Source organism: Acinetobacter baumannii (assembly GCF_009759685.1).
Classification (GTDB): domain Bacteria; phylum Pseudomonadota; class Gammaproteobacteria; order Pseudomonadales; family Moraxellaceae; genus Acinetobacter; species Acinetobacter baumannii.
The window spans coordinates 3804256-3861926 of record NZ_CP046654.1 but is presented as its reverse complement, the minus strand read 5'-3'; the positions used below and the strand labels follow the sequence as shown (position 1 = coordinate 3861926).

The 57671-nt window shown below is 38.2% G+C and carries 52 protein-coding genes and 1 pseudogene (1 of these 53 running past the window's edge); 33 read left to right on the top strand and 20 right to left on the bottom strand.

Annotated features, from left to right (window positions below; all coding sequences use genetic code 11):
- From GO593_RS18415 to GO593_RS18395, 5 genes are all read left to right on the top strand, one after another.
- Window positions 1–1317, top strand: the 3' portion of a protein-coding gene (locus GO593_RS18415) for a translocation/assembly module TamB domain-containing protein (RefSeq protein ID WP_000852513.1). The gene continues 3189 nt to the left of window position 1, outside the view; 1317 of the gene's 4506 nt are visible here — the last part of the coding sequence; the start codon falls outside the window, past its left edge; the stop codon is at window positions 1315–1317.
- Between the two features lie 141 nt (window positions 1318–1458).
- Complete coding sequence (locus tag GO593_RS18410) at window positions 1459–1821, top strand: hypothetical protein (RefSeq protein ID WP_031945363.1); 363 nt, start codon at window positions 1459–1461, stop codon at window positions 1819–1821.
- A gap of 258 nt (window positions 1822–2079) precedes the next feature.
- Window positions 2080–4719 carry a bifunctional aconitate hydratase 2/2-methylisocitrate dehydratase gene (locus GO593_RS18405; RefSeq protein ID WP_000888596.1) on the top strand — a complete coding sequence of 880 codons (2640 nt, stop codon included), beginning with the start codon at window positions 2080–2082 and terminating at the stop codon, window positions 4717–4719.
- Between the two features lie 228 nt (window positions 4720–4947).
- Window positions 4948–5382, top strand: a complete 435-nt coding sequence (locus GO593_RS18400) for a hypothetical protein (protein ID WP_000920881.1) — start codon at window positions 4948–4950, stop codon at window positions 5380–5382.
- Window positions 5383–5520: 138 nt separating this feature from the next.
- Window positions 5521–6504: an ion transporter gene (locus GO593_RS18395; protein ID WP_001221039.1), complete on the top strand. Its 984-nt coding sequence runs from the start codon at window positions 5521–5523 to the stop codon at window positions 6502–6504.
- 25 nt (window positions 6505–6529) lie between these two features.
- Here the strand turns inward: GO593_RS18395 and GO593_RS18390 are convergent, their stop codons facing one another.
- Entirely contained in the window at window positions 6530–7729 is a 1200-nt protein-coding gene (locus GO593_RS18390) for an MFS transporter (protein WP_001983659.1), read from the bottom strand.
- A gap of 228 nt (window positions 7730–7957) precedes the next feature.
- On the opposite strand from GO593_RS18390, the gene GO593_RS18385 reads away from it, so the two are divergent.
- From GO593_RS18385 to GO593_RS18375, 3 genes are all read left to right on the top strand, one after another.
- Window positions 7958–8386 (top strand): membrane protein, encoded by a 429-nt coding sequence (locus GO593_RS18385; protein WP_001228338.1) that lies wholly within the window; start codon window positions 7958–7960, stop codon window positions 8384–8386.
- Window positions 8387–8543: 157 nt separating this feature from the next.
- Window positions 8544–9338, top strand: a complete 795-nt coding sequence (locus GO593_RS18380; RefSeq protein ID WP_001080976.1) for a DUF4198 domain-containing protein — start codon at window positions 8544–8546, stop codon at window positions 9336–9338.
- Between the two features lie 225 nt (window positions 9339–9563).
- Window positions 9564–10484, top strand: a complete 921-nt coding sequence (locus GO593_RS18375) for a LysR family transcriptional regulator (RefSeq protein WP_000890088.1) — start codon at window positions 9564–9566, stop codon at window positions 10482–10484.
- A gap of 50 nt (window positions 10485–10534) precedes the next feature.
- Here GO593_RS18375 and GO593_RS18370 read toward each other — a convergent pair whose 3' ends face one another.
- Window positions 10535–10987, bottom strand: a complete 453-nt coding sequence (locus GO593_RS18370; RefSeq protein WP_000880860.1) for a DUF441 domain-containing protein — start codon at window positions 10985–10987, stop codon at window positions 10535–10537.
- A gap of 253 nt (window positions 10988–11240) precedes the next feature.
- Between GO593_RS18370 and GO593_RS18365 the strand changes: the two genes are divergently transcribed.
- Window positions 11241–11459, top strand: a complete 219-nt coding sequence (locus tag GO593_RS18365; RefSeq protein WP_000351255.1) for a hypothetical protein — start codon at window positions 11241–11243, stop codon at window positions 11457–11459.
- A 100-nt stretch (window positions 11460–11559) separates the two neighbouring features.
- On the top strand, window positions 11560–12264 hold the full coding sequence (locus tag GO593_RS18360; RefSeq protein WP_000923628.1) for a pseudouridine synthase: 705 nt from the start codon (window positions 11560–11562) through the stop codon (window positions 12262–12264).
- On the opposite strand, the gene GO593_RS18355 is transcribed toward GO593_RS18360, so the two are convergent.
- The 3 genes from GO593_RS18355 to GO593_RS18345 form a co-directional block, all read right to left on the bottom strand.
- The gene (locus GO593_RS18355) at window positions 12257–12700 is read right to left on the bottom strand and encodes a GNAT family N-acetyltransferase (RefSeq protein WP_000637089.1); all 444 of its coding nucleotides are present in this window, start codon (window positions 12698–12700) and stop codon (window positions 12257–12259) included. The genes GO593_RS18360 and GO593_RS18355 overlap by 8 nt on opposite strands.
- A gap of 97 nt (window positions 12701–12797) precedes the next feature.
- Window positions 12798–13106: a type II toxin-antitoxin system RelB/DinJ family antitoxin gene (locus tag GO593_RS18350; protein WP_001232531.1), complete on the bottom strand. Its 309-nt coding sequence runs from the start codon at window positions 13104–13106 to the stop codon at window positions 12798–12800.
- 111 nt (window positions 13107–13217) lie between these two features.
- Window positions 13218–14126 carry a pseudouridine synthase gene (locus tag GO593_RS18345; protein ID WP_000097955.1) on the bottom strand — a complete coding sequence of 303 codons (909 nt, stop codon included), beginning with the start codon at window positions 14124–14126 and terminating at the stop codon, window positions 13218–13220.
- 119 nt (window positions 14127–14245) lie between these two features.
- On the opposite strand from GO593_RS18345, the gene tsaE reads away from it, so the two are divergent.
- The 5 genes from tsaE to GO593_RS18320 all read left to right on the top strand — a co-directional run bounded on the left by tsaE (window position 14246) and on the right by GO593_RS18320 (window position 19205).
- A complete protein-coding gene (gene tsaE / locus GO593_RS18340; RefSeq protein WP_031944287.1) occupies window positions 14246–14719 on the top strand; it encodes a tRNA (adenosine(37)-N6)-threonylcarbamoyltransferase complex ATPase subunit type 1 TsaE in 474 nt (157 codons plus the stop codon).
- The gene (gene mutL, locus GO593_RS18335; protein ID WP_000129002.1) at window positions 14712–16664 is read left to right on the top strand and encodes a DNA mismatch repair endonuclease MutL; all 1953 of its coding nucleotides are present in this window, start codon (window positions 14712–14714) and stop codon (window positions 16662–16664) included. Before tsaE ends, mutL begins: the two co-directional genes overlap by 8 nt.
- Window positions 16665–16670: 6 nt before the next feature.
- Window positions 16671–17615, top strand: a complete 945-nt coding sequence (miaA, locus tag GO593_RS18330; protein WP_000070779.1) for a tRNA (adenosine(37)-N6)-dimethylallyltransferase MiaA — start codon at window positions 16671–16673, stop codon at window positions 17613–17615.
- Between the two features lie 94 nt (window positions 17616–17709).
- Entirely contained in the window at window positions 17710–18216 is a 507-nt protein-coding gene (gene hfq / locus GO593_RS18325) for an RNA chaperone Hfq (protein ID WP_000033651.1), read from the top strand.
- A gap of 131 nt (window positions 18217–18347) precedes the next feature.
- Entirely contained in the window at window positions 18348–19205 is an 858-nt protein-coding gene (locus GO593_RS18320; RefSeq protein WP_005143900.1) for a DMT family transporter, read from the top strand.
- A 38-nt stretch (window positions 19206–19243) separates the two neighbouring features.
- Here GO593_RS18320 and nfsB read toward each other — a convergent pair whose 3' ends face one another.
- On the bottom strand, window positions 19244–19897 hold the full coding sequence (nfsB, locus tag GO593_RS18315; RefSeq protein ID WP_000365034.1) for an oxygen-insensitive NAD(P)H nitroreductase: 654 nt from the start codon (window positions 19895–19897) through the stop codon (window positions 19244–19246).
- Window positions 19898–20036: 139 nt separating this feature from the next.
- On the opposite strand from nfsB, the gene GO593_RS18310 reads away from it, so the two are divergent.
- On the top strand, window positions 20037–20267 hold the full coding sequence (locus GO593_RS18310) for a hypothetical protein (RefSeq protein ID WP_000462403.1): 231 nt from the start codon (window positions 20037–20039) through the stop codon (window positions 20265–20267).
- A 7-nt stretch (window positions 20268–20274) separates the two neighbouring features.
- On the opposite strand, the gene GO593_RS18305 is transcribed toward GO593_RS18310, so the two are convergent.
- Window positions 20275–20994 carry a UDP-2,3-diacylglucosamine diphosphatase gene (locus tag GO593_RS18305; RefSeq protein ID WP_000221671.1) on the bottom strand — a complete coding sequence of 240 codons (720 nt, stop codon included), beginning with the start codon at window positions 20992–20994 and terminating at the stop codon, window positions 20275–20277.
- Between the two features lie 15 nt (window positions 20995–21009).
- The gene (locus tag GO593_RS18300; protein ID WP_000009658.1) at window positions 21010–21519 is read right to left on the bottom strand and encodes a peptidylprolyl isomerase; all 510 of its coding nucleotides are present in this window, start codon (window positions 21517–21519) and stop codon (window positions 21010–21012) included.
- A gap of 168 nt (window positions 21520–21687) precedes the next feature.
- Here GO593_RS18300 and GO593_RS18295 point away from each other — a divergent pair, with 168 nt between their 5' ends.
- Entirely contained in the window at window positions 21688–23415 is a 1728-nt protein-coding gene (locus tag GO593_RS18295; RefSeq protein WP_000803941.1) for a glutamine--tRNA ligase/YqeY domain fusion protein, read from the top strand.
- A gap of 542 nt (window positions 23416–23957) precedes the next feature.
- On the opposite strand, the gene GO593_RS18290 is transcribed toward GO593_RS18295, so the two are convergent.
- The 5 genes from GO593_RS18290 to exaC form a co-directional block, all read right to left on the bottom strand.
- Entirely contained in the window at window positions 23958–24680 is a 723-nt protein-coding gene (locus GO593_RS18290; RefSeq protein ID WP_001098471.1) for a glutamine amidotransferase, read from the bottom strand.
- A 163-nt stretch (window positions 24681–24843) separates the two neighbouring features.
- Window positions 24844–25659, bottom strand: a complete 816-nt coding sequence (gene eutC, locus GO593_RS18285) for an ethanolamine ammonia-lyase subunit EutC (RefSeq protein ID WP_000774025.1) — start codon at window positions 25657–25659, stop codon at window positions 24844–24846.
- A gap of 10 nt (window positions 25660–25669) precedes the next feature.
- Window positions 25670–27055: an ethanolamine ammonia-lyase subunit EutB gene (locus tag GO593_RS18280; RefSeq protein WP_000122153.1), complete on the bottom strand. Its 1386-nt coding sequence runs from the start codon at window positions 27053–27055 to the stop codon at window positions 25670–25672.
- Window positions 27056–27071: 16 nt separating this feature from the next.
- Complete coding sequence (eat, locus tag GO593_RS18275) at window positions 27072–28508, bottom strand: ethanolamine permease (RefSeq protein WP_001075436.1); 1437 nt, start codon at window positions 28506–28508, stop codon at window positions 27072–27074.
- A gap of 221 nt (window positions 28509–28729) precedes the next feature.
- Complete coding sequence (gene exaC, locus GO593_RS18270; RefSeq protein WP_001269059.1) at window positions 28730–30241, bottom strand: acetaldehyde dehydrogenase ExaC; 1512 nt, start codon at window positions 30239–30241, stop codon at window positions 28730–28732.
- 143 nt (window positions 30242–30384) lie between these two features.
- Between exaC and GO593_RS18265 the strand changes: the two genes are divergently transcribed.
- Complete coding sequence (locus tag GO593_RS18265) at window positions 30385–31575, top strand: helix-turn-helix domain-containing protein (RefSeq protein ID WP_000494374.1); 1191 nt, start codon at window positions 30385–30387, stop codon at window positions 31573–31575.
- On the opposite strand, the gene GO593_RS18260 is transcribed toward GO593_RS18265, so the two are convergent.
- Both GO593_RS18260 and mdh read right to left on the bottom strand, forming a co-directional pair.
- On the bottom strand, window positions 31572–32540 hold the full coding sequence (locus GO593_RS18260; RefSeq protein ID WP_001098143.1) for an alpha/beta hydrolase: 969 nt from the start codon (window positions 32538–32540) through the stop codon (window positions 31572–31574). The genes GO593_RS18265 and GO593_RS18260 overlap by 4 nt on opposite strands.
- A gap of 194 nt (window positions 32541–32734) precedes the next feature.
- Complete coding sequence (gene mdh, locus GO593_RS18255) at window positions 32735–33907, bottom strand: iron-dependent methanol dehydrogenase (RefSeq protein WP_000874704.1); 1173 nt, start codon at window positions 33905–33907, stop codon at window positions 32735–32737.
- A 230-nt stretch (window positions 33908–34137) separates the two neighbouring features.
- On the opposite strand from mdh, the gene GO593_RS18250 reads away from it, so the two are divergent.
- Window positions 34138–35850, top strand: coding sequence for an AAA family ATPase (locus GO593_RS18250; RefSeq protein ID WP_000808297.1), 1713 nt, complete (start codon window positions 34138–34140; stop codon window positions 35848–35850).
- 44 nt (window positions 35851–35894) lie between these two features.
- Window positions 35895–36254: a 5-carboxymethyl-2-hydroxymuconate Delta-isomerase gene (locus tag GO593_RS18245; RefSeq protein WP_001120984.1), complete on the top strand. Its 360-nt coding sequence runs from the start codon at window positions 35895–35897 to the stop codon at window positions 36252–36254.
- Window positions 36255–36375: 121 nt separating this feature from the next.
- Here GO593_RS18245 and thiM read toward each other — a convergent pair whose 3' ends face one another.
- The 3 genes from thiM to GO593_RS18230 form a co-directional block, all read right to left on the bottom strand.
- Complete coding sequence (gene thiM, locus GO593_RS18240; RefSeq protein ID WP_000204869.1) at window positions 36376–37203, bottom strand: hydroxyethylthiazole kinase; 828 nt, start codon at window positions 37201–37203, stop codon at window positions 36376–36378.
- A gap of 33 nt (window positions 37204–37236) precedes the next feature.
- Window positions 37237–38394 (bottom strand): hypothetical protein, encoded by a 1158-nt coding sequence (locus GO593_RS18235; RefSeq protein WP_001207851.1) that lies wholly within the window; start codon window positions 38392–38394, stop codon window positions 37237–37239.
- A gap of 155 nt (window positions 38395–38549) precedes the next feature.
- Window positions 38550–38807 carry a hypothetical protein gene (locus tag GO593_RS18230; RefSeq protein WP_000420545.1) on the bottom strand — a complete coding sequence of 86 codons (258 nt, stop codon included), beginning with the start codon at window positions 38805–38807 and terminating at the stop codon, window positions 38550–38552.
- 319 nt (window positions 38808–39126) lie between these two features.
- Between GO593_RS18230 and pepN the strand changes: the two genes are divergently transcribed.
- The 9 genes and pseudogenes from pepN to GO593_RS18185 all read left to right on the top strand — a co-directional run bounded on the left by pepN (window position 39127) and on the right by GO593_RS18185 (window position 50079).
- On the top strand, window positions 39127–41733 hold the full coding sequence (gene pepN / locus GO593_RS18225) for an aminopeptidase N (RefSeq protein ID WP_001017225.1): 2607 nt from the start codon (window positions 39127–39129) through the stop codon (window positions 41731–41733).
- A gap of 567 nt (window positions 41734–42300) precedes the next feature.
- Window positions 42301–42813 (top strand): annotated as a pseudogene (locus tag GO593_RS18220) (Csu type fimbrial protein); the annotation flags it as partial.
- Window positions 42814–42885: 72 nt separating this feature from the next.
- Entirely contained in the window at window positions 42886–43590 is a 705-nt protein-coding gene (locus tag GO593_RS18215; protein ID WP_000739316.1) for a fimbrial biogenesis chaperone, read from the top strand.
- 9 nt (window positions 43591–43599) lie between these two features.
- Window positions 43600–46059 (top strand): fimbria/pilus outer membrane usher protein, encoded by a 2460-nt coding sequence (locus GO593_RS18210; RefSeq protein WP_000873966.1) that lies wholly within the window; start codon window positions 43600–43602, stop codon window positions 46057–46059.
- Window positions 46050–47069, top strand: coding sequence for a Csu type fimbrial protein (locus tag GO593_RS18205; RefSeq protein WP_000055761.1), 1020 nt, complete (start codon window positions 46050–46052; stop codon window positions 47067–47069). The genes GO593_RS18210 and GO593_RS18205 overlap by 10 nt, the downstream gene beginning before the upstream one ends.
- 226 nt (window positions 47070–47295) lie before the next feature.
- Entirely contained in the window at window positions 47296–47982 is a 687-nt protein-coding gene (locus tag GO593_RS18200; RefSeq protein ID WP_001279997.1) for a glutathione S-transferase family protein, read from the top strand.
- Between the two features lie 7 nt (window positions 47983–47989).
- On the top strand, window positions 47990–48751 hold the full coding sequence (locus tag GO593_RS18195; protein ID WP_000135431.1) for an SDR family NAD(P)-dependent oxidoreductase: 762 nt from the start codon (window positions 47990–47992) through the stop codon (window positions 48749–48751).
- A 9-nt stretch (window positions 48752–48760) separates the two neighbouring features.
- Window positions 48761–49444: an SDR family NAD(P)-dependent oxidoreductase gene (locus tag GO593_RS18190; RefSeq protein ID WP_000920710.1), complete on the top strand. Its 684-nt coding sequence runs from the start codon at window positions 48761–48763 to the stop codon at window positions 49442–49444.
- Window positions 49445–49521: 77 nt separating this feature from the next.
- The gene (locus GO593_RS18185; protein WP_000932091.1) at window positions 49522–50079 is read left to right on the top strand and encodes a chorismate mutase; all 558 of its coding nucleotides are present in this window, start codon (window positions 49522–49524) and stop codon (window positions 50077–50079) included.
- 28 nt (window positions 50080–50107) lie between these two features.
- Here the strand turns inward: GO593_RS18185 and GO593_RS18180 are convergent, their stop codons facing one another.
- Window positions 50108–50593: an Lrp/AsnC family transcriptional regulator gene (locus GO593_RS18180; RefSeq protein WP_001089197.1), complete on the bottom strand. Its 486-nt coding sequence runs from the start codon at window positions 50591–50593 to the stop codon at window positions 50108–50110.
- Window positions 50594–51196: 603 nt separating this feature from the next.
- Between GO593_RS18180 and GO593_RS18175 the strand changes: the two genes are divergently transcribed.
- Window positions 51197–51535: a hypothetical protein gene (locus tag GO593_RS18175; RefSeq protein ID WP_001243511.1), complete on the top strand. Its 339-nt coding sequence runs from the start codon at window positions 51197–51199 to the stop codon at window positions 51533–51535.
- A gap of 937 nt (window positions 51536–52472) precedes the next feature.
- Window positions 52473–53027 (top strand): TetR/AcrR family transcriptional regulator, encoded by a 555-nt coding sequence (locus tag GO593_RS18170; RefSeq protein ID WP_001133086.1) that lies wholly within the window; start codon window positions 52473–52475, stop codon window positions 53025–53027.
- 61 nt (window positions 53028–53088) lie between these two features.
- On the opposite strand, the gene GO593_RS18165 is transcribed toward GO593_RS18170, so the two are convergent.
- Complete coding sequence (locus GO593_RS18165; protein WP_000527022.1) at window positions 53089–55326, bottom strand: TonB-dependent receptor; 2238 nt, start codon at window positions 55324–55326, stop codon at window positions 53089–53091.
- 450 nt (window positions 55327–55776) lie between these two features.
- On the opposite strand from GO593_RS18165, the gene GO593_RS18160 reads away from it, so the two are divergent.
- Both GO593_RS18160 and GO593_RS18155 read left to right on the top strand, forming a co-directional pair.
- Entirely contained in the window at window positions 55777–57012 is a 1236-nt protein-coding gene (locus tag GO593_RS18160; RefSeq protein WP_000345326.1) for a mechanosensitive ion channel family protein, read from the top strand.
- Window positions 57013–57310: 298 nt separating this feature from the next.
- Window positions 57311–57562 carry a hypothetical protein gene (locus GO593_RS18155; RefSeq protein ID WP_000179474.1) on the top strand — a complete coding sequence of 84 codons (252 nt, stop codon included), beginning with the start codon at window positions 57311–57313 and terminating at the stop codon, window positions 57560–57562.
- The last annotated feature ends 109 nt before the right edge of the window (window positions 57563–57671 follow it).

The following is a 57671-nucleotide window of genomic DNA, read 5'->3' as shown; positions in this document are numbered from 1 at the left end:
CAATCATCTATGCCGATGCATGGAGAGGTAGCTTTTAACGATGTACAGTTAAAAGTGTTAAAACCATTCATTCAAGATGTACGTTCAATGAGTGGTACCTTAGCCTTAGCTGGCAAAGTGAATGGTACTTTGACCCAGCCACAGTTTACGGGCGAAATGCGTTTGAAAAACGGGGCGATCAGTATGATTTCCCTGCCGGTTAATTTAACCAATGTACAGGTGTATTCATCTATTCGTCAGGACATGGCAACAATTGATGGTGCATTCAATAGTGGACAAGGTGTAGGGTTACTTAAAGGTAGTTTTGACTGGAAAAATGCACCGCGTCTACAGTTAAACTTAAAAGGTGATAACTTACTTGTACGTCAAGCTCCATTAATTACGGCCATTGCAAATCCGAATTTGACACTTGATATGTATCCTTTTGATAAGCGTTTAAGCTTGAAAGGATCAGTAGATGTTCCTCGTGCACGTATTTCAATGCCTGAAACAACTGCACCGGTGGTTAACACATCTTCAGATGTTCGTATTGTTCGCCAAGGTCAGGACCCACTTGCAATTTTACGTGCGGCAAAACCGTGGGATATCCGTGCAGATATCTCGGTAAATATTGGTAATCAAGTCATCTTCCAAGGCTTTAACAGTAATATTCCTTTAGTGGGACGTTTGAATTTAACTCAACGCGGTTATGAAACGGCAATGCGAGCAATGGGTGCTATTGGTGTAAGTCAAAAAGTGAAAATTGAGGCCTATGGTCAAAGCCTAGATTTAAACCGTGCAATTGCCCGTTTTAATGGTCCATTAGCAAACCCGACGTTAGATATTGATGCGAATAAAAATGTTCAGGGTAGTATGGTTGGGGTTCGTGTCACTGGTACTGCTTCATCACCAAACATTCAAGTTTATAATGATGCAGGCCTTTCTGAGCAAGAGGCATTAAATGCACTCGTGACAGGGCGTATTAATGAAGGTGCAAGTGGTTTAAGTAATGCAGAAGGCTTTAAATCTGATGTGAACAATACAATTGCTGCTGCCGGTATTAGTATGGGCTTGGGTGGTACTCGTGCTTTAACGAATCAAATTGGACGTACTTTTGGTTTGAGTGGTCTTGCATTAGATGCTCAAGGTACAGGGGATGATACTCAAGTAAGTTTAACTGGGTACATTACACCTGATTTATTTATTCGTTATGGTGTGGGAGTGTTTACTCCAGTCAATAAACTGACGTTGCGTTATCAAATGAACCGCCGTTTGTATTTGGAAGCAAGTCAATCTTTAGAACGAGCAATAGATTTATTCTATAACTGGCGATTCTAAACGCTTTAAGAACACTAAAAACCGAGATGAAAACATCTCGGTTTTTTATTGAAGTTGGGCAAAAATAAAGACATATAAGTAGAATTTTTGCAAAGTCTGTCAGATTCAGTATGATGTGGGCAGCATAGTCTGTGTAGAGTAATGATGAAAAAAGTTTTATTTGTTTTAATGGGCATGTTATTAGTCGGCTGTACAGAAAAAAAGCCTTTAACACCTGAAGAGCAATGGCATGGCTATTGTACAAGTGTGGGAAATGCAGCAAGAAGTATTCTGTTTGATCGTCAGCAAGCAATTGAGAAGCCTCAAGCCATTGAGCATGCTAATAAAATTGAGGACGAAATTACGAAAAAATTCATCTTTAATATTATTGAAAAAGTTTACGCCATTCCACAAGACGAATTAAAAACGAATCCAGAAGCCTTACAAGAAAAGATTAGAAAACAAATGACAGATGAGTGTTTGGTTACCCCACATGACAAAATGCCAAACTACAAAAAATTCTAAGTGTATAAGACATCGTCAAACACTCCACTAAGGTGGAGTGTTCTTTTAACTTAAAATACCGCATGATAAGTCAGTCATTAAGATCATTATTTATACACGGGTATTTAGTTACAAAATAATGGGCATCACGGAGAAACACCCCGCGCTCATTAACTTTTGGCTTGAACTCTAGTAAAATTTTGTAGTCCATATTACTTGTGAAGCTTTGTGAAAGCTGGAATTTACAAGTAATTTTTTAAAAAAAGAGGAATGAACACCGTGCTAGAAGCTTACCGCCAACACGTTGCTGAACGTGCCGCACTCGGAGTCCCACCGAAGCCACTTGATGATGCTCAAACTGCTCAACTTGTTGAGTTATTAAAAAACCCACCGGCAGGTGAAGAAGCATTCTTGGTTGATTTGCTTGAAAACCGTGTTCCTGCAGGTGTTGACCAAGCAGCTTACGTAAAAGCAGCTTTCTTGGCAGCGATTGCAAAAGGCGAAGCGACATCTCCGCTAGTTTCTAAAGAACGTGCAGTTTATTTACTAGGTACGATGCTTGGTGGCTATAACGTAGCGCCTTTAGTTGAGCTTCTGGATGATGCTGAATTAGGTAGCTTAGCTGCTGAAGCTTTGAAAAAAACATTACTTGTATTTGATGCGTTCCATGACGTAGCTGATAAAGCTAAAGCTGGCAATGCAAATGCAAAAGCTGTTTTACAATCTTGGGCTGATGCTGAATGGTTCACTAGTCGTAAAGATGTACCAGAAGAAATCAAAATCACTGTGTTCAAAGTAACAGGTGAAACGAACACTGATGACTTGTCTCCAGCTCAAGACGCATGGAGCCGTCCAGACATCCCATTGCATGCAAATGCAATGTTGAAAAATGAGCGTGATGGTATCAACCCTGAAAAACCAGGTGAAGTTGGTCCATTAAGCCAAATTAAAGAACTCATTGCTAAAGGCAATCAAGTTGCTTATGTTGGTGACGTTGTTGGTACAGGTTCATCTCGTAAATCTGCAACAAACTCTGTTCTTTGGTTCTTTGGTGATGAAATCGCTCACATTCCAAACAAAAAAGACGGTGGTGTGTGCTTAGGCGGTAAAATCGCTCCGATCTTCTTTAACACAATGGAAGATGCTGGTGCATTACCAGTAGAGATCGATGTTTCTAACATGAACATGGGTGACGAAGTTACTCTTAAAATCGATCATGCTGCAGCAAAAGTAACTGCGTTCAAAAATGGCGAACAAATCGCTGAGTCTGAACTTAAAACTCCAGTACTTTTAGATGAAGTACGTGCTGGTGGTCGTATTAACTTGATTATTGGTCGTGGCTTAACTGCTAAAGCACGTGAAGCTTTAGGTTTAGCTCCATCTACATTATTCCGTACTCCAGTACAACCAGCTGACACTGGCAAAGGTTTCACTTTAGCTCAGAAGATGGTTGGTCGCGCATGTGGTCTTCCAGAAGGTCAAGGTATCCGTCCAGGTACTTACTGTGAGCCTAAAATGACTACAGTTGGTTCTCAAGATACAACTGGTCCTATGACTCGTGATGAGTTAAAAGACTTAGCTTGCTTGGGCTTCTCTGCTGACTTGGTAATGCAGTCTTTCTGTCACACTGCTGCTTATCCAAAGCCAGTTGACGTACAAATGCAACATACACTTCCAGACTTCATCATGAACCGTGGTGGTGTATCTTTACGTCCAGGTGACGGTATTATCCACTCTTGGTTAAACCGTATGCTTCTTCCAGATACAGTAGGTACTGGTGGTGACTCGCATACTCGTTTCCCAATTGGTATTTCATTCCCAGCAGGTTCTGGTCTTGTAGCTTTCGCTGCTGCAACTGGTGTAATGCCACTTGATATGCCTGAATCAGTTCTTGTTAAGTTTAAAGGTAAAATGCAGCCTGGTATCACTTTACGTGACCTTGTACATGCGATTCCTTACTATGCAATCAAAGAAGGCGATCTTACTGTTGAGAAAAAAGGTAAGAAAAACATCTTCTCTGGTCGTATCTTAGAAATCGACTTAACAGAAATGGAAACTGACTTAACAGTTGAGCAAGCATTCGAACTTTCTGATGCTTCTGCTGAACGTTCAGCTGCTGGTTGTGCAATCACACTTTCAGAAGAGAAAGTTGCTGAGTACTTACGTTCTAACATCACAATGCTTAAGTGGATGATTTCACAAGGCTATGGTGATGCACGTACGATGGCTCGCCGTGTTGAAAACATGGAAAAATGGTTAGCAAACCCAAGCTTACTTAAAGCTGATGCTGATGCTGAATACACTAAAGTGTATGAAATTGACTTGTCAGAAATCAAAGAACCTATCCTTTGCTGCCCGAACGATCCAGATGATGCGAAACTTCTTTCTGACGTTCAAGGCGACAAAATTGATGAAGTATTCATCGGTTCTTGTATGACTAACATTGGTCACTTCCGTGCTGCTGGTCAGTTACTTGAGAAAGTACCAAGCGGTTCATTAACAACTCGTTTATGGTTGGCTCCACCAACACGTATGGACGAACATCAGTTAATGGAAGAAGGCTTCTATAACACTTATGGCCGTGCTGGTGCGCGTACTGAAATGCCTGGTTGTTCATTATGTATGGGTAACCAAGCACGTGTTGCGCCGAACACAACTGTTGTATCGACTTCTACACGTAACTTCCCTAACCGTTTAGGTCAAGGTTCTAACGTTTACTTAGCGTCTGCTGAGCTTGCATCTGTTGCTGCTGTACTTGGTAAATTGCCAACTCCAGAAGAATACCAACAATATGCAGCTCAAATTGACAGTATGTCTGCTGACATTTACAAATATTTGAATTTCGACCAAATGGGCGAATATACAAATGCTGCTGATAAAGTAGATACTAAGAAAATTGCTGCTGCTCAGTTGACTTAATAGGTCGATTTAGTACAAAAAAGGAGCTGATTATTCAGCTCCTTTTTATTTTAATGAGAATTGGTACATATTTTAATTATTAAAATAATAAATTAATCATGTTTTATTCTAATAAAATGTAAAAATAAATATAACGCTAGATATTAAAGAAGATTTTGTTTTAAAATATTTGTATGAACTTAAAAATAATTAAAAAGAACATGGGTATTTTATATATGGAATTTAAAAATGCTAAAGACAATTGTTGAATTTAAATTTGATGATTATCAGCTATATGATCAAAATTTATCAGCAGAAGACGGGAATACTTTAGTACAGAAAACTGAAGATATTGCACAATATATTTATAGTATATTAAAAAATAGATATCACTTAAATATTGAGTTAAATGCTGAGCGTTGGGGCTGGGAAATAGAAGTGCCATTACCTGAGATTACGATGTATATCGGTATTAGCGTTTATGAAGAATACAGTAATGGTTTTGCAATATTTATTTCACCAAATACACCAATTTTAAGAAGATTTCTTTTTAGAAAGTTAGATATTACTCACCATATTATGTTGCTACAAAATTATATTAATGTCATTTTGAAGTCCCATGCCGGTATATATGATGTGCAATGGTGGGAGGAAAATGAGTTTAGATATGTTGCAGCGCATTAAAATATAATTAGTAAATATGAAATATTATTTATGATTGTTTAGCTAATACAATTAATAAAATATTTTATTGGCCGCTATAGTGGTGAATTTACGTATGTGAGCTTAATATATGTTCAATATAACGTGGTTCAGATCCGTATGCGAATTTTAGCATGGAAGACAGTACGTCGGTTCTTCTATAACAACCTTCATAATCATGATTACGAAACGACAGTAAGTAGATGTATTAACTACTTTTTAGTTTTCTTAATTATTGGGAATGTAGTTGCTGTATTACTAGAAACAGTAAATGATCTGTATTACAGCTACCGTATATGGTTTGACTACTTTGAAAATGTCTCAATTGCAATTTTCAGTATTGAATATCTCTTACGGCTCTGGAGTGTAGTCGAGCGTGATCCGACCCAAGCTGCATGGAAGCAGCGTTTAGCATGGATGAAAAGTGGTGAAGCACTGATTGACCTCATGGCAATTTTGCCTGCGTATCTAAATTTCTTTGTACGAATAGATCTTCGTATGTTAAGAATTTTACGGTTACTTCGATTATTAAAATTAACTCGTTATTTCATTTCATTGCAAATATTGCTATGTGTGATTAAGCGAGAAAAAGGTTCTTTTCAGGCAGTGATTTTTATTTTAATCATTATGATTATTATGACTGCCTCTGGTATTTATGTCGTTGAGAATAAAGCGCAACCGGAAGCTTTTAGCTCTATTCCTAAAGCAATGTGGTGGGCGGTTGTGACTTTAACTACAGTTGGATACGGCGATGTCACACCAGTAACTAGTTTAGGAAAGTTATTGGGAGCCTTAATTACAATTCTAGGGGTAGGGATTGCTGCTTTACCGGCTGGTATTTTAGCTTCTGGTTTGGCCAATGAACTTAACCAGCGTAATCAGCGCCTTGAACAAGAGTTCCGTGAGTTACTTCAAGTGCGTGGTATTGATATCATGCATGATGAAGTTGAAATAGAACGTATTCGACAAAAAGTAGGGCTACCAAAAGAACAAGCGCATAATCTGATTATTCAAATTATGCGCGAAAAAGTATTAGAAGAGAAAGAAGCTGTTAGAGAGAAAAAATGTTATTGCCCGCACTGTGGTGAAAAGTTAACAGATTAGAGATTCAACGAAAGCCTGATCATACTCAGGCTTTTTGAGTTGCTTTTTCTACAGCAAATGCAATGAGTAAGATAATAAGGCCACCAAGGCTCAGTACAAAACCTACCCAGATTGGTGCAATCCAACCCATCTGATGGCTCAGTACCCAACCACCTAAAAAAGCGCCTAATGCATTAGCAAGATTAAAGGCGGAATGGTTAAGTGAAGCTGCTAGCGTTTGTGCATCACCTGCAACATCCATGAGGCGTGTCTGTAAAGCCCCACCTAAACCCATAACGGTTAGGCCAATTAAGAATAAAGAGCCAATTGCGCTATAGCTATTACTCATTAGAAAGCTTGCGACTACAAATGCGATCGCTGAGCTAATGAGTACGCCCACAATAGTTTTATTGAGGTTTTTATCTGCAAGCCAACCCGCAGCTAAACCACCAATCACCATCCCAATGCCCCACAGCGCTAATGCAATAGGAACAATCTGGATATTAACTTTAGTGTATTCAGTGAGAATTGGTGAGACATAGCTATATACCGAGAACATGCCCCCAAAGCCAATTGCGCCGACTGCAAGGGTTAACCACATATTTATATTTTTAAGCCCAGCTAATTCTGTTTTTATGCTGGCAGTAGCTTGAACTGGAATATTCGGTACAAAGCAAGCTACAGCAATTAAAGTAAAGAATGCGATTGTTGCTGAAAATTCAAAACCTGCTCTCCAGCCAAAATGTTGACCTAACCATGTTGCTAAGGGTACGCCAATAACGGTAGCAACGGTTAGTCCCATCATCATTTGCGCAACTGCTGAAGCTCTTCGTGAAGGGCCTGCTAGTTCAGCCGCGACTAAAGCGCCGACACCAAAATATGCGCCATGAGGTAAACCTGCAATAAAACGAGAGACTAAAACAGTTTCTGGGGTATGTGCTAAAGCTGTGCATGCATTGGCAATACCATAAAACAGCATGAGGCAAAGCAATAGGGTCTTTCTAGGTACTTTGGCACCCAAAATGGCAATAATAGGGGCACCAATAACAACACCTAATGCATAAGCACTAATAAAATGCCCTGCTTCAGGTACTGTAATCTTTAAATTGTGTGCAATTTCCTGAATAAGACCCATTGCGACAAATTCTGTAGTGCCAATACAGAAACCGCCTACTGCGAGAGAAAAAATTGCCAAGAAGAGTGAGTAATGTCGAGGGGAAGAAGAAGAGGATTGGGGTGACGCCATAATAAATTAATAAAAGGAAACTCAAAAAAGAAAGTATAAGGGAAAAGAGACCAAAATAATAAAAAACTAGAATCTCGAGAGGAAGTTTGCACATTTAAAACCGGAACATTTTATCTTTATATTGAATAATTTATCGAATTCTTTTATCAAATTGGATATGATGAGCGCGTAATACTTTAAGCATTACAATAAGTTGTATAAATACTTAAGAAATAGAGAAGTTAAATCGTGAGAAAATTATGTATTGCCTGCCTTATTGGTATGGCTATGTTATCTATGTCTGGTTGTGCCGTATTTATGGCTGGCAATCAACCAAGTAAAAAAAATTTAAATGTTTTAAATCCGGGTAGCTCTCGTAATTATGTTATTGCAGAGTTTGGGGCACCTGTATTGTCTGAGTACCGTGATGGGACAAGAGTTGAAATCTATACATTCCAGCAAGGTTATTCAAAGTGGGTGAAAGTAGGTCGTGCATTTGGGCATGGGGTTGCAGATGTTGCCTCAATAGGTTTATGGGAAGTATTTGGAACTCCAGCTGAAGCATACTTTAATGGTAAAGAAACAACTTATGAAGTGACTTATGGTGAAGATGATTTAGTAAAAAGTTATAAGCTTATTGACTTTAATCAAGCTTTTCCAAAAGTAAAAGAACAATGAGGTAATGAAAGAGGCCACTTGGCCTTTTTCTTTTTATATAAAAATCTTTAACTTAAATTTATTAATGATAATAAGAATTATTTTTATTTGTGTATAATACATTTGCTTATGATTTGTCTGTAAAAATTTAAATTTTCCTAATTAGGATCGAGAAAGAATGAATAGATTATTAGTAACATCACTTATTTTTGTATGTAGTTACAGCCTTGCTCATGAACCTTATGTTGCGCCATTAGCGTATAAAACTGAGCAGACACAAGTACCGGTAGTAGCTGGTTATGCTGAAGAAGCACTAAATAGTGAATACGCTTTAAAAGATGCCAAGCTTACCGTCATTACCCCTAAACAAGATCCTAAAGTTATTAATGCTGAAGCCCTACATAAATCTGTAACTGTTTTCGATGTTGCTTTACCGGAAGACGGTACATATATTCTGCAAACTCAGGCGACTTACCCTTTAAAATATGTATATGATCAAAAGGAGTGGCATTTATTTTTTGATTTACCAGCAGATAAAGCTCCGCCAAGAAAAGAGCGTGACTATCTAATTCCTGCTGATCTTAAAACTAAAAAAATTAAAACAGAGGAAGTAACAAGAGAATGGGTGTTACAAAGTTATCTTTCAAAAGGTAAAGTTTCAGATATTCAACTTCCAAATACACCAGTTAAAGTTAATTTTTCTGTTCATCCTAACCAGCTTAAAGTTACCCAAGCAGTTCAGCTAACCATAAGTGAAAAAGGCCAGAACCTACCTTATGCTGAAATTAATTTAAGAGAAAAAGGTGTAACTGATAAACAAGTACTACATTTTAAAGCTGATAATAAAGGACAAGTTGAACTTAAATTTCCAAAAGCTGGAGAATATTTAATGGAAGTCACAGCTCCAGTAGATTTAAAGTTAAAGCCTAAAAATCAAAATTATACGATTGTTAGCTTACAAGTTACCGAGTAAGAATATTTTCATTTTATAAAAAATAGATCTGAATGGGTCTATTTTTTATTTGTTAGTAAAGTCCATATGTAATTAACAAAAACTTATGTTGAGACAAATTAATTAATTTTGTGATAAGATGAATGGTATTCATTAGTGATGATTTATCTCCGTAACTCTGTTTAGTAATAAACAAGAGATAACTTAAAAATTTATAGATAAATTTATGTATTCAGGCTTGTGCCCATGTTAGAAATTCGACACCTTAAAACTTTAGTTGCTTTACGTGAACATGGTTCACTGGTCGCTGCAGCTAATGACCTATGCTTAACGCCCTCGGCTATTTCTCACCAATTAAAAGAATTAGATCATTGGTATGGGGTAGAGGTGGTTAATCGCCGCAGTCGACCTGTTAGTTTTTCTAATGTAGGACAACGCCTACTTAAGTTAGCTGATGATGTATTGCCGCAAATTCAGATTACTCAGAGTGACATTACACGTATTGTGCACGGACAAACGGGCAGAATTATTTTTTCATCTGAATGTCATAGCTGTTTTGACTGGCTAATGCCTTTACTCAATCAGTACCGTCAGCAATATCCAGACGTCGATTTAGACTTTGCTTCGGGATTTGAAGCGAATCCACATGAACTTTTACAAAATGCTGAGTTTGATTTACTTATTACAGCCGATCCGATTGCGCTAAAAGGAATCGAATACTTCCCGATTTTTGAATATGAGTCGCGTTTGGTTTTATCAAATACTCATCGATTGGTTCGTGCTGAAAATATTACTGTTCAGGATCTCGCAGAAGAGGTTCTTATTACTTACCCGGTTGATAAGCACCGTTTAGATATCATGTCGAAACTGTTTATACCTGCAAATATTCAACCAAAACAAATCCGAACAACAGACTTAACGCAAATGCTTATTCAACTTGTTGCGAGTGGCCGAGGTATTGCTGCTTTGCCAGATTGGGTAGTCAATGAATACGAACAAAAGGGTTGGGTGACTAGCCGCCGTCTAGATTGTGTTTCTCCAGCGGGTTTAAGACGTACATTGTATGCAGGTTATCGAACTGAAGAAAAAGAGAAGAGCTACTTTGAAGGTTTCTTAAAGCAGCTAGAAAAGTTTTCTTTAAAACGCACTTCTTACTATTCAGGTTAAAAGTACTTATTTAGCCTAAGCATTTATTAAAAGGTGCCTTCGGGTGCCTTTTATTTACCTATAAATAAAGATAATAGACCTGCTGCAATCAGTGGGCCAACAGGTACACCACGGAGTAAAGCTACACCTGCAACCGTACCAATAAGTAAGCCTGCCACAACATCAGGTTGGCTCGACATAAGTTTTACACCACGACCACCTAGCCACGCGACGAGCAGACCAATTGCAATAGCGACCAAAGATTTAAAACTAATAAAGGATTTTAAAATACTCTCTCCACTAAGCTTGCCACTTGCAATAGGGGTGAGTACGCCAATTGTTAGAATAAGTATGCCTAAGTTTAGGCCATGGGCCTGAATATAAGGAAAAAATTGATTTAAGGGCGTGATTTTTATGACGATTAGAATACCTGCTGCGATGGTTACAGCTGCATTTTGACTTAGTAAACCGCAGATAAGTAAAACTAATAAAACAACTAAATTAACATCAAATTGGGCAAGCATGAGAAGCGGCAAGAAAAGCAAATAATTTGAATTGTATAATAATTGAGAGCCAAAATGTCAGAGCTTTTAAGGTTAAAAAAGATCAAACAAAGGCTTTTTAGTGGAAATTTTCTTGTATATGACTCAATGATAAAGAGTTTTATCTGTGGTTACGCTTGGAAACAATGTTATATAAATTAACAACTTAAAAAGTATTCTTTTGAGATAGTGTGATATAAAAATAATCACTACTCATGAGTACAGGATTAATCTTATGGATATTATAGATATCAAGATCAAAGACCAATTTGATCAAATTCATGATGCGAAAGCTCAATTAAAGAAGAATTTAGTTGAACATGAAAATGAGCCTTTAAAGCTAAGTCAGCGTATCGAACATATTATTGTAGATAATGAGGTGATCTTACCCACTACAGAATTGCTATTTGAAAGTGAACAAAACGAAAAAATTTATCGTGTCATTGAAGAATAATTCAAAGTTAATGAAGTTAAATGCGAAGATGATAAAGCAGAAGGTAATAAAACACTAAAATTACGTTAAAATAATGGTTTCGTTTTAAAGAGAAAGCTTTATGCTGCTGGAAAAAATTTTACAATCACAAGGGTTTGGTTCACGTAAATATTGTCAGCAGTTAATAAAAAATGGTTCAGTAATTATTGATGGGGAGGTTGTGAGTGATCTCAAAAAGCAGTTCTCCCCAGAAAATTTTGAGTTTTCCGTTTTTGGCCAAAATTATCAATATAGAGAAAAAATTTATATTGCTCTAAGAAAACCTCAAGGTTTCGAGTGTTCTCATCATCCTCAGCATCATCAAAGTGTTTTTAGCCTACTGCCTGAAACCATGATTCATCGTGGTGTGCAGGCGGTTGGACGCTTGGATCAAGACACAACGGGTCTGCTTTTACTTACTGATGATGGTAAATATCTACAAGCTTTAACTCATCCTCGTAAACATGTACCAAAGGTTTATCACGTTACAACTTACGACCCCGTAACCCCTGAGCAAATTGAAATGCTTACTCAGGGTGTTAATTTACACCAAGAAAAGGGGGTATTTGCTGCCACAGATGTAGCACTACTAGGAACTCATCAATTAACGATGACTATTCATCAAGGTGTTTATCATCAAGTTAAAAGAATGATTGCAGCCGTAGGCAATAAAGTCGAGAAGTTACATCGACATCAAATTGGTCAATTGGTTTTACCTGAAATTGAGGAAGGGGGCTGGGTATATTTGTCGGAGCAGGAAAAACAACTCGCCCAAAATATTATTTAAGAAAACAATGAAATGTCTGAAACTCACTGTCTCTAATAAACCCCATTTTTTCATAGAGGCGGTGAGATTCATGATTATTCGATTGGGTTTCTAGGCTAATACGTAAAGCATTTTCTTGTTTTGCAAATAAAATCGCTGTATCAATGAGCTGTTTTGCCGAGCCTTGACGACGGAATAGGGGGGTAACATATACATCATCTAAGATGTAGTAAGTTGAACAAGCAACTGAAGAAAAACCTAAATAAAGCAATACGAACCCAGTAATTTTTTCGTCCTTAATATGGATAAAAAATACGCTCTCTTTATTCTCAAAACGTTGTTTTAAAAAATGATGGGATTCTTCGAGATTAGAAGATGCACCATAAAATTGTCGGTATTCATCAAATAGGACAGCGAGTTGGCTTAGATCTTCATAGGTCGCTCGTCTTACAATCATTAGGCGCTCCTTGTATTTATGTTTATATTTTTACAAAGAGAGCATAACTAAAAAAGAAGCGAATTGACGTTAAAAGTTGTTTAAAAATGCAACACCGTTAAGTTTTGTCACTTTCACCTAATAGTGCATTTAACTCTTCAAATAAATCTTCATGGTCATCATCTTCATTTAAAGTTGAAGCGTTCTGATTTAATGAAGATGCTTTTGCTTTTCTCAGTTTTAATAATTGTTCCATATTAATATTCTGGTTTTCGATCGCAAAAGGAATAGATTTGGTTAAGACGACTTGTTTAAAGAACAGTCGCACTGCTTGGGCAGGGGTAATCCCCAATTGTTTAAAAACAGCAAAAGCCTGTTTTTTCTCTTGGGAGTCAAGTCGAACCTGATAAACTTCTGTTTTTCGCATGAATAACAAAACCAAATGATTTTTAATTTTTAGGGATTTATTTTAAACCATCGGAATGTAATTTCAATGTCTTTCAGCATAAAAAATAATCTTTTTGTCATTACGATGCGATTACAGTGTCAATTCAAGCTGTGAATTGAAAACCATTTCCTGTTTTGTTAGCGGGTCTATAAAAGAAATTTGCTTAGCTAGAAGCTGTAAGGGCTGAGAAAAATCATCATCGGCTTTATGTTGAACTATTGGATAAAACGGATCATTTTTAATCGGAATTCCCAAATGATTTAAATGGACGCGGAGTTGATGCTGTTTTCCGGTGGTTGGCGTTAAACAATATTTAGCCCATGAGTGATTATGCTCAATCAACTCAATTTTAGTTTCGGTATTGGTTTTTGTATGTGTAATCACCTGCATTGTATAAAAGGGTGTACCTTTATCTAAATACAATTTTAAATTCTGAGGAAATTTTAATTCAGCTTTATATGCAGCGATTGCATGGTAAATCTTATTGACTTGACGATCTGCAAATAACTGTTGGTAAATTCCACGTGACTGTGGGCGTTTGCAAAATAAAACGACACCGGCAGTTTCACGGTCTAATCGATGGATCGGGGTTAAAAACTCATTACCAGTTTGCTTTTTTAATCGGACTAATAATGTTTCTTGTACATATTGCCCTGTTGGGCTAATCGTTAAAAAATGGGGTTTATCTACAACAAGCAAGTCATCATTTTCAAATAAAATCTGATGCTCAAAGGGAACATGTACTTCGTTAGCAAGGAATCGGTAATAAAAAATATGTGTGTTTGCTATATAAGAGCTGTTCAATGTTAATTTTTCGCCATTTGCCGCGTAAATAAGCCCATCTTGAAAACGCTGCTGCCACTCTGTTGCTTTTATATGTGGAAAATTTTCGCAAAGAAATTGATAGATGGTTTGTGCTGTCGTTTGTGGAGGAAGATAGACTTGGCTTGCGCTTACGCCATCAATCATAGGTGGGAAAAATTCAATCGGGCTAGACATAAAAGTGTGTCAATATTTAATAAATGTGATGTAAAAAAAGCCAACTTTAAGCACTTAAGTAGGCTTTAAAGCAGGGCAATGGTATCATATCGATTATTTTGAATCATGTTATGTGTGTTATGTCGTATTCATTGAAAATGGTCTTAAATCATGAAGAAGATACCCAGCGTTTAGCTCAGGCATTGGCGCAGCATGTTCAAGCTGGTGTGATTTATCTGATTGGAGATTTGGGCGCCGGTAAAACGACATTGACCCGTTATTTTTTGCAAGCTCTAGGGCATAAAGGCTCGGTTAAAAGTCCGACGTATACGTTGGTTGAACCATATAAAATCAATAATAAAGAAATTTTTCATTTTGACTTATATCGTCTCAATGATCCGTACGAACTTGAATTAATGGGAATCCGTGATTATCTAGATATTCAGGATGCACTATTTTTATTTGAGTGGCCATCGAAAGGTGGAGACGAAATCCCTGAAGCAGATATCATCATTGATATTCAAAAATCAGATGATGAACTCAATCGTTTCGTCACCTTAACTTTACCAACAGAGCATTTGTACCAGACTTTGCAGGAACAGCTTCATGACTGATGAAAAGCTAACACAACGTCGTATTCATACATTAGACGCCGCGTTAGCGAACCAGATTGCTGCCGGTGAGGTGATTGAACGTCCTTCATCGGTCGTAAAAGAATTATTAGAAAACTCAATTGATGCAGGTGCAACCGAATTAATTGTGCGGATTGCACAAGGCGGCTCAACATTAATCGAGATTATTGACAATGGACATGGGATTCATCCTGATGATTTACCATTGGCAGTGATGCGCCATGCAACCAGTAAAATTAAAACAGCAGAAGATTTACACGCGATTGTTAGCTTAGGTTTCCGTGGTGAAGCACTTGCTTCTATTGCAGCAGTTTCACGATTGACTTTAACCAGTAGCCAAGATGAAAGCGGAATTGGTCATCAGGTTGAGGTGAATGGTACCGCCTTTGATCATCAACAAGTCCAAGCTGTTGCTGCACAAAAGGGCACTCATATTCGAGTTCAGGACTTGTTTTTTAATGTACCTGCTCGCCGTAAATTTTTAAAAAAGCCAACCACTGAATTTGGGCATATTGAAGAAATTGTACGCCGTTTGGCTTTAACGCATTTTGATATACGTTTTGTACTTGAGCATAACGATAATATTCGAATTAATTTACCAATAGCAGATAGTGGTGAATTAAGATTTCAGCGTGTACAGCAATTATTGGGTCAACAGTTTGTTCAAAATGCTTACTGGATCGATGCCGAAAGTATTAACATGCGTTTGTCAGGTTGGCTAGGGCATCCTTCAGATGCACGTGCCCAAGCAGACTTACAATATGTGTATGTAAATGGCCGAATTGTGAAAGATAAAACCATTTCACATGCTTTAAGAATGGCATATGACGGTATTTTACATGGCCATCAGCATTCATCTTATTTACTTTTCTTAGAAGTTGATCCTGAAAATATTGATGTTAACGTTCACCCGACAAAACATGAGATTCGTTTTCTAAATCAACGTGAAGTACATGAGTTTGTAAGACATTATGCTAAAGAAACATTAGCACAATTTCAGACAGCTAGTGCTGATTTAGCACAAGCCATGAAAGTGGATGATATTCAAAATCTTTCGGTACAACCTCAGCCTAAATACCAAGAACAATTTACATTGCACCGTACAGCGCAAGCCGCTGATACAGCAGTAGACAAACCAAATGGTTATCAGCCTTCTACTGAGCTTTTAACTGATTTTAATAATAGTCGTCCCCAAGCTGTTCATTATGCGGAACAAACTCCAAAATATAATGGTTCTGCGCAGTTAAATAATGCATTAAAGACTTACTTGGCTCCATTACGTGATCAACCTGCTAATTTTTCAGTTGATGAAAATATTGAGCCTGTCGCTAAGGTAGATGAATTTCCATTAGGTATCGCAATTGCCCAGCTTCATGGAATTTATATTTTGGCGCAAAATACTGAAGGCCTGATTATTGTTGATATGCATGCAGCACATGAGCGTATTTTGCTGCAACAAATGAAAAATGCTTGGGATAAACCTGAGTTCTGGACATCTCAACAGTTGCTTATCCCTAAAGTGATCTCAATTAGTCGTATGCAAGCTGTTCGTGTTGAGGATTTAAAACCTCAGCTTGAACGCTTAGGGTTAGAGATTGATTTATATGGCGATGAGCAAGTCATTGTGCGTGGTGTGCCGGCTATTTTGCAAAAAGCGGATTTTGAAAATCTTATTCCCGAACTTCTCAATGACTTAGATCCAAATGATGAAGCACAAGGTTTATTGCAAAAGCGTGATGAACTGTTAGCAGGTATGGCGTGTCATGGTGCAGTACGTGCTCATCGACAACTTAGTCTCTCAGAAATGAATGCTTTACTTCGCCAAATGGAACAAACCGAATTTGCGAGCCAATGTAACCATGGTCGCCCAACTTGGCGTGCATTTCCATTATCTCAACTAGATAAATTATTTGCTCGAGGAGAGTAGTTTTACATGTCAAATCAATTGCCCGTCATCAATTTAATGGGACCGACTGCAAGCGGAAAAACCGCTTTGGCATGTGAACTCTATGAACGTGGAAATTTTGAATTAATTTCAGTTGATTCTGCACTTGTATATAAAGATATGGATATTGGTACGGCTAAGCCAACGCGTGAAGAGCAGGAGCTATATCCGCATCATTTAATTGATATTATTACTCCACTTGAGGTCTATTCGGCTGCTCAGTTTGTTGAAGATGCTTGCGCTTTAATTGATGAGATGCATTCACGTGGCAAAACTCCTATTTTGGTAGGAGGAACCATGCTGTATTTCAAAGCTCTCTTAGAAGGATTATCAAGTAACTTGCCAAGTGCAGATGCAAATGTTCGCGCAGCAATTGAAGAAAAAGCAGCAAATGAAGGGTGGCAAGCTGTTTATGATGAGCTGGTGGCAGTAGATCCGGCGGCTGGAGTGAAGTTTAAGGTTTCTGATAAACAAAGAATTATTCGGGCGTTGGAAGTTTACCGTATTACAGGTCAACCAATTACCAAATTGCAGGCAGAACAACCAAAAAATGTACCATATCGATACACATTTCATAACTACGCTTTACTTCCAGATCGGTTAGAATTACATCAACGCATTGAGCAAAGATTAAGCAAAATGTGGGATATCGGTTTTTTGAGTGAAGTCGAGTCTCTAATTGAAAAATACGATTTAGATGAAAATTTACCCTCTATGCGTTCTGTTGGTTATCGACAAGCTCTAGAATTTCTATTAAAAAGTGATATGAGTCTCAAAAAAAAGCAGGAAATGGAGGATAAAGCCTTATTTGCAACACGACAACTTGCCAAACGTCAATATACGTGGTTACGTTCTTTGCAAGAAATACACGATTTTAAAACTTACTTGACGATAAAGCAGGCGAAAGAAGACTTGCGAAACTCTTATGGATAAAGCAAAATTTGCACACTGTCTTTTTATAATTTTTAGTTGAAAAATAAAGATAGTTTTTTTGCGCTGATTTAAAAATTTTTTTTTGGAGTTAAAAATGTCTAAAGGTCAAACTTTACAAGATCCGTTCTTAAATTCTCTCCGTAAAGAACGCATCCCAGTTTCTATTTTCCTTGTTAACGGTATTAAATTACAAGGTCATATTGAATCTTTTGACCAATATGTTGTTTTATTAAAAAATACTGTAAGTCAAATGGTTTACAAACACGCAATTTCTACAGTTGTTCCAGCTCGTAACCCACGTCCAGCAGGTGCACAAGGTGCAGGTTTCCCAGCTCAGGGTGGTAGTCAAGGTGGCTTCGGTGGTCAAGGCGCTGGCTTTGGTGGTGCTCAAGGTGCTGGCTTTGGTGGTCAAGGCGGCTTCGGTGGTCAAGGCGGCTTCGGCGGTCAAGGCGGCTTCGGTGGTCAAGGCGGCTTCGGTGGTCAGGGTGGCTTCGGTGGTCAAGGCGGCTTCGGTGGTCAAGGCGGCTTCGGCGGACATCAAGGCGGTTTTGATAACGATTCTAAATTTGAAGATGGTCAAGATGACGAAAACAATCGTTAATTGATTAGCTTGAAAAAAACCAGTCAGTGATGACTGGTTTTTTTATGGCTTTAAAAATATAAAAAAGCATATTAAAGCTACCTGCGGTCCATCTCTGTTTCTTAAAATTTAAATTAATAGGTTCTTTGCAAATGGTATTAATATTTGCTGCAGCATTGTGCAGTGTTCTGGTTTCTGTACTACTTAAAAATTTAAAGAAAAAGGGATATCAACCCATGCAAATGATTGCATGGAATTACGCAAGTGCCAGCTTGCTATGTTATCTGTGGTTTAAGCCAGATATTCAGCATATTTCTATACAACATACACCTTGGTGGCTAATAGTGGCTTTAGGCGTCATTCTACCGAGTATTTTTTTGTGCCTTGCTAAATCTTTAGAGTACGCAGGTATTGTCAAAACCGAAATTGCTCAGCGGCTGTCCGTGGTACTTTCTTTATTAGCGGCTTATTTCTTTTTCCAAGAGCAGTTTAATTCTCTTAAATTATTAGGGATAGGTTTGGGAATTTTTGCTGTTCTCTTAATTTTATTGGGTCATTTCAACGAGTCTTCCAGATCTCAATCAAAAAAAGCAATTTTTGCTTTGATGAGTGTCTGGTTTGGATATGCCGCTGTAGATATCTTGTTAAAATATACGAGTAGCTTAGGCCTACAGTTTACTTTGACTTTAAATCTAATTTTTATAACGGCCTTTGTTTTATCGATTATTTATTTAATATTTCAAAAAAATTCAGCATGGCATTTTAAAAATACTTTTGCTGGGTTAATGCTAGGCGCACTAAATTTTTCAAATATTGCCCTATACGTTAAAGCGCATATTTTACTCAAAGATTCTCCGGCCATTGTCTTTGCGAGTATGAATATTTTGGTCGTGTTACTTGGAATAGTTTGTGGCGTACTTTTATATAAAGAAAAATTAAAATTACCAACCCTCGTAGGAATTATTTTAGGAATAAGCGGACTAGTGAGTTTAGCCTTAGCTATGAAATAGGAGTTCAAAAGACTGTTCTTTTGAACTCCGCTAAGTTCTTATAAATGTGTAAAAATAACTTCATCCGGCAGACGAGATTTTGGCAATTTCGCATTGAAGTCATTTTCGCTTCTATAACCCAGTGAAACAATTACAGAGCTACGCAAACCTTTTTCTTTTAAGCCAAATTCTTCATTTAAAACATCTTCGTCAAAGCCACCCATTGGGGTTGCATCTATACCTTCAAGACCAGCTGCAAACAGTAGTTGTCCTAAAGCGATAAAAGTTTGATTTTCCATCCAGCCGAATAAGTTCTTTTGCTCATTACGGTAAAACTCAACATAGCCATGACGAGTATCCTTTTGACCAAGTTTGGCTTTCTCATCTTTAAAACGACCACTTAAATCATCTTGTTCAAGTAACTGGTTTAAATATTCGGGTGAAATATCTGTTCTTGTACAAAATACAAGGGTATGTGATGACTCAAGAACCTTGGGTGCATTGTAGGCATATCGTCCTGTTAAGGCTTTGGCAATGCGTTCTTTAGCAGTAGGATTGTCTGCAACCAAGAAATGCCAAGGTTGAATATTCACTGAAGAAGGGGTAAAGCGTAAAATTTCTAATAACTTATTGAATTTTTCTTGAGGAATTTTTTTCTCGGGATCGTACGCTTTGGTAGTGTAGCGACTTTTAACCGTATTTAATAAATCCATACTTTACTCCATATCAATCTTATTACAATGGAAGGGTTCTAATCTTTGGCATCATACGCGATTTTAGAGAAAAACATCTGCATTTTAATGTGATAAAGAAATATAATACTTATATAAATTTTTTACTAATTTATTGAAAATGTTTGAATTAATCCCAATTAATCGAAAAAGTAAGCTGCGAGAAATTAGAATTATTAAAGCCTTTCTAATTTTTGCATTTGTATTGTGTCTTTTAATTTTATATATCGAATATCAAAAGTATGCACATATAAACTGGAAATTTGTATATATTACCTGTCTATGTATGATTTGGGATTTTGATTTAAATAAAAAAATTAAAGAATTGAAAGTTCAAATAAAAAGTGATTAATTTCTAGCTAATAATTCCAGACAATCAATTCGAGCTGTTGCGTATTTGAAGATGGATCAATTTCCAGAATATAAGCCTGATCTTCACGCCAATCGCCAAGAACAATCCGCTGTTTATGTTGTAATTGATGAATTGCTGGACGGTGAGTGTGTCCATGAATAAGTATATCTACATCTGTGAGGGCAGAGAGAACAGCTTGTTCATTTACATCCATAATTTCATAACTTTTTTGCTGTTTGTCTGAATGACTTCTTTTGCGAAAACCATTGACCAGTTTTGTACGGAAACTCAAGGGGGTACGGCGTAAAAAAGCAACTAGGAAGGGGTTTCGGATAATTTTTTTAAATCTTTGATAGGAAATATCATCAGTACATAACGCATCGCCATGTTCCAAACGGTATTGGTGACCTGCAATGTTGAGATAATAAATATCAGGAAGTAATACACCATTAAACTTATCAAGGAAAACCTGATTTAAAGCAAAGTCTCGGTTACCCACTTGGAAATAAACGCGATTCCCTTTTTGGTTAAATACTTTTAAAGCCTCGACAATTTCGTCGAGCCAAGGCGCTGAATAGTCATCACCAATCCAAGCATTAAACCAATCACCTAAAATATAAAGCTGTGTTTGTTTATTTTGATAATGTACCAACAAATCTAAAAACCCTCGAACGAGTCGAGGGTGTTCAGGTGACAAGTGTAAATCTGAAATAAACAGATAAGTCACAGCTTTATCCTAAAATTATTCAGAAATAATTTTAGCAGATTCAATAACAACGTTTTCTAAAGGAACGTCAGCGTGATAACCACGGTTACCTGTACGTACGCCTTTGATTGCTTCTACAACGTCCATACCTTCAACAACTTTACCGAATACAGCATAACCCCAACCTTGTGCAGTTTTTGAAGTATGGTTCAAGAAAGAGTTATTTTTTACGTTGATGAAGAATTGTGCAGAAGCAGAGTGTGGAGCTTGAGCACGTGCCATTGCAATGGTACCTACATCGTTGCTTAAACCGTTGTCAGCTTCGTTTTCAATCGCATCACGAGTTGCTTTTTCTTTGAAGTTTTCGTCAAAGCCACCACCTTGGATCATGAAACCGTCAATAACGCGGTGGAAAATCACGCCATCATAGAAACCGTCACGTACGTATTCTAGAAAATTAGCAGCCGTTTTCGGTGCTTTTTCAGTGTTAAGCTCAAGAACAATACGACCTTTGTTGGTGTTTAATTCGACTTGAGGAAAACTCATTACATTAATCTCCTAAACATGGGCAAATTGACCATGGGTTTTTGGTTGAGAGAAGCATAAGCAAACTGTAAACTACAAGGCAAGTAAAAAACGTTAAAATCTTTGTGAAAAATGAAGATAGCGTTTATTTTTTCGAAATTTTATCTACAAAGAAGTGATTGATACACTATGAAGCCTAATGATGTTGTCTCGAACCTGCCAAACAACCCGACACCGAATACTCATGCCTCTGTCGATTCTGCGCAGCAAGAACAACAGGCTGGATTAGATTTTGTTCGCCAAGTCATTACCGATGATTTAGCTGCCGGACGTGCCAAACAAATCGTAACGCGTTTCCCGCCAGAACCAAATGGTTATTTACATATTGGTCACGTAAAAGCAATTTGCCTCAACTTTGGCGTTGCTGAAGAGTTTAATGGTCTTTGTAATTTACGTTTTGACGATACCAACCCGGATGCGGAAGAACAAGAGTATGTTGATGGTATCGCCAATGATGTGAAGTGGCTTGGATTTAGCTGGAATGGCGAACCACGTTATGCTTCCGGTTATTTTGATCAGCTTTATGCTTGGGCAATTCAGTTGATTGAACAAGGCGATGCATATGTTGATTTGCAGTCTCCAGAAGAAATCAAATTAAATCGTGGTAGCTTTGTTGAGCCAGGTAAAAATTCGCCATATCGTGATGCTTCTGTTGAAGAAAACCTTGCTCGTTTTGAAAAAATGCGCAATGGTGAACTTAAAGAGGGTGAAGCTGTTTTACGCGCCAAAATTGATATGGCAAGCCCGAATGTACATATGCGTGACCCAATTTTGTATCGTGTTTTACATTCAGAGCATCACCAAACAGGTGATAAGTGGAAAATCTACCCAATGTATGACTATGCTCATCCATTGTCTGATGCGATCGAAGGAATCACACATTCACTTTGTACATTAGAGTTCCAAGACCACCGTCCGTTTTATGACTGGATTGTTGAAAAAGTTAAGTCTAAAGCTGTGCCGCACCAGTATGAATCTTCTCGCTTAAACGTAGATTACACCATTACGTCTAAACGTAAATTACGTAAATTGGTTGAAGGCGGTTATGTGAATGGATGGGATGATCCTCGTATGCCAACGGTTGTGGGTATGCGTCGCCGTGGTTTCACACCAGAAGGCCTACGTGATTTCTGTAAACGTGTAGGTGTGTCTAAAACTGACGGTATTGTGGATGTCGCAATGCTTGAGTTCTGTATTCGTCAATCTTTAGAGAATACGGCAGCGCGCGGTATGGCAGTGTTAAATCCATTAAAAGTAACACTTACGAACTTACCGGAAGATTTAGACCTTACCCATGCTCGTCATCCTAATGTCGATATGGGTGAGCGCGTTATTCCATTAACTAAAGAAATCTATATTGACCGTAAAGATTTCGAAGAAGTACCGCCAAAAGGCTTTAAACGTTTAATTCCTGATGGTGAAGTTCGTTTACGCCATGCATATGTGATTAAGTGTGATGAAGTCATTAAAGATACAAACGGTGAAGTCGTTGAGCTGAAGTGTTCGATCGATCCGGATACTTTAGGTAAAAATCCTGAAGGCCGCAAAGTAAAAGGCGTAATTCACTGGGTATCTGCAACTAAAGGTATTCCTGCTGAAGTACGTATTTATGATCGATTGTTTACAGAAGCTGACCCTGAAACTGGTGATGATTTCTTAGCAAACTTAAATCCAGATTCTTTGAAAGTGGTTCAAGCTGTGATCGAACCTGCTTTAGCTCAAGCGAAGCCAGAAGATCGCTTCCAGTTTGAACGCGAAGGTTATTTCGTTGCTGATCAATACGATCATACTCCTGAGAAGCCTGTGTTTAACCGTGTTCTTGACTTAAAAGACAGCTTCAAGCCTGAGAAAAAGTAAGAGATTGATTATCTCTTACTTTTTCGCAAGACGAACAACATGTTGTGAGTAGATAGTTGAGATTGATTATCTCTTACTTTTTCGCAAGACGAACAACATGTTGTGAGTAGATAGTTGAGATTGATTATCTCTTACTTTTTCGCAAGACGAATATCATGTGGTGAGTAAACAGAAGATATAAAAAAGCCCAACTGTAAAGTTGGGCTTTTTATTCAGGTGTCTTCTCATATTTTCTTTTTCTTTATGATTAACGTCCTTGGCAAAGTAGCTTAGGCCGGGTTAATCACATAAAAATAAAGAACTAAGATGATGAGGAGAACGCATGAAAGCAATAAATAAGTATTGACCGTATTAAAGCTTTTAATAAATTTCCAGATATCCATAGTAATTCAGCGTATATTTTATGTTACAAATTAATAATACACTGAAAATTTTAAGAAATGTTTCCAAAGATAGAATATAAACTTTCCTTTGCTTGAAAAATAAACAATTAATACCAAATGGTAAACTCTAACCTTTGTAGATATTAGAAAATTTCTAATTTAACCACTATATCCGATTCGTTTTAGAAACTTTTGAATAACTTCAAATGCAGCATGTTCAAGTGCTTGAGCATATTGTAAGTTTTCTTCTCGTAGTTTCGGAATTGAAATTTTGGCATTACGAAGTTCACATGTATGGCCAATGAGCCATTTCTCAAAATTTTCTTCTGTTGTTTCAATATGAAACTGCAAGGCAAGAATATTATTTCCAACTTCAAATGCCTGATTAGTATAAATCTCTGAACTCGCTAATAACACTGCGTTTTCAGGCAGGTCAAAAGTGTCGCCATGCCAGTGTAAAACATGCACATTATTAAGCAAAGGTGATAATACCTGATTAGGACGTAAACTTAAGCTTAAGGCTCCCCAGCCAATTTCTTTTTGATGGCCTGCATATACTTTGGCGCCAAGTGCATGCGCAATAAGCTGTGCGCCTAGGCAAATACCAAGTGTAGGTTTATCTGCTGCCAAGCGTTGTTTAAGTAAAGCGATTTCATCTTTTAAAAACGGATAATCTTCGGTTTCATAAACTCCGATTGGGCCGCCTAAAATAATAGTTAAACCGTCATGTGTAAAAGCAGGGGTTAAATCATCCACACCTGCTTCAAAATAGCGGACACGAAACCCAAGTTGATAAAAAACATCTTCTAATGAACCTAGGTCTTCGAAAGCAAGATGCTGAATGGCATAAATGGTTTTAGGGAAGGCGTTTGTTGTGTTCATACAAATGATTCAGAGAGGACCAATAGGTGGAGTATAGCGATAAATATAAAGAAGAAAATATCCATACAAATCGTCAATACCTGAAAATTGCTATTTTTCGTTAAGATAATCTTGTTACACATAAATATTTTGTAGGGAAGAAATATCTACGCGTAACTGCTATTTAAAATAAAAGCTTTACGTTTTCATTATGGTCGATATTTGAAAGTTGATGTTCATCTTTTAAATTCACTCCTGAAAAGCCAAGCTGTTTTGATTTTCTCATTAATGCCATTAAACGTTGTACAGCAACCGGAATACTTAAACCTGCTGAGCGAACATTTGAAATACAGTTGCGTTTGGAATCGAGACAGCCTGAATATGCATTCCATGTGTAGTAAATTCCCATACTGTCAGGAGAGCTTAAACCAGGGCGTTCTCCAATCAGCATGACTAACATGGATGCTTTAAAAATTTCTGCAACTTCATCGCCTAAAGCAACTCTGCTTCCTGTTGCAAGTACAATCGGGGCAAGGCTCCAATTTTCTTGCTGAATTTGTTCACTTAGCGCTGCAATAAATGCGATGGCATTTGCTTCAATCGCTCTTGCAGAGAGACCGTCACCGACCACAATACAAACATCATACTGTTGCGTGTTTTCTGCATACTTCTTAATTAAGGCTTCTTTTGATTGATCTGAAAGCTGACGTCCTAAATCTGGACGTTTAAGATAAATTTCTTTATTAGGTGCATTACTTTGTACACGCAGACTTTGCAGCTGCCGTTGTGTTAATTGCTCCGAGAGGTAGGAAACATCCATCTCTTGATAAACCGCATCTTTTGCTTGCGCATGCGACAACTGGAACTCAAGTAAGGCACGTGTTGGAATGCTACAACCCGCACGGCCCAGAGCAATACGGGCATCAGTAAACTGTTTAAGTTTTTCCCACTGATCTTGATGAGTAGAAGATGGATATTGAATATCACGGTTCAGTTTCATGGCGTTCTCCCTAGTTCATGAGCAGACGAGAGAATTGGTCGGGCATGTGGTCTGCCCAACAGATTTGAGAGTTTTGTTGTTTAAAAATACCTTGCTGTTCAAGCCAAGCTGAAAACTCAGGAGCGGGTTTTAAACCGAGGAGTTGTCTTAAATAGAGGGCATCATGGAATGATGTTGTTTGATAGTTGAGCATGACATCGTCTGAACCCGGAATCCCCATTATAAAGTTAATGCCTGCGGCGCCAAATAGAGTAAGAAGTACATCCATATCATTTTGGTCGGCATCGGCATGGTTGGTATAACAAATGTCGCAGCCCATTGGCACGCCAAGTAACTTACCGCAGAAGTGATCTTCCAGTCCTGCACGTATAATTTGTTTACCGTTAAAGAGATATTCGGGGCCAATAAAACCAACGACTGTATTCACTAAAAGCGGATTGTATTTACGGGCCACCGCATAGGCACGAGTTTCTAATGTTTGTTGGTCAACGCCGTGATGAGCATTGCTTGATAGGGCACTGCCTTGACCTGTTTCAAAGTACATGACGTTTTGTCCAATGGTTCCGCGCTTGAGTGAGAGGGTGGCTTCATATCCTTCTTGTAGTAAATCAAGTGAAATTCCAAAACCTTCATTAGCCAGTTGGGTGCCGGCAATTGATTGGAACATTAAATCAATCGGTACATTTTTTTCAGCCAGTTGAATGCCTGAGCTGATATGCGTAAGTACACAAGATTGCGTTGGAATTTGATATTCCTGAATGACATGATCAAGCAATTTCAGTAGCTCTGACAAATTATGCAGGTTATCCGTGGCAGGGTTAATGCCAATTACGGCATCACCATTGCCATACATCAACCCATCTAAAATACTGGCTGAAATACCGAGCACATCATCGGTAGGGTGGTTCGGTTGTAAACGGGTAGAAAGATGTCCTTTTAAACCAATTGTGTTGCGAAATTGGGTGACCACTTCACATTTGCTGGCGACATAAATCAAATCTTGATTGCGCATAATTTTGCTGACAGCAGCCACCATTTCTGGGGTTAAACCCGATGCTAATGCTTTTAAGCTTTCTGGAGTGGCATCTTCTCCAAGTAGCCAATTTCTAAAATCGCCTACTGTAAAATGTGAAATAGGGGCAAAGGCTGCCAGATCATGTTCATCAATAATCAGTCGTGTAATTTCATCAGTTTCATAATCGATTACAACTTCATTTAAAAAGGTTTTTAATGGCACATCAGCCAAAGTCATTTGTGCCGCAACATGTTCGGTTGCATCTCTGGCAGCTACACCTGCTAACTCATCGCCTGAACGTAACGGTGTAGCTTTGGCCATTAACGTTTTTAGGTCAGCAAAGTGATACTGTTGATTGGCGACAATATTGCGATAACTCATAGTTACATCCTTTTATTTATAGTTCTTGTTCTGCGGCTTTAATATTTGCAAACTCTTCTTCTGGTGTTCCTTTCACTAAATGATAGCGGCTGTAGAACAAAAAGTAAGCAATAAATACGACATAGATACCGGCAGCAATAAACCACACTTTCGGATTAACAACAAAACCTGCGATCACAGCAGCGACTGCTAAAACTAGTGCAATGCTTGAAGTGATGACTCCTCCTGGAGTTTTATAAGGACGAGGCATGTCGGGTTTAGATAAGCGCAGTTTGATGTGTGATAAAAGAATCAGCACATAAGAAATAGTTGCGCCAAAAACCGCGATTAAAATGAGTGAATCGCCTTCTTTGGTAAGTGAAAGTAAGAACCCGATAATGCCCGGAATAATAATTGCAAGATAAGGGGCTTTATTTTTATTGGTTAAAGAGAGTGAAGTAGGTAAGTAACCAGCTCGTGACAATGCAAAGATTTGACGCGAATAGGCATAGATAATTGAGAAGAAACTTGCGATTAAACCAGCTAAACCCACAAAGTTTACGAATGTCGCAAGCCAAGTGTTGGTGCCATAAACTTTAACCAAAGCATCTACCAGAGGAGCGCCTGAGTTTTGTAAAGTACTTGCACCTGCTGCACCTGCACCCAAGAACAAAATAAGCATGGCAAATGCTGTTAAGATGAGCATTGCACCGATTAAACCGCGTGGCAGAGATTTGGCTGGATCTTTTGCTTCTTCTGCTGCTAACGGAACACCTTCTACTGCAAGAAAAAACCAGATAGCAAAAGGAACCGCGGCCCAGATGCCCAAGTAGCCATGAGGTAAAAAAAGACTTGCGCCAACACCTGTACTAACTGGAATATCAAATAAATTTTGTGCATTAAAGTGTGGAATCATTGCCCCAATAAACACGACAAGGGCAACAGCGGCGACAAGTGTAATCGCAAACATGATTTTTAAAGCTTCGCCAGCACCTTTGAGATGTATACCCATAAAAATGGCGTAACAGGCGAGGTAAATCATCCAGCCATTAATACCAAATAGAGATTCGCAATAACCACCAATGAATACGGCAATAGCGGCAGGCGCAATTGCGTATTCAATTAAAATCGCTGTGCCTGTTAAATAACCACCAAAAGGTCCAAAGGCAGCACGGGCAAAACTATAACCGCCACCTGCTGTCGGCATCATGGTGGACATTTCTGACATAGAAAGACATAGGCACAGGTACATCAAAGCAGCAAGAGCAGTGGCAATAAACATACCACCCCAACCACCTTGAGCAATACCAAAGTTCCAGCCGGCAAAATCACCTGATATCACATACGCTACGCCTAAACCAATCAGGAGTAACCAACCCACGGTACCTTGTTTAAGTTGACGCTGAGCAAAATATTCTGCTGATGAGACTTCTGCACTTGAAGAAATAACGGAAGCTGTTTCTGGTTGATTCATACAATACTCCTGCGAGTTGGTTTGTATGAATGAATGCAAAAGCAATGCCTAAATGGTGCGCTTTAAATATTAGATGACGCTTTTTTATTCCGGATAGTAAAAATTTGAGAGCTGACTGTATTAAATAAAAAAGCCAGCAATCTAAATTACCGGCTTCTTATATAATTAATGAGCTTGCTTCCTTCTAGCGTTGATAGTTTGGTATCAACTTGGTGCGAAACTTAGAAGAAGCCCATTGGTTTGGTTGAATAACTCACCAACAAGTTTTTGGTTTGTTGATAGTGATCCAGCATCATCTTATGGTTTTCACGACCAATACCAGACTTCTTGTAACCACCAAATGCAGCATGCGCAGGATAGATGTTATAGCAGTTTGTCCAGACACGACCCGCCTCAATAGCACGACCAGCGCGGTAAGAAATATGGGCTGAACGTGACCATACACCTGCACCTAAACCATACATAGTGTCGTTGGCAATTTTGATTGCATCGTCAAAGTCTTTAAATGTTGTCACAGCCAGTACAGGACCAAAAATTTCTTCTTGGAAAACTTGCATGCTGTTGTGGCCTTTAAAAATAGTCGGATCAACATAGAAACCATCACCTACTTCTTTACGGCCACTACCACCCAGTAAAAGTTCTGCACCTTCTTCACGGCCCGTATTAATACAACGTAAGATTTTCTCTTGTTGTTGCAAAGATGCTTGAGCACCAATCATGGTTTCAGTATCAAGAGGATGACCAGTTTTAATACATTTTACACGTTCGACGGCCAACTCTAAGAATTGATCAGCAATACTTTCTTGTACTAAAGCACGAGAAGGGCAAGTACATACTTCACCTTGGTTTAAAGCAAACATGGCAAAACCTTCCAGCGTTTTTTCTAAGAAGTCATCTTGTTTATCCATGATGTCTTCAAAGAAAAGGTTCGGTGACTTGCCGCCAAGCTCTAGCGTGACTGGAATAATATTTTCGGTCGCATATTGCATCACCATTTGCCCAGTTTGAGTTGAACCTGTGAACGCAATTTTGGCAATACGTGGGCTTGTCGCTAACGGACGGCCAACTTCTGCACCGAAACCATTCACAATATTAAGTACGCCCGGCGGTAAGATATCTTGGATGAGTTCGGCAACCAACAAAATACCTACCGGAGTTTGCTCAGCTGGCTTAATCACCACACAGTTACCAGCCGCCAAAGCGGGAGCGAGCTTCCATGCAGCCATTAAAATCGGGAAGTTCCATGGAATGATTTGACCAACCACACCTAGTGGTTCATGGAAATGGTAGGCAATGGTATCTTCATCAATTTCAGAGATGCCGCCTTCTTGAGCACGAATACACCCTGCGAAATAACGGAAATGGTCGATTGCAAGTGGAAGGTCAGCTGCTAAAGTTTCACGAACTGCTTTACCGTTATCCCAAGTTTCTGCAACCGCAAGCATTTCAAGATTTGCTTCTAAACGATCAGCAATTTTTAAAAGTATATTAGAACGTGTAGTCGGTGAAGATTTATTCCATGAAGCTTTTGCTTTGTGTGCTGCATCTAAAGCAAGTTCAATATCTTCAGCACTAGAGCGTGGAATGCGTGTGAAAGCTTTTCCATCCACTGGTGACACATTATCAAAATATTCACCCTTTAGAGGTGCAACCCATTCACCGCCAATAAAATTTTCATATTGTGATTTAAATTGAACTTTTGAGCCTGGTTGATTTGGATCGATATAGCGCATATAAATATTCCTTTGCTTTTTTAGGACTAAAGACTAACAAGAACCCTGTCAGTAAGTACTTTCGTACTTTGTATAATTAGGATATAAAGAAGAAGGTTGGAGAAAGGTTGGAATAGAAATGTGAATATATAAGGAATTTACAAATGTTCACAAAAAAGGATTTATTGCAGCAACGGATGTTGATTGATCAACTGCGCACGCAAAATAGTCTCTCTCCTCAGAACGCTGCCAAACTCGGCCAAAGTATTGCAAGCTCGTGGGAACGATCAGCTTCTGCTGCGATTCCTAAAGAACGATTTGCAGCACCTCTACTTGAAAGAAAATCTGCTTCACAAAATGCTTTAGATCTGGCACTAAGCCAGTGTGCTGATGACTTACGTCATATTGCAGAGCAATCTTCTATGGTCATTGCTGTGGGTGACATTGGTAGTACCATTATCTGGACAGCTTCCAGTGCTCAAATGCAGAGTGCTGCTGAACGTGTACATTTTGTACAAGGTGGTCAATGGCGTGAAGAATTTGTAGGTACGAATGCATTGGCGTTATCTTTAAAAACTCAACAATCAAGCTGTGTTTTTTCCAATGAACATTATATGGAGTCGATTCACGATTGGGTTTGTTATGCGGCACCCATTATCGATCCATACTCAAAACAAACCTTGGGCGTGGTAGATTTATCAACCACATGGAAAAACCATAATACCTTGGGCATTTTGGCCGCTGAGCGTTGTGCCTCCATTATTCAATCTGCCTTGTTAGAACAACAGCGCCAGCACTTACACATCCGGGCATTTTCGACGCCACAAGTTAAATTTAACGGCAAAAGTTTATTATTGACGCCGCGTCAAATTGAAATTTTAACGATATTGGCACTATGTCCGCATGGTTTAACCTTAGAGCATCTCTATCAGGCACTTTATGGTGAGCGTAAAGTAAGCATGGGTACGCTTAAAGCTGAAATGTCTCAATTGCGAGATATATTGGGAGGTTTGCTTGGTTCACGTCCATATCGGTTACTTGTGCATGTTGAGGCCGATTTTTTACAAGCTGAACAAGCGCTTGATGCTGGGTATGTCGCCTCTGCGTTGCAGCTCTATACCGGAGTTTTTCTGGCAAAAACCGAAAGTCCGTTTCTGTGTGCATGGCGCGACTGCCTTGAGTCACGCTTGAGTGATGCGATTTTTAAAACACAAGAAACAGATTTATTACTTAAACATTTAGCTCATTTTCCCGAAGCAATCGATGCGGTAGAACGTCTTATGGAGTTATTACCGAGTGAACATCCTGCGCATCAATTGCTGGTGAAATATATTGACTCACCTAAGCTAAGTTAGGTGACTTTTTGATCCAGCCATTGGAATAGTTGCTGATAGACTTGTTCCCGTACTGGCTGGGCCGAAAGGACTAAATCGTGTAAACCATTGTGAATAGAGACAACCGAGACATCGCCTTTCATTTTTTTCCCAAATTTGGCAATGTCTTTAACGTCTAAAATGACATCGCTTTGAGTTGCATCGGGTCCCCATTTGCGTGGGTTTTTAGTTTGGTGCGAATGCATAATCAGGGCTGGAATATTCAATTTAACACCGCGGTGAATTTCTTTTTGCGCAGTATGAATTGCATGTACAAAGCTGAGTTGAACTGTCGGGGCAGAGGTTGGTTTCCAATCGAGGTTGAAAACCCATTCACCTTTAAGCTGCTTATGAAGACTGGTGGTGTACCATTTGTTCAGTTGGCTTGGAAATTTAACTTTTGGCAGATATTTTCCTACTCGACTGAGCATTGGAATACCAAACTTCTTTTCGACTAAGCTTAAATTAAAATCGTAAAACGGACTATTCGCCCAGAGTGCTTTAATGAGGGGATGATCAGGATGATGCGCAGCATAAAGCGTTGCCGTTAAGCCGCCTGTTGAGTGACCTGCAAGTAAAACTTGTGTATGTTTTTCTTGGCCAATAATCTCTAATGCTTGAGTAATTTCGGCATCATATTCATTTAAATCGAGCACATTATAGAAAATTTGATGAGGCAGTTTTGAGCGGCCATATTTTCTTAAATCGAGTGCATAGAAGTCATAACCATGGGCATTAAATTGCTCGGCCATTTCGGTTTGAAAGAAATAATCTAAAAAACCATGAATATAAAGTACCGCTTTTTGAGTTGGTTGAGTGGCTTTTTTACGAACTAAGGTGGCTACAACTTTACCTTCATAATCATCTGGAAAGTTGAGCGTTAGCTGCTCATAGCCGGCACCTAAAATATCTGGGGCATAATTGTGTTTAGCTGTAGATGTATTCATTTTTATCGAGCTATTGTCATTAAGTCATGTTAAGTATCCTTCAATGAAATGGGCAAATTGTCAATCAGGTTTAGAGAAGGTTGGAGTATAGGTTTTAAAAAAAGGGAATACCGCTGGAGCTAAGTATTCCCCAAAAAGTAAGTCAACGGTCGGAGGGATTTGACTTACTACAGGAACATAGCGTTACATCAGTATTAAAGTGCTGCTTTGAAAATCTCCACAACTTGTGCATGGTTTGCTTTACGTGGGTTGGTGAGCATACATGCGTCTTTTTGAGCGTTTTCGGCCATCACCGCGAGGTCCTCAGTTTTTACGCCAAGTTCTGTTAAGCCAGATGGGATACCAATTGAAGAAGACAGTTTACGAATGGCATCAATTGCAGCATACGCAGCTTCTGTTACGGTGAGACCGTGCGTATTTACACCCATTAATTCTGCGATTTTTGCATAACGATCTGGACAAGCAATTAAGTTAAATTCACATACATGTGGTAGCAAGATTGCGTTACATACACCATGAGGTAGGTTGTAGAACCCGCCCAACTGGTGCGCCATTGCATGAACATAACCTAAAGATGCATTGTTAAATGCCATACCAGCCAAGTACTGCGCATAGCTCATAGCATCACGAGCTTCGATGTTTTCACCATTTGCGACAGCGGGTTGTAACCATTGACTAATCATGGTGATTGCTTTTTCTGCACACGCATCAGTAATTGGGTTTGCTGCTGTAGAAACATATGCTTCAACTGCATGGGTTAGTGCATCCATACCTGTTGCAGCGGTTAAACCAGCCGGTTTTGCAATCATGAGTTTCGGGTCATCGATCGCAATGAGAGGGGTACAACGCCAGTCCACAATAGCCATTTTTACATGAGTATCTGTATTGGTAATAATACAGAAACGAGTCATTTCAGATGCCGTACCAGCCGTTGTATTGACTGCAATTAATGGCGTCATTGGGACTTTACTTTTATCGATGCCTTCGTAGTCACGAATATGACCACCACCCGCAGTCACTAAGCCAATCCCTTTTGCACAGTCATGAGATGAGCCACCGCCTAACGACACAATAAAGTCACAGCCATTTTCGTTATAGGCATTCACACCGTTATGAACATTAATATCGGTTGGGTTAGGTTCCGCGCCCGGGAAAATATGGCTCGCTACGCCTGCTTCGGTTAAATAGCTTGCGATAAGATCTGCAACGCCAAATTTAAATAGCCCTTCATCGGTCACAATTAATGCTTTTTTTGCGCCGAGGTTCTGCGCCTTTGTTCCAATTTCTTTGGCACATCCTGGTCCAAAGAGTGATACGCAAGGAATATAAAAACCGTTTGTTTGATCTGCAATATTTTTAAAAGCCATGGAGTGATTCCTTTTTCCATAAATCCATTGTTTGTTATTACAGGTGAGCCTCACCATGGCCTTAGTATTGTGATGTGTAGATTATTTTCCTACCTACCAAAAACCTACCAAATACCAACTTGATATTAGTTATTGATTTATATTGTTTTTATGGAAAATTTGGCTCATTCATTTAAATTTTTCGGGAAAATCGTTAAGCTATGGGCTGTTGAAGATGTACATATGAGATTATGAAACAGGAAACTGCACTTAAACTGCTAAAAGCAGGTGAAAATGTTTTTTTAACCGGTTCGGCTGGTGCAGGGAAAACCTATACACTCAATCAGTACATCCATTATTTAAAAGCGCGTAAAGTACCTGTAGCGATTACAGCGTCTACCGGTATTGCGGCAACGCATATGAATGGCATGACCATTCATACATGGGCTGGTATTGGCATCAAAGATCATCTAACTGACGATGACTTGAAACGGATGAAAGAGCGTAAATATCTCAAGGAACACCTTGAAAACGCGCAAGTTCTTGTGATTGATGAAATCTCAATGCTCCATGCGAAGCAGCTTAATCTGGTCAATCAGGTTTTAAAATATTTTAAAGAAAGTGATGAAGCATTCGGTGGCATTCAAGTGATTGTGGCTGGAGATTTCTTCCAGTTGCCGCCTGTAGGCCGTAATGGTGAAGCCAACCGTGACAAATTCTGTTTTATGTCTGATGCATGGGTCGAAGCCAAATTTCGGGTATGTTATTTAACAGAACAACACCGCCAAGATGATGAAATTCTGAATCAGATATTAAATGCGATTCGTGCGCAAAGTATTCAAACCGAGCATTTGCAAGCTTTGCATCAATCCCGTACTCATGACATTGGCGAAACCTTTACTCGTCTTTATACGCATAACATGGATGTCGACAATATCAATTATCAGCACTTAAACGAAATTGATAATGAAGGACATCAATTTAATGCCGTTTTAGACGGTAATGAAAAATTATTAGAAACTTTAAAGTCTTCAGTTCGTGCTCCGGAAGAACTCACACTTAAAAAACATGCCAAAGTGATGTTTGTAAAAAACAACTTTGATATGGGTTATATCAACGGAAGTTTAGGTGAGGTGATCGGTTTTGAAGAAGATGACGAAAATGGGTTATTGCCAAAGGTAAAATTAACCGATGGTACAACTTTGCTGGTAGCGCCTGAAACATGGTCAATTGAAAATGAAGCAGGAAAAGTCATTGCAAGTTTTCAGCAAATTCCACTTCGTTTGGCATGGGCGATTACCATTCATAAAAGCCAAGGTATGACTTTGGAAGCTGCTGAAATTAACCTGATGCATACCTTTGAAAAAGGGCAAGGTTATGTTGCGCTCTCACGTTTGAAGTCTTTAACAGGGTTAAAATTATTAGGTTTTAATGAACAAGCTTTGGAGTTAGATAGTCTGGCTGTAAAAGCTGATCGCCGTTTTCAAGAGCTTTCTAAAGAAGCCGAAGATAATTTTGCTAATGTCGATTTAACGGCTCAACATAAAGCCTTTATTCGTCATTGTGGTGGAACCTTAAATGAAACTGAGATTTCAAGAAATGAGAAAAAACTAGCGAGAGGCGAGAAGCAAAATTACGCCTCAGCGACTTTGGATGAAACTCGTGCATTGTTTGAAGAAGGCTACGAAATTGAAGATATTGCACATGAACGTGGTCTAACACCTGCAACCATTATTAATCACTTGGCTCGACTGCATAAAGAACAAAAGCTAGATATTTCGGTTGCCCATCCTGGTGAAGAAGTGGTCGAAGAAGTACGTAAAATTTATAAGAAGTTGAAAAAACGCCAAAATCCGGATCATTTTTCTGATGATGGTTCGATCAAACTAAGACCAATTGTTGAGGCAACCAGTCCTCGAATGGGATATGATCAGGTTCGATTAGCTTTATTATTTATTGAATAAAGTTTAATTGGCTTAAATGACTTATTATATAAATTGAGGTGGCTATGCCGCACGTTGTAGTTGATTATTCAGATAACTTAACTGGACTAAATGCAAAACAATTACTTGAAGAAATTAATACCACGCTCATTGAAACAGAGTTGTTTAGTCCAGAAGACATTAAAAGTCGTGCGCGTAGAGATGAGGTTTTTCTGATTGGCTTAGGGGTTGATCAAGCCTATATCCATGTAAAAGCCTATATTTTGTCGGGAAGAACTGCTGAACAAAAACAGCTTGTGGGTGAGCAATTATTAGCGGCGCTCAGCAACAAAAAATATCTACCACAAGAGTTTAATAAAGAAATTCAATTGTGTGTTGAGCTTATTGACATGCCAAGAGACGATTATTTCAAGCAAGTTGTATAACTCAAAAAAGCGCAATTTCGATCAAGAATAGCAATGAGCACTATGTAAAAGTAGTCTGATCTTATTACCGACATTTACTTACTTTTAAAGTGAGTCTAGGGTGATACAGACATAGCTTAGGTTATGCCTGTATGTTTAAAAGTTTGATATCTGCATATTGTTCAATCAGGTTGTCATCTAACATATGGATATAATCCATAAAGATGCTACTAAAGCTTCCCATAGTTTGCGCCTGATTTGCTGCAAGTTTACCTGCAATTGCAAAATGAACATGAGCTGAAAGAGCCGCAATAGTTGGTGTTGCCACAGCGCTATATGCTGCAATTAATGCACCCAAAGCACAGCCTGTTGCAGTAATTTTAGGTTGTAAAGGACTTCCGCCGTTTACTTGAATCACAGCATCTATTTCATTAGACAATATATAATCTGACTCACCTGAAATAGCGATACAGTCTGCATGTGTTAATAGTGCATAAGCCTGTTGATAGGCCTGATCACTACTTAAGGTACTATCCACACCTTTAGATTGAACTTGATTGCCTGCAAGCGTACTGATTTCTGAAGCATTACCACGAATAACACTTGGCTTGAATTGTAAAAGCTCGTCTGTCATTTGACTGCGCCAAGCTAAAATTGGGCCATAGCCTACCGGATCAAGTACCCAAGGAATATTGTTAAGCTGTGCTGTTTTGGCAGAGATTTGCATGGCTTGCATTTGCTCTGAAGTCGGTGTACCCAAATTAATGCTTAAAGCCGATGAAATTTTGGTAAAGCTTTCTGCTTCATAAGGATTATCAATCATGGCAGGTGAAGCACCGGAAGCAAGTAATACATTGGCTGTATAGTTGGCAGCAACGCTGTTGGTAATACATTGTACCAGCGGCGTTTTTGCCTGCATGTTTTGCCAAGCTTCAATCACCTGTTCAATGAGGTTGGATGTCGAAGTCATCTGATAATCCTTATTAAGCCAGAGATAAGAAAGTTAACGGGTAAAATAGTGATCTTGATGTTTGCAATTTTGGCAAATCAACGACACATAATCTGCTGCATCATAGTCAACACTTAGATCATTTGAACCACAGTACATACAACGTTTAACCGAGTAAAAGTTTAAACGAGGTGCGATTTTTCGCCATGCTTTCCATACAGGTTGTACAAATATCTGTTCGTCATAACCTAAAAAGCGGTTAAATAATATATGGCTCATTTTACTGTAAGGAATATTGTAAGGGCGGGGCAACATCGAAGTTTCCCACTTTTCAGTCAAAGCTCGTTCCCGATATTGCTCTAAAGTTTTCTTTAATAGATTGGTATTAATAAACTTTTCATTTCGTGGCTGTAGTGCCTTTTGTTTATAAAGATATTCAAGTGCAGTCTGAATAAGATAATAAATTTGACCAATCGCCAATGAGTCCATTAAACGGTAGCAAAAGGCTTGAAAATTAGAGCTTCCTGCAATTTGGATACCCCAAGTTCGGCAATAGAACTGAGTGAACTGAATAATTTCTTGATAGAGCACCTGAAACAGCACGTCTTTCACTTCATCGGCATTACGAAATGGAATACCAAGACTTAGGTTTTCATAGAACCAGTGGCGTAATTGCTGAGCTACACTAAATAAACTCGGGTCGCTATAACCATCTAAACGAATATTTAAATAAAAGCACTGTGGTTCATCGGTTTGATCTTGTGCATTTAAAATCCCATCTTTATGAAGCTGTTTAATGAGATGGTTCTGGAACATCCAGTTGGGGGTAATCGGCTGATATTTTATCTGGTCCCAATGAATGTATTCGTCATGTGCAACGTCATCACGAGCATAGTCATCAAGTAGGCTCAGTAAAAAAAGTTTATGTAAAAAACTCAGTTGTTCCAGACTACGTTGTGGTTGGTCTTTTGACTTAAACTGGCGTTGTTCTTGTAATCTGGTCTGCTGTAAAAGCTTTTTTCTTTGTTCAGTGCATTGGTCGCAATGACACGTCATTTTTGTGTCTTTAAATACACGGTGTTGGCAATGGCTACATTCATGAAATTGAACGTCTTGCTCAAATTGTTCGGCATCTACCCAGTACATCGACGCTTGGCAGAGAGGGCAATGGCTACTTTCATCTAGCTGTTTTTGTAGAATTTGTAAGGCCATTTTGCTCCGAGCGTTTAAATCAATCACGACTGACTGACCTATTATACACAGCTGCATTGCCGATAGATGAGATTGTCTTTTTGTTTGATGCAAAAATAGAAAACCTAAAGTCTTTGTTTTGACTTTAGGTTTTTATAAGAGGTTAAAAGTTAAGATTAAACAGGGCACGGCAAGGTCTCATCATTTTGTCCAAGTTTTTTGGCATTGATCAGTGCCTGCACTTTTTTACTTGGTAATTTCACTTTACCTAAGGCGTCATAAGTATTAACGATAGTAGTTACCTCCTGAGCTGTCATTGAAATACCTTCGGCGGACAAGAACACGGCAATCACATGATGGTCGAGTCCTGCTGCATCTAGATCATGAATCACTTTAATGTTTTCTAGTCGATGTAAATAAGCTTTTAATTCCATAGTGAGTTCCTCTTGTTCTGATTGAAATACTTATACTGGTATATTGGATAAGGCAAGAACCATGCCCAAAATGTAAGCAGCTCCTCAAAAATGTTAAAAGCGAAAGGAGTTTTTATTTTTATTGTATAGATTGATTATATAAGCAGCGATTATCGTAATTTTGGTCTAATCTGTGCTAATAAAAGACGATTCTAATTTGAAATGTATAAATGAAGTCCCATTAATTTTATAAAGGTAAACAAACACAGTATGTATGAATGTGTATGATCAAGTTCATAAAATTCGTACTACGGTTTCCAAAAGTATATAAGGAATAAAGATGAATATTGCGGCCCAGCCTCCAGTTCAGGCAGATCAAACAGTTTATTTAAAAGATTATCAAAAACCTGCGTTCTTGGTTGAATCAATTAATCTTGATATTCAAGTCTATGACGATAAAACAATTGTTGATTCAACATTGGTCATGAAGCGTCAAACTGCTGGAGACTTAGTGCTACTGGGCCGTGATCTTGAGTTGCAATCTATTCAGCTAAATGGCCAAGATCTTACTCCTGCACAATATTCACTCGATAGTGAACAACTGGTGATCACTGATGCACCAGATGAAGTCATTTTACAAACTCAAGTGATTATTCACCCGGAAACCAACACTCAGCTTGAAGGTTTATATAAAGCTGGCGACTTATTTGTAACACAAAATGAGCCTGAAGGTTTCCGTAAAATTACGTTCTATCCAGACCGTCCAGACGTACTTTCAGTTTTTACTACACGTGTAGAAGCAGACAAAAAATATCCGGTTTTACTTGCGAATGGTAACTTGCTTGAAACAGGTGAAGTTGGTGAAAACCGTCACTTTGCGATCTGGCAAGACCCGACTAAAAAGCCAAGCTATTTGTTTGCTTGTGTGATTGGTGATTTAGCTGTATTGAAAGACCGCTATACGACTTCGGAAGGACGTGATGTCGCTTTAGAAATCTATGCCATTGAGAAAGACATTCCAAAATGCCATATCGCAATGGAAGCATTAAAGCATTCTATGCGCTGGGATGAAGAGCACTATGGCCGTGCCTATGATCTCGACAACTATATGATTGTTGCGGTGAGCCAGTTCAACATGGGTGCAATGGAAAATAAAGGTTTAAATATCTTTAATACCTCATGTGTACTTGCCGATGAAGAATATACAACTGACGCAGCGATTATGCGTGTACAGTCTGTGATTGCCCATGAATATTTCCATAACTGGACAGGGAACCGTATTACTTGCCGTGACTGGTTTCAGCTGTGCTTAAAAGAAGGCTTAACGGTATTCCGTGATCAGTCTTTTTCGGAAGATTTACAATCTGCTGCGGTTCAACGTATTGACGATGTCGCTGTTCTTAAATCACATCAATTCCCAGAAGATGCAGGTCCATTGTCGCACCCACCACGCCCAGACCACTTTGTAGAAATTAATAACTTCTATACAGCGACTGTTTATGAAAAAGGTGCGGAAATTAACCGCATGATGTCGACATTACTGGGTAAAGAAAAATTCCGTCAGGGAACGGATGAATATTTCCGCCGTCATGATGGACAAGCCGTAACTGTTGAAGACTGGGTTGCTGCACTCTCTGCAGGTTCAGGTGTTGATTTATCTGCATTCTTAACTTGGTATAATCAACCAGGTACACCAAAGCTTGAAGCGAAAGGTGAATATGATGCAGCAGCGCAAACTTATCGTTTAAGCTTTAAACAAAGCCTAAAAGCGCATCCGAAATATCCAAATTTAAAAGCTGTCCCAATTCCTGTAGCGTTGGCATTATTTAATGCGAAAACAGGTGAACAATATACGCTCCAAAGCGAAAGCCTATTTGTAAATGGTGTTAAAGATGGTGTGTATTTGTTTGACCAAGACGAGGCAGCTATTGAGTTTACAGGGGTAACTGAGCAACCTGTTGTTTCACTACTACGTAATTTCTCTGCACCTGTAAATCTGGTATTTGATTACAGTGATGAAGAATTAGCATTCTTAATTCAACATGAAACAAATGGTTTTAACCAATGGCAAGCAACACAAACCTTGCTTGAACGTATTTTGTTAGAAGATCACTCTGCGGATACCTATATTCAAGCTATTCAAAGCACATTGCCTGAATTAGTTGGTCGTGATCCACTTTTAGCATCGCGTTTGTTTGATGTACCAACTGAAGGTTATTTAGGTAGCCGTATTGATCAAAACTATGCACCAGCCGATATTCATGTAAAACGTGAAGCCTTACTCAATCGTTTGGCTCAAGAGCTGGGTTCGTTCTGGAAAGATACGTACCTTACACTGGACCCTGACTTGCAAAAAGAATTTTCTTTAGCGATGGGTGTACGTGCATTAAAGAACATTATGCTCATGATGATGGCGCGTCAGGGTGACCAAAGTGCATTTGAATTAGCTTACGATCAATATCAAAGCACAGGGAATATGTCTGAACGTTTAGGTGCGCTGCGTGTACTAGTGTGGCAAAGTGCGCCTCAAGCACAAGAAGCCCTAGCTGATTTCTATAACCGCTTTAAAGACGAAGCATTGTCTTTGGACCAATGGTTTATGATTCAGGCAGCAAACCCAAATGCCACAGTTGAGACAATTGAATATCTAACTCAGCATCCTGATTATGACTTAACCACACCAAACCGTATTCGCGCCGTGAGTGGTGGTTTGTCAAATAACCCTGAAAATACATGGGGCTTTGGTGTAGCTCACTTTATTAATCTTGCAGAATATCTGGACGAGAAAAACCCGATTTTAGGTTCACGCTTATTACAGGTGTTATCTCGCTGGTATACGCTTGCCGAACCTCAGCGCACTCAAGTGCAACAGGCTTTACAAGCATTGCAGCCTAAAGTGAAATCTAAAAACGTTTCTGAAACTTTAAATAGTATGCTGAGCGTTTAATAATATTTAAGCATATTGAATAGAGGCCTCTTGAGGGGCCTTTATTTTTATATAATTAACTAAATCAAAAAAATATAAAGAAATAGGAATTATATCTCAATTAATAATTAATGATTTATTTTAAATATATCTTTTAATTATTCTTAAAAATAGAGACTACTTATCGATTAATTAGAAAAATATTTTAAATTATTCTATAAATTTTATTTTTATACTTATAGTTTTTGCTAAAAATATTGAAATATTTATTTAAATTTTTTCTAAATTATTTTATTGGTATTTAATTAAATTAATAAAAATCAATTATTTGTTTTTTGTATTGTTAATGAATTGTTAATGAAGGGTTAGAATGGGTAATTGTATTTTATTAATTGAAAATTGAAATAAAAACATACTCATACAATTTAAATTTTTTTATGTATGATGCCAAAAATAGAGTAAAAAATATAAGCTTTAAAAGAGCAGTCGAATAAAAGTGATTGTAATGGTGAAGATTAATTTTTTTACATCTATTAATTCCAACAATTTAATGTAAAAAGGTTTTAACCATGAAAAAGACTTTTTTTTTATTTATCAGCATTTGCTGTAGGATTATCTTCTCTCAATGCAGCCAATGCCGCTACAGCAACAGGCACCTTGACGGTTAGAGCTACAGTAACAAATAGCTGTGTCCTGAATACCTCAGCTACTGGTACGACAGCTAATGCAGTTCTAGACTTTGGCACCTTAAGTTCTCTGGCTGGTAATGTAGACGCAGATACTACGACTACTGGTGGTACTCCAATTAGGGTGTTGTGTAACAACACAGTGCCATGGACTTTATCATTTGATGGTGGACAAAATGTTCTATCAACTCAACGTCGTATGATTGGTGGCGCGTCTACTACAGAATATATTCCTTATAACCTTTACTCTGACACAGGACGTGCTACGGCTATTGGAGTTGCAACAACTGCTTATAGTGGAACAGGCACGGGTAATGTCCAGACAGTTAACGTGTATGGCCGTATCCCTGCTGGTACAACTTTACCAAGTGCAGGTAGCTATGTTGACACTGTGACAGTCACAGTAACTTATTAAATTTTATAAATTATAAATATAGTTAGCCCTTTAAAAGGGCTAATACTTTAGAAAGATATACTTGGGTTAATTATGAAAAAAAACATTTTTATTATTACGGGATTATTCTTATCTTTATCGAGCACTATTTATGCCGCTACAATTCGTCTTTCGCCTGTAACGGTGGAAATTTTAAGTAATCAAAGTGCTTCTTCGATTAGTTTATATAACCAGTCAAATGAAAGTACCGATTTACAGGTGCGTGTATTTGAGTGGAGTCAAAACAATGGACAGGATCAATTAACCCCTACGGATGAAATTGCGGTTAGTCCACCTTTTTTAAAATTACAACCTAATGACTCTTATAATTTACGTGTAGTGAGGGTTAATCCAACGCCAGTTTCTGGCGAAAAAACTTATCGTATTATTATTGATGAGCTGCCAAAACCTATGGATAGCCGCAAAGTTAGTCAAGGTGTAAATGTCTTACTTCGCTCATCATTACCTGTATTTGTAGTGAATAAAGATGCGATTACTCAACTAAATTGGAAAATTGATAATAGTCAAAAAACCACTTCTTTAAATATCAGCAATATTGGAAACAGGCATGCACTTTTAAATGACTTAAAACTTGTAGATCTAACAGAAAATAAGATTTACTCCATTAAAGTAAATACAGTGAATGGTTATATTCTTGCAGAACAATCACGAAGCTATCCGATTAGTAATTTTTCATATCAGCCCGACCATAAATACAGTATTTCCTTAACAGTTAATGGTAAGAAAGTCACGCTATAAGAGGCTTATATGAAATATATTATAGGTGTCTTATGTGTTACATATCTTCCTGCATATGCTTTTGCTGAACAGTTACAGGACAATACGAATGTGCCGGTTCCAAGTATTCCGGATACGATTGACAGCAAAAGTAAAAACACGCAGATAAAGATGAATGAACAGGAGCAAGATAATAACGTTGCACAGCTTTTTTTAAATATTTCTATTAATTCCAACCCTTCTGAGGATTTAGTAGCCGTAAGACAAGATCAAGATAAAAAATTATATATCCGTGCCCGTGACTTAAAAACTTTAAGACTAAAAATGGATGATTCCATTTCTGATAGCCAGTGGATTTGTCTTAATGAGCTTAAAGATATCCGGTTTAAATACTTGGAGAATGAGCAGTCTTTAAACTTACAAGTACCTCCTCACATGATGACAGGCTATTCGGTTGACTTAAAAGGGCAGCAGATCACCAGTCCGCAGCTACTTAAAATAAAGCCTTTAAACGCTGCAATCCTGAACTATAGCCTGTATCACACCATAACTAATGATGAGAATGTTTTCTCCGGTTCGGCAGAGGGAATTTTCAACAGTGCGATCGGTAACTTTTCGTCTGGTGTGTTATATAACGGAAATGATGAAAATAGTTATAGCCACGAAAAATGGGTACGTCTGGAAAGTAAATGGCAATATGTAGACCCTGAAAAGATCAGGATATATACCCTAGGGGACTTTATCTCCAATAGTTCGGATTGGGGCAGCAGCGTCCGCCTTGCAGGCTTTCAATGGTCGAGTGCCTATACTCAACGTGGCGATATTGTCACTTCGGCACTGCCACAATTCTCCGGTTCAGCCGCACTGCCTTCAACACTGGATTTATACGTTAACCAGCAAAAGATTTATTCAGGACTTGTCCCGTCAGGCCCTTTTGATATTAAACAGCTCCCGTTTATTTCCGGAAATGAGGTCACACTTGTAACTACGGATGCTACTGGTCGGCAGAGCATTACCAAAAAGCCTTACTATTTTTCATCCAAGATTCTGGCAAAAGGTATTAATGAGTTTTCAGTGGATGTTGGGGTTCCGCGCTATAACTATGGCCTATACTCGAACGATTATGACGATGCTACCTTTGCATCAGGGGCAATTCGATATGGTTACAGCAACTCATTAACCTTAAGCGGTGGGGTAGAGGCTTCAACAGATGGTTTGTCTAACATTGGAACAGGCTTTGCCAAGAACCTGTTCGGTATTGGGGTGATTAATGCTGATATTGCAGCAAGCCAGTATAAAGATGAAAACGGTTATTCTGCCTTGTTGGGTTTAGAAGGGCGGATTAGTAAAAATATTTCTTTTAACACCAGTTACCGCAAAATATTCGATAACTATTTTGATTTGGCACGCGTATCTCAGGTTCGATATTTAAAAGATAATCAGAGCGATGCCGAGTCACAAAACTACCTCAACTACAGTGCGCTGGCAGATGAAATTTTTAGGGCAGGAATTAACTATAACTTTTATGCAGGTTATGGGGCCTATCTGGGGTATAACCAGATTAAATATAGTGATAACCAATATAAACTGCTATCGGCCAATTTAAGTGGAAGTCTGAACAAGAACTGGGGATTTTATACCTCTGCCTATAAAGATTATGAAAATCACAAGGACTACGGTATTTACTTTGCGCTGCGATATACGCCTTCGAATAAATTCAATGCCATTACTAGTGTTTCTAGCGACAGCGGTAGATTGAGTTATCGACAAGAAATTTTCGGTTTGTCGGACCCGCAAATTGGGTCATTTGGATGGGGAGGCTATGTTGAGCGAGATCAAGATAACCACGACAACAATGCATCGATCTACGCCTCTTACCGTGCCCGTGCTGCTTATTTGGCAGGTCGCTATAACCGAATTGGAGATAACGATCAGGTTGCTCTTTCGGCAACGGGATCTTTGGTAGCTGCAGCAGGACGGCTCTTTGCGGCCAATGAAATTGGAGATGGATATGCTGTTGTCACTAATGCAGGCCCGCAAAGCCAAATCTTAAATGGTGGAGTAAATTTAGGCTTTACGGATAAATCAGGGAGATTTTTGATTCCTAGTCTCATGCCATATCAAGAGAACCATATTTATTTAGATCCTTCATTCTTGCCTCTAAATTGGAGCGTTAACTCCACTGAACAAAAAACTGTTGTAGGTTATCGCCAAGGAACAATGATTGATTTTGGCGCACATCAGGTCATCTCAGGATTAGTGAAACTTGTTGATAAAAATAACTCACCGTTATTACCGGGATATAGCGTTCAAATTAATGGACAGCAAGACGGAGTGGTTGGCTATGACGGTGAAGTGTTTATTCCAAACTTATTAAAACAAAACAAACTTGTAGTCGATCTTCTTGATCATGGCTCATGCCAAGTTGACTTTACCTATAACAGTAATCAGTACTCAACTAAAAAATTGGGACCTTATGTATGTCATTAAATTTTATGAATAAGGCTCAAATAGAGAGCTATAAAAAACTTCCACGGTCTTTAAAATACTTCATAGGCATTTGCTTATTTTATCTCGTTTATGCATTTTTTAGTCCTGCACAAGCTGCTTGCACGGTAAACGGGACTACAAATAGTACTTTTAATTACACTGCAGCAAATATTAATAGTGATGCAACCGTAAACCTTTCAGGAACAATTACTTGTACGAATTTAGGACTTCCCCAGATTTCTAATTTTATGTGTATGAAAACCGTATTTACAGGAGCAACCACTGCGAATAATAGTGTGACTTTACCCTATACAGTTACTGCAACTGTAGGCGGGGCTGGCTCTTCTACTACCAACCAAACCTCCAATGTGTGGTATGGTCCAGTAGCAACAGTCGCATCAAATAATATTGTGAGTTACTCGGTAAATATAAAAGTACCAGCTCGAACGGGGTCTCTCATTGCATATCCTAAAGGAACCTATACGGCTTCGGTTCGGTTGTATTGGGATATGGATCTTTTGGGGTTGTCATGTGGCGATTTACTTGGTGGCTGGGATTCTGGTGATACATTACTAACAGCAAACTTTGTGGTCCCAAGTCTGTGCCAATTAAACTCAACTTCAACTGTAGATTTCGGCAATATTAATGATATTGGTACAACTAAGCGTGATTACACAGCTCAAGGAGCAGTGAATACTACTTGCAACTATGGAACACCTTATAGCATTTATTTAGGGGATGGAAACCACCGCATAGCTGGTGGTTTTAGGCGTATGATTCATGACAATAATGATTATATTCCCTATCAGCTATATAAAGATTCTAACTATAGTACGGTATGGGATGCCACAGGAGGTGTAACCAATGTTGGTGGTTCAGGTGGAGTCTCAAAAACTGGTACAGGTAGCGCCCAAAGTACACCCGTTTATGGAAAAATTCCGCAAGGTACTTCCATCTCAACTAAACCGGGAAACTATTCTGATAGTGTTGTTGTGACAGTGACTTATTAATTTTAAAACTATACGTGGATCTTTTATTTCAATAGATCCGCGTAATACCTTTGATATTGTCCACGATAGTTTGAGTATAAAAAGAGAAAGTTAAAATATTCTTAGTTTTTGAAACTTGGTCGTCATCAAAAACAGTTTGACTTAAAAAGACATTCTGTATATTTAATAATTAGTTCCAAAAAGGAACTGAGTAGCAAAACAGGCAATTAAAAATAAAGGTGAATAAATGTCGGATATTATTTTGCATCAATGGGAAATTTCTCCATTTTGCCAAAAAGTTGCAAGAGCTTTGAAATTTAAGGGAATCCCATACGAAACGATTAATTACAACGGCATTCTTGGAGCGAAAGTTCCTTTGCTCAGTAAAGTGGGCAAAGTACCTGTTATTGACCATAAAGGGCAGCGTATACAAGACAGTACCCGTATCGCTCGCTACCTAGACGAAACTTTTCCGGATACACCTCGACTTTATCCCGAAGACGCAAATCAAAAGGCACTTGCAGAACTTTGGGAAGACTGGGCAGATGAATCACTCTATTTTTATGAAGTATATTTAAGAGTAAATGATTCGGAAGCTTTAGAAGAAGCAATTCGTATTAGCAGTATTGGCCGCCCTGCATATGAAAAACCTATGGTGAAGGGTTTTATTTTAGCTGAACTCAAAACACAGCTTTTCTTTCAAGGCTTGGGCAGAATGAAAGCTGAAAATGTTGAAGAAGAATTTATACGACACCTCGACCGTGTTGAGCAGGTTTTATCACAAAGTGAATGGTTAGTAGGTGAGAATCAAACGATTGCAGACATAGCTGTAGTTGCTCAACTTGGTGAAGTCATTCGTACAAGTAAGAAGTTTGGTAAGGAAATCTTGGATCGTCCATTTATGGCAGAATGGTATAAAAAACAAACAGGTTGAGACGACTATGGCATCAGCAACACCAGATAAAATACGAGATTGTGCAGTTGTTATTGGCGTTGGGGCATCACAGGGCATCGGTGCTGCTGTCTGTCATCGCTTTGCAAAAGAGGGCTTAAAAGTTTACGTTGCTGGACGTACTTTCCAAAAAATTGAGGCAGTAGCTGCCGAAATTCATGCCAATGTAGGTGAAGCTGTGGCATTTCGTCTAGATGCAGAAGATATCAATCAAGTTCAAGCATTGTTTGACACCATCATAAGTCAGAATGAACGCATTACTGCAGTTATTCATAATGTTGGGGGAAATATTCCCTCAATTTTTTTACGCAGTCCGTTATCGTTTTTTACTCAAATGTGGCAATCTACTTTTTTATCAGCTTATTTAGTTGCTCAAAGCTGTTTAAAAATATTTAAAGAACAAAACCACGGTACGCTTATTTTTACCGGAGCCAGTGCTTCGTTGCGTGGAAAGCCTTTTTTTGCAGCTTTCACTATGGGGAAATCTGCCTTGCGGACTTATGCATTAAACTTAGCTCAAATTTATAAAACTCAAGGCATTCATATTGCTCATGTCATTATTGATGGAATGGTGGATGGCGACAGAATTAATAAAGCTTTATTTGGTCTAGGACGTTTCATTCGACTCACACGGGGAACGGGTGGACTCAATATTAATGCCATAGCCGACAACTATTGGATGCTTTACCAGCAAAGCCCTGAGCTTTGGACACACGAGCTAGATTTACGCCCATACCAAGAAAAATTTTGAGAGACTCATATGCTAAAAACAATATTTCAGAAGTTTCAAAAAAAGCAGGGCTGTGTAGTTATTGCAGGTCATGATATAGAACTACTTGAGCAGAACTTTGTAATTTTAGACAAAAATGAGCAATCTCCATTGCATGTCTATCAAGCTGTGCATGATTCTAGCGTTCAGAATATACAAGTAAACCGTGTAAATGATGGCATAACGAGTGTCCGTTTAAACTTGGTGAATACTGAGCATTTAAAAAGCTTACTAAAATATATTGCCAGCCATAGTCATAACATTGAGTTATGCGTGTTTCAGCCAAATTTTTCATCTGCGCCAAATATTGAAGCTTTATCTTTAGAAGAAATTGAGCACAGTTGGCAAACAACGGGTTTAAGCGCAGTGAGCGTGTCACAAGCAGTGATTAAACCAATGCTAAAGCAGCAGCGAGGCACTGTTATTTTTCTTGGAGCGCCATCTAATAACTCGGCTCACTACGATGTGTTAAGCCAAAGCATGTTTGCGAGTATTCGAGCGTTATCACAGTCATTGGCAAGAGAGTTTCAACCCAAAGGTATACATGTGACATATTGCATGGTGGAAAAATGGGATGGGCAAAACCAGCACTTTATTTCATCTGTTAAACAAGTCTGTCAGTACATCTATCAACAACCTAACACTGCATGGAGTCAAGAGCTTAGCGTGTCTTGAGATTTTACTTTCGAGTGTTCTTAAAATAGAGTACTTCTTTGGAATGACAACAGAACAATAATTTTGAAGGTACTTAAATGTTAAATATTAAGAATATTCAACAAACGGTTAAAGTAGCGACTACAGTGGCAGCTTTGATGTGCTTTTCTTCACTGGCACAAGCATATCAATATGAGCAAACCGCGCGTTTAATTAACGAACGCTTATCTTATATGAAAGATGTCGCAGGTTATAAGGCAGAGCAGCATTTACCGATTGAAGATTTAACACAAGAAAAGAAAGTACTCGATCAATCGCTTTCTGAAGCTGACGCTTTTGGGCTTAACAGCGAAACAGTAAAGCCATTTATAGTGGCGCAAATGGATGTGGCTAAAGCAATCCAGTACCGTTATCGCGCCGACTGGATGTCGAGCCCAGAAACCAACTGGAAGCCTCAAGACTTAAGCGAAGTACGCGTAAAAATTAGCGCTTTAAACACGGAGCTGCTAAAAAATATCGCCTATGAACTTAAGAAAAATAATAACAAAGCGCCTCATGGCTGTAGCTATATGTGGCCTGTTCAGCATCCTCAACTTAAAGAAGCTGACAAGAGAGCTTTATGTGTAACATTGAATAAAATCAAATTAAAACAATGAACCACCCAAAGCCGTCCCTATAAGTAAATTATTCAATCAACATTAAATCGGCAGTATTGGCAGATTTAAGCGGTCGTAAAGCAAAGGTTGAACGCGTGTGGCGAATTCCTTTAATCGAGTAGAGCTTTTTACGTAAAAAACGTTCGTAATGCTCGGCATCTTTTACGGCCACTTTCACCAAATAATCATAGTCGCCCGTAACTAAATGCGCTTCGACCACTTCCGGAATATCTGCCAAAGCCTCGCTAAAGTTTTCTAACATTTCATCATCGTGGCGTTCTAGGGTAATTTCAATAAAAAACAACTCATGAATGCCAATCGCTTTGGGGTTTACGTTTACGGTATAGCCTTCAATAATTTTTAGACTTTCTAAACGTTTGAGTCGAGTCCAGCAAGGCGAAGATGAAAGCCCGACTTCTTCGGCGAGCTGTGCAACCGTTAAACGGCCATTTCTACGTAGGGCAGATAATATTTTCCGATCTATACGATCTAGTGTGTATTCTGTGCTGTTCAAAATATAAACCAAAGAAGATTCTTCTGTTAATTTTAAATATACGTGATTTTTATGCTGATATCATTTAAAAAAACTGAAAATTCAGTAAACATTTTGAGCGACACAGCCATACACTATTTCTATGCATCGGACTCTACTGGATAGGAGTTGTGATGAAGCAAAGAGCACTGTTTCAGTAAGGGTGACTAAACAGTGCTCTTTGCGGATCTTACCCAAAAATCAAATATCAGGAATTTTTGATTCATACATTAGATTCATCAAATATTGGTTAAATAATAAATATATTCTTATTGGTCATAGCGCTCATCTTTCCAAAAATCTTATTAAATATCCTAAATGGCTAAATATTATTATTGAAATTCATAAAAGCACATACTTTAATCCCTAATCAAAGTACTAATTTAACAATTAAATAGGGAAGTAAAATAAATAATATATACTTGTTAAAACTTAATCACCTAATTTTAATAAGGTGATTAAATATTCGAAAGAGAAGAAGGTTATCCTGTTTTCTTTATTATTAATAGACACTTAGAGATAATTATTATTTAATACGCCCGCAATATTATGACTAATACTTTTAATAACTTCGTCGGGGAAATAATGCGTAATTTTTTAGTAACGATTTTCACTTTATTAGTAGGAACATCAATTTATGCGAGTCAAGAATCTAGAAATCTTCTAGAGCAAACACAATGCGAAAAAGCAGTAGAGCTCCATGGTTTTTTAAGCCGAGCTCAACTTGACTGTAACTATCACTATTATTCAGAAGAGTTAAAAGAGGCTGCCGCAAAATGTACTAAACATGATCTCGGCGAAAAATATGGTAGAGAGGTTATGAAATTTGGGATGAAGGAATTTGAAGAGCGTAAGAAAGAGGATACACAAGGCCACTTTTGTCATAAGGTTTTAAAAGAATTTCCAAAATATATTAAACAATAAAAAATAAGGTTTTAAAAACCTCTTCTAGCAAGCCGATAAGATGGATTTAATTATTCATTTTATCGGTCTATAAATTTACTAGTTAAATTAGAGAATAATTCTTAAAAAATTAGCTAATATAAAACTTCACCTTGTTTTAGATCTAACAATAATCATTTTTTAGTTTGAATCCCTTATTGTAACCATAAAAATAACATTTCCTTCCTTGGATTAGCCGTTCGTTATGTATTATGGAGGAAAAATAAGCATCAGTCGGCATTCAAAGTCTTAATTAATATAACGGAGTACATTTTAAGTTTACTTATATTTTTAAATTTCAAAAATAAAAGATTCTAGAATGGATGACTAAATCTTAAGTAAAGTTATTTTATAGAGTTTTTAAAGCTTTATTTCTAGCCAATATCACATTGACACCTAAAACCCCTCCGATTATCCTTTGCCTGCTGGCCTACATTGCCAGTTGGTTTTAGCAGACCATTAGCCAAAGAACACGAAAAAGTAATCACTTTTTTGTGGGAATCCCTGCGTGTCCCCTCTGCGGCGGAACGGGAGGGGGACACCTTCGGGTGTGCTGGATTCTTTGGCTCCAGTCTGCTAACCCTCTTTCGTTTCGCCACCATTATTTAGCAGTAATGTGGTGAAACTTCTTTATAGCCAAAGGAGTTCGCTATGCGTACTAATTCTTCTCATTTATTGGTTTTTGCCAAAGTCTTTTTGCTATACCACTTAAACAGTCTATAAAGCGATTGAATCGACTCTAGGTTTTTAAACCTAAACATCGTTACGACTCAAAAATCATAGCAACAATAAACCCGAGATAGGCGAGCACATCTTTATTGTGCGGCTTTTGCATGTCTGTTTTTAGCGCTCAATTTAAGAGTGACGGCATGTCTATCTCTTTTATATACAACAAAAAATTATTTTAAGCGGTATAACTATGCCAAATTTAGAAGCTTCATTTAGAGCACTTAGAATGCTTCACACAGCAAGAGATTTATTTAAACAATACGGATTTCACAAGGTTGGTGTCGACCGAATTATTGCTGAGTCCAAAATTACCAAAGCCACCTTTTACAACTATTTCCACTCTAAAGAAAGACTCATTGAAATGTGCTTAACCTTTCAAAAGGACGGGCTAAAAGAAGAAGTATTTTCTATTATTTATTCATACCGTGAACTTATGGTATTTGATAAGCTCAAGAAAATCTTTTTTCTGCATGCCAACCTCGAAGGGCTGTACCGTTTACCTTTACAGGCCATTTTTGAAATTGAAAAGTTTTATCCAACTGCCTATAAAGTGGTGGTTGATTATAGAAACTGGTTGGTGACCCAAATACATCAATTACTTTTAACCATTAAAGCCACAGCTACACTCGAAGACGCCTATATGTTTTTGTTTGTGATTGATGGGGCAATGGTCCAGCTTTTGAGTAAAGATAGAATAGATGAACGAGATAAATTATTAGATTATTTTTTAATAATGATGTCCTAGACTAAAATAAAAGCCCCGATAATGGGGCTTTTATAATGTTAGTTACTAACTAAAATCTCAATTACCACTTATGGCTATAAGTCACTTTTAACGTTACACCATTTGCAACTAAGTGACTGGTATTATCGCTTGTTCTTAATAATTGGCTATATAGAGGATAGTACTTGCGGTTAAACATATTCTCTAAACCAATCGTCATGGTGTCTTTTTTATTAAGTGCAAAGCTACTGATTAAATCTGCTGTTGTATAAGATTTTACATCGTAGCGACCAAAACTATTCTTGCCGTTTAGGCGGTAATCTTCTGAACCGAAGTAAGTAGCTTGTAGGCGGTTTGTCCAAGTTTCTGTTGGGCTATAAGAAATATAACCTGTGAGTTTTAATGGCGGAATACGGAAGCCTGTCATGTCTTGCTCAGCACCGTTTTGCGGTTTTTCACGGCCTTTCATCCATGTAACACTACCACCAGTTCCCCAAACATTGGCATCGTCCAGATAGTCAAAAGTTGCTTCAACACCAGTGACTTTTTCTTTAGTTCTAGCGAGGACTAAACCATTGTTGAATGATTGTACAGCACCAAGGTCAGAAGTAGAGTGGAAGACCGCTAAGCTTGAAGAGAAGTTATTAAAGTTTCCTTTCCAGCCCAACTCATAATTATCGACTTTTACAGGTTCTAAGAATGACGAACCAAGGTTAAAACCTTCACCAGCATTACGAATAATTAAACCTACATCAGGTAATTGAAAACCTTGGTTAAACGATGCATAAATTGAATGTTGGTCGTTTGGAGAGAAAGTCACATTAGCATTGTACAACCATGCATCAGCTTTCACTTTTCCGCCCTGAACGGTGTAAGGGTTAGTTTTGCCTAATTGTGATAATGGAACAAAGCTATCAATTTGGGCATAGCTGTCTTCATAACGCGTACCAGCTTCTGCCGACCATTGGTCATTAAAGCGGTGCTTTAACTGTAAAAAACCACCAATACTTTGTGTGGTGAGTTCCGGTAAATAAATAAGTTTGCCAATTTTTACAAACTCTAGGCCACCAGATTGGTCATAAATTTTTTGATCAAAAATATCTAAAGACATTTCGCTCTTTTCGCGACTAAAGTCACCACCCCAAACCAATGAGGTGTCACCTAAAAACTCAAGTGGTGTAGTCACAGTTAAGCGGCTACCGAGTACATTATTTTCTTGATAGATCTGATCGACTTGTCCACCACGATTTGCATTTTTTCGTGCATCAAATGGTGAAAAACGGGTAAAGAAGTCGCGGTAATAAATTTGGGCATCAACCTTATTGCCAAAAAAGTCTTTATGGTTATAGGTTAAATTGTAGATCTGATTTTCGTTTTTATTTTGGTCTTTGAGCTTTAAGCCTTTAATAGCTTTGGCTGGTACGGTTCCGGCAGGGGCATTCTTCACACTTGGGTCAGATGCATAATCTGAGTCTTGCTCGGCATTATAGTAGTTTGCAGCAAACTGGACATATTGGTTGTCATCAATATGATAACCAAGCTTACCGCCTACGCTGTAAGCATCGGCATCATATAAATCTCCTTGACTTGGTTCAGGGGCAACACGGTCGCCACTTGCATCGTATGGACTACCAATACGTTGGTAACCAAAGTCGAGTGCATAGTCAAAGGCGTTAAAGCTGCCTGTGAAATATTGATGAATGTCACCACTTAAAGCATTAGAACGGAAATTTGTTAAAGGTGTTTGAAGCCCAACGACTGTTTTGGCGGTAGGTTCACCGCCAGCAGCTTTCGTGGTAATTGAAATAATACCGCCAGAAGCGCCACCACCATAAATTGCGTTACTACCGCGAATGACTTCAATGTTAGCAATACTTTCAGGGTCGATAGCTGAAAGACCTCTTGATGTGTCGCGTGTCAGGTTCATTGGAACGCCATCGACCAAGATGAGGGCATTACGGCCCCGTAAAGTTTGACCATAATCGGTAATGGTTCGGCTTGAGTCAGACAGGCCCGGTACGGCTTTAGCTAAAACAGTTGCAATATTTCCAGATGAACCATTTCTTAAAAGTTCAATTTGTTTTTCATCTAGCTTGGTCACTTGTTTGGCAGATGTAGAAAGTTCATCTGCACGTGAAGCGGTGATTGTAATTGTAGGGAGTGCTTCAGGTTTTTTTTCAGCATCTGTTGTCTCAGAAGGCGAGGCTGCAAAGGCCGAGTTTGAGAGAAAGATGGCTCCACCAAGTGATAGAAGTGGAATGATATTTTTTGCTTCAGACTTCCTAGTAAAAAGTTTATTACTTTTTATCTTATTTCCCATTTTCTCGCCCTGAGAGTGATTGTAAATTCGTCGAATTATAAATGAGAATGATTTTAATTAATAATATTATTAATCTATATAATAGAAGTATTTGTGGCTCTTAAATAAACATAAATAACAAAAGATCTTCTAAGAGAGTTAAGAGTTTTGATTAATTTAATATATTTGAAAAGCCTTAAATTTTTTCATATGCAGCATTCTTAAGGAGTCAAAATCTTTTTTTATATAGGTACAAAGAGAAGCAGTGACTTGAGATCAATATCTTTCCACCTATTCCATACTTGTTAATCTATTTATTGTCTAGTCGAATAGTAGTGATCAGCTTTTATCTAAATTTACGATTGAATATTACTTCCTTGTTGTATTTATGACGACATATGTAAACAAGCCTTAATCTATAACACATGAACACTTTAAAATTATTGAAAATAAAGTTTTAAGGTGTAGGTTTTGGATTTTTTTAATTTTTATCGTGATCTTCAAGCTGAGTTAAGCAACTATCCTTGGCTAGAAATGCTAGTTTCGCTCACACTTTTGATCCTGTTTGCTGCATTAGCAAATTTCATTGCTAAACGAATTATTGTTCGGGGAATACGTCATTTAGTGACTAAAATTAAGTCACTCAACCAGTCAGTTTTTGCCCAGCATAGTGTCATTAAGCGATTTGCCAATATTGTGCCGGCCATTGTCATTATGAATGGTATTACTACCGTTCCGCATTTGTCGGAAAAAGCGGTTGCTTTGGTACAGATGGGCGCACAAGCATTCATTTTCCTCACGATTGCGCTCACCATTAGTGAATTATTAAATATATTTAATTTAATCTATCAGCGTAATCCAAAATCTAGAAACAAGCCGATTAAAGGTTACTTGCAACTCGTTAAACTCATTATTTTTGTTGTTTGCGGATTAATGATTTTGGGTACATTCCTGAAAAAGGATGTATTTACGTTGTTGGCTGGCTTCGGTGCAATGGCAGCCGTATTAATGTTAGTTTTCCAAAATACAATTTTGTCATTGGTCGCGAGTGTACAAATTGCCTCTTATGATATGGTTCGTATTGGGGACTGGATTGAAATGCCATCGCTTAATGCTGATGGTGATGTCATTGATATTTCATTGCACACGGTGACCGTTCAAAACTTTGATAAAACATACACCACGATTCCAACCAATAAACTAGTGACAGACACTTTTAAAAACTGGCGTGGTATGAGTAATGCGGGCTGTCGCCGTATGAAGCGTTCTCTTTATATCGATCAAACTAGCGTGCACTTCATGACCGAAGAAGAGCAACAAAAACTCAAAGATTTTTTATTGCTAGATCAATATCTCAATGCCAAGCAATCTGAGATTGACGAATTTAATAAGCATTTAGGTAGTCAATCCCGTTATAACAAAAGACGCTTAACCAATATCGGAACATTTAGAGCATATGTTGAATTCTATTTGCGCCAGCATAAAGGGATTGCTCAAAATCAAACGCTTATTGTTCGCCAACTACAACCAACGAGTGAAGGTCTACCATTAGAGATCTATGCATTTACCAATACCACTGCATGGGTTTCTTATGAAGCAATTCAGTCCGATATTTTTGATCATCTGATTGCGATTTTGCCTGAGTTTGGCTTAAGAGTGTATCAGGCACCTTCAGGCCATGATTTTCAGAAATTATCAGTAGAATAAACAACTATTAGCGTGCTATCTATTTTATTTTCAAATAGATAGCATCTTTTTAATAATTTAATACATTAATTTATAACTATTCTTAGAAAATTATTATTAAATAGCTGTATAAGTTGACTTTAAAAGCTACATGTACATTGTAGATTAAAAGATTTTAAGCAAACTCAATCTAAAACTTGCAGGAGTAAGGCTTAAGTAACAAATTTGACACTTTGAACAAAGAAAATACTAAATGCTTAAGAATGACAAACAATAAAGTTGCTTTACTAAGATTTGTTAGGTGAGTTGGAGTGTTTGAATGGCTACAGCAATTGAGAACAGAGCTAGACAACTTAAAAACGCTAAACGTGGAGGATATGCGCCAACCATTGCCAAAGACGTAAACAAACATAAAGTACAAAAAATAAGGAGAGCTCTAGACGAAGCCCGGCGATATGTGAGTGAACTAAATGACGAAACGGTTATCTTTGACGATCAGGACGCAAGGCAAAAGGCAGAAGGAGCCAAAGCAATTATTGAAATGTTTGAAGCAGCTTTAAGCGGTGCGTGAGCAGCATCAAACTAAAACATAATCATAAAAGACCTTGCTGAAGATACAGTTAACGTTCTAGCCCCTCGACTAGGCAACTTGGTTATTCAGCAAGGCAGTAAAATAAAAA

What these genes read in the sequence shown, in the direction of transcription:
- GO593_RS18410 (WP_031945363.1), top strand. Translation starts at nt 1,459, where the DNA reads ATGATGAAAAAAGTTTTATTTGTTTTAATGGGCATGTTATTAGTCGGC.
- GO593_RS18400 (WP_000920881.1), top strand. Translation starts at nt 4,948, where the DNA reads ATGCTAAAGACAATTGTTGAATTTAAATTTGATGATTATCAGCTATAT.
- GO593_RS18395 (WP_001221039.1), top strand. Translation starts at nt 5,521, where the DNA reads ATGCGAATTTTAGCATGGAAGACAGTACGTCGGTTCTTCTATAACAAC.
- GO593_RS18390 (WP_001983659.1), bottom strand. Translation starts at nt 7,729, where the DNA reads ATGGCGTCACCCCAATCCTCTTCTTCTTCCCCTCGACATTACTCACTC.
- GO593_RS18380 (WP_001080976.1), top strand. Translation starts at nt 8,544, where the DNA reads ATGAATAGATTATTAGTAACATCACTTATTTTTGTATGTAGTTACAGC.
- GO593_RS18375 (WP_000890088.1), top strand. Translation starts at nt 9,564, where the DNA reads ATGTTAGAAATTCGACACCTTAAAACTTTAGTTGCTTTACGTGAACAT.
- GO593_RS18370 (WP_000880860.1), bottom strand. Translation starts at nt 10,987, where the DNA reads ATGCTTGCCCAATTTGATGTTAATTTAGTTGTTTTATTAGTTTTACTT.
- GO593_RS18365 (WP_000351255.1), top strand. Translation starts at nt 11,241, where the DNA reads ATGGATATTATAGATATCAAGATCAAAGACCAATTTGATCAAATTCAT.
- GO593_RS18360 (WP_000923628.1), top strand. Translation starts at nt 11,560, where the DNA reads ATGCTGCTGGAAAAAATTTTACAATCACAAGGGTTTGGTTCACGTAAA.
- GO593_RS18355 (WP_000637089.1), bottom strand. Translation starts at nt 12,700, where the DNA reads ATGATTGTAAGACGAGCGACCTATGAAGATCTAAGCCAACTCGCTGTC.
- GO593_RS18350 (WP_001232531.1), bottom strand. Translation starts at nt 13,106, where the DNA reads ATGCGAAAAACAGAAGTTTATCAGGTTCGACTTGACTCCCAAGAGAAA.
- GO593_RS18345 (WP_000097955.1), bottom strand. Translation starts at nt 14,126, where the DNA reads ATGTCTAGCCCGATTGAATTTTTCCCACCTATGATTGATGGCGTAAGC.
- tsaE (WP_031944287.1), top strand. Translation starts at nt 14,246, where the DNA reads ATGTCGTATTCATTGAAAATGGTCTTAAATCATGAAGAAGATACCCAG.
- mutL (WP_000129002.1), top strand. Translation starts at nt 14,712, where the DNA reads ATGACTGATGAAAAGCTAACACAACGTCGTATTCATACATTAGACGCC.
- miaA (WP_000070779.1), top strand. Translation starts at nt 16,671, where the DNA reads ATGTCAAATCAATTGCCCGTCATCAATTTAATGGGACCGACTGCAAGC.
- hfq (WP_000033651.1), top strand. Translation starts at nt 17,710, where the DNA reads ATGTCTAAAGGTCAAACTTTACAAGATCCGTTCTTAAATTCTCTCCGT.
- GO593_RS18320 (WP_005143900.1), top strand. Translation starts at nt 18,348, where the DNA reads ATGGTATTAATATTTGCTGCAGCATTGTGCAGTGTTCTGGTTTCTGTA.
- nfsB (WP_000365034.1), bottom strand. Translation starts at nt 19,897, where the DNA reads ATGGATTTATTAAATACGGTTAAAAGTCGCTACACTACCAAAGCGTAC.
- GO593_RS18310 (WP_000462403.1), top strand. Translation starts at nt 20,037, where the DNA reads ATGTTTGAATTAATCCCAATTAATCGAAAAAGTAAGCTGCGAGAAATT.
- GO593_RS18300 (WP_000009658.1), bottom strand. Translation starts at nt 21,519, where the DNA reads ATGAGTTTTCCTCAAGTCGAATTAAACACCAACAAAGGTCGTATTGTT.
- GO593_RS18295 (WP_000803941.1), top strand. Translation starts at nt 21,688, where the DNA reads ATGAAGCCTAATGATGTTGTCTCGAACCTGCCAAACAACCCGACACCG.
- GO593_RS18290 (WP_001098471.1), bottom strand. Translation starts at nt 24,680, where the DNA reads ATGAACACAACAAACGCCTTCCCTAAAACCATTTATGCCATTCAGCAT.
- eutC (WP_000774025.1), bottom strand. Translation starts at nt 25,659, where the DNA reads ATGAAACTGAACCGTGATATTCAATATCCATCTTCTACTCATCAAGAT.
- GO593_RS18280 (WP_000122153.1), bottom strand. Translation starts at nt 27,055, where the DNA reads ATGAGTTATCGCAATATTGTCGCCAATCAACAGTATCACTTTGCTGAC.
- eat (WP_001075436.1), bottom strand. Translation starts at nt 28,508, where the DNA reads ATGAATCAACCAGAAACAGCTTCCGTTATTTCTTCAAGTGCAGAAGTC.
- exaC (WP_001269059.1), bottom strand. Translation starts at nt 30,241, where the DNA reads ATGCGCTATATCGATCCAAATCAACCAGGCTCAAAAGTTCAATTTAAA.
- GO593_RS18265 (WP_000494374.1), top strand. Translation starts at nt 30,385, where the DNA reads ATGTTCACAAAAAAGGATTTATTGCAGCAACGGATGTTGATTGATCAA.
- GO593_RS18260 (WP_001098143.1), bottom strand. Translation starts at nt 32,540, where the DNA reads ATGAATACATCTACAGCTAAACACAATTATGCCCCAGATATTTTAGGT.
- mdh (WP_000874704.1), bottom strand. Translation starts at nt 33,907, where the DNA reads ATGGCTTTTAAAAATATTGCAGATCAAACAAACGGTTTTTATATTCCT.
- GO593_RS18250 (WP_000808297.1), top strand. Translation starts at nt 34,138, where the DNA reads ATGAAACAGGAAACTGCACTTAAACTGCTAAAAGCAGGTGAAAATGTT.
- GO593_RS18245 (WP_001120984.1), top strand. Translation starts at nt 35,895, where the DNA reads ATGCCGCACGTTGTAGTTGATTATTCAGATAACTTAACTGGACTAAAT.
- thiM (WP_000204869.1), bottom strand. Translation starts at nt 37,203, where the DNA reads ATGACTTCGACATCCAACCTCATTGAACAGGTGATTGAAGCTTGGCAA.
- GO593_RS18235 (WP_001207851.1), bottom strand. Translation starts at nt 38,394, where the DNA reads ATGGCCTTACAAATTCTACAAAAACAGCTAGATGAAAGTAGCCATTGC.
- GO593_RS18230 (WP_000420545.1), bottom strand. Translation starts at nt 38,807, where the DNA reads ATGGAATTAAAAGCTTATTTACATCGACTAGAAAACATTAAAGTGATT.
- pepN (WP_001017225.1), top strand. Translation starts at nt 39,127, where the DNA reads ATGAATATTGCGGCCCAGCCTCCAGTTCAGGCAGATCAAACAGTTTAT.
- GO593_RS18215 (WP_000739316.1), top strand. Translation starts at nt 42,886, where the DNA reads ATGAAAAAAAACATTTTTATTATTACGGGATTATTCTTATCTTTATCG.
- GO593_RS18210 (WP_000873966.1), top strand. Translation starts at nt 43,600, where the DNA reads ATGAAATATATTATAGGTGTCTTATGTGTTACATATCTTCCTGCATAT.
- GO593_RS18205 (WP_000055761.1), top strand. Translation starts at nt 46,050, where the DNA reads ATGTCATTAAATTTTATGAATAAGGCTCAAATAGAGAGCTATAAAAAA.
- GO593_RS18200 (WP_001279997.1), top strand. Translation starts at nt 47,296, where the DNA reads ATGTCGGATATTATTTTGCATCAATGGGAAATTTCTCCATTTTGCCAA.
- GO593_RS18195 (WP_000135431.1), top strand. Translation starts at nt 47,990, where the DNA reads ATGGCATCAGCAACACCAGATAAAATACGAGATTGTGCAGTTGTTATT.
- GO593_RS18190 (WP_000920710.1), top strand. Translation starts at nt 48,761, where the DNA reads ATGCTAAAAACAATATTTCAGAAGTTTCAAAAAAAGCAGGGCTGTGTA.
- GO593_RS18185 (WP_000932091.1), top strand. Translation starts at nt 49,522, where the DNA reads ATGTTAAATATTAAGAATATTCAACAAACGGTTAAAGTAGCGACTACA.
- GO593_RS18175 (WP_001243511.1), top strand. Translation starts at nt 51,197, where the DNA reads ATGCGTAATTTTTTAGTAACGATTTTCACTTTATTAGTAGGAACATCA.
- GO593_RS18170 (WP_001133086.1), top strand. Translation starts at nt 52,473, where the DNA reads ATGCCAAATTTAGAAGCTTCATTTAGAGCACTTAGAATGCTTCACACA.
- GO593_RS18165 (WP_000527022.1), bottom strand. Translation starts at nt 55,326, where the DNA reads ATGGGAAATAAGATAAAAAGTAATAAACTTTTTACTAGGAAGTCTGAA.
- GO593_RS18155 (WP_000179474.1), top strand. Translation starts at nt 57,311, where the DNA reads ATGGCTACAGCAATTGAGAACAGAGCTAGACAACTTAAAAACGCTAAA.